This window comes from Chengkuizengella marina, assembly GCF_009910845.1.
Lineage (GTDB): Bacteria > Bacillota > Bacilli > Paenibacillales > KCTC-33759 > Chengkuizengella > Chengkuizengella marina.
In genome coordinates, this window is the sequence record NZ_SIJB01000030.1 from 57,672 (window position 1) to 115,342 (window position 57,671).

Genomic DNA, 57,671 nt, shown 5'->3' on the forward strand with positions numbered 1-57,671 from the left:
AGAATTTTTTATTACGAACATCTATTTTAGATCGTTTATGTGGCCCCTTGTGTGATGCTGTGATGCAAGATACACCTCTTATAGGGCAGCAAAACCTTGAGTTTCTAGAAAAATCAAATCTGTTTATTATTCCTTTGGATAATGAGCGTCGCTGGTATCGGTATCACCATCTTTTTGCAGAATTGTTAAAACAAAGATTGTTGCAAGATCTGGATCATTCCTCAGAGAACAAAAAAATAGATATTGCACAATTACATATTCGCGCAAGTATATGGCATGAAAAAAACAACTATGAGATTGAAGCATTTCAACATGCTGCAGCTGCTGGTGATGTAGAACGAGCTGAGCGTTTGTTATTGGGAAATGGGACTCCTCTTCATTTTCGTGGAGCAATAGTCCCTGTAATCAAATGGCTTGAAACATTATCAACAGAGATATTGAATGCTAATCCTACATTATGGGTTCTATATGCTTCAGTACTCTCGATGTCTAATCATTATAATGAGGTTGAACCTAAATTGCTCGCTGCTGAAGGGGCCTTGCAAGGACTTGAGATAAATAGGAAGACTCGGAATCTTGTTGGGCATATTGCAGCCATACGAGCATTTCTTGCGACGGTGCAAAATAAAGTAGATGTGATTGTTTCCGAGTCTCTTATTGCACTAGAAAATTTAAGTCCAGACAACTTGGCGGTCAGAACGGCTACTACCTGGAAGCTAGGTATAGCCTATGAACGAAAGGGAGACAACACAAAAGCGAAACAAGCTTATACAGAAGTTGTTTCTATATGTAATGCGTCTGGGAATAAAATCATTGGGATATTAGCTGCAACAGGGCTAGGGAACATACAAGTAAAAGAAAATTTTCTGGAGCAAGCTTTCAAAACATACCAGCAAGCTCTCAAAATGAAAGATGATACGCCATCATCATATTCGTATAGAGCATACATAGGCTTAGCTCGTATTTATTACGAATGGAACGATTTAGATGCTTCTATTGAACATATAGAGAAGAGTATACAACTAGCGAAGCTAATAGAAAATGTTGACCAAATCATTACGAGTAATCTTCTATACGTCAAAACATTGCTAGCGAAAGGAGATAAGGACAGTGCATCAAATATTTTAAATGAAATAAAAGAGAATGTTATTCAGTATAACTTAGAAGATCGAATTTCAGAAGTCAGCGAGACAGAGGTGATCTTGTTATTAAATCAAGGGAAACTTCTTTCTGCACAAAAATTAGCTGAAACCTACAAGACCCCGCTTAGTCAGGCAAGAGTTTATCTTTCTCAAGGAGACATAACTAAAGCTCTGAATGAGTTAAACACTTTTTATCAAGAGGTAAAGCAAAATGGAATAAGAGAGAAAGTGTTAAAGGCTATGATTTTAAAGGCAGTTATATTTTATACAGATGGTGAAACAGAGAAATCGTTGGAATTAATAACAGATTGTCTATTAGAGGCAAAGTCTGGTCGCTTTGTTCGTGTTTTCCTTGATGAAGGGAAACATATGGAGAGGTTATTGCTCAAAGCATATGCTAATAGGGTTATGCCAGAATATATAGAGTTCTTGCTAAAAGCGTTTAAGCTTGAGAAGCAGAAGTTTAATTGTGAAGAACAAACAAATATGATTCATTCTCAACTTCTATTTGAAACTTTGAGCCAACGTGAGCTGGAGGTTTTAAAGCTGATAGGACAGGGGTTCTCAAATAAAGATATTAGTAAAAGACTTTTTATTGCCTTAGACACTGTTAAAGGACATAACCGAAGAATATTTGATAAACTCCAGGTTGGAAGGCGTACTGAGGCTGTAGCCAAAGCTCGTGAGATAGGCTTGCTGTAAGGGTTCGTATATCGCTAAGTGAGCAAGTACACTTCGTATTGACAAAAACAACACTAAAAACAACACTAAAGTGTCTATGGGTTGATAAAAAATAGAAGTAAAATAGTTACAGTCTAAAACAAATCTAAATGATTAAAGCACTTCCATTCAAGTCATACGACTTTAAAAATATGCTCTTGAAAGAATATTAAAACAGAGATACGAGGAGGAGAGGTAGTGAAAGCCATTGTATACACTGAGTATGGTTCACCCGATGTTCTTCATATGGAAGAATTAGATAAACCTACTCTGGGAGATAATGAAGTACTTATAAAAGTACATGCAAGAACAGTATCTTCAGGAGATGCGAGAATGCGTAATGGTAGCAGAAAGGCATTACCTCTTTGGCCCATCTCAAAAATAGCGATAGGTTTAATAAAACCAAAACGAACTATACTTGGCATGGATTTTTCTGGAGAAATTGAATCAGTAGGAAAAGATGTAAAACAATTTAAGAAAGGCGATCAAGTTTTTGGATTTTGTGGAAAAGGTACTTATGCTGAATATATAAGTTTACGTGAAAACGGACCAATAGCAATAAAACCGAACAATATCAGCCATGAGGAAGCAGCCGCTATTCCTTTTGGGGCAGCTTCCTCATTATTTTTCCTTAGAAAAGGAAAAATTCAAAGCGGATACAAAGTGCTTATATATGGAGCTTCCGGAAGTTTAGGTACTTTTGCAATTCAGCTTGCCAAATACTTTGGGGCAGAAGTAACCGCGGTATGCAGTACTTCGAATTTAGAATTGGTAAGATCTCTAGGAGCTGATAAGGTCATTGATTATACAAAAGAGGACTTCACTAAAAACGGTGAAACCTATGACATTATATATGATACAGTGGATAAAACTTCATTTTCACGATGTAAAGGTTCACTAAAACAAACAGGATTTTATGTTATAGCTGTCATCCATTTCCCTCAGGTTGTTCAAATCCTATGGACTTCGAAAATAGGCAGCAAAAAAGTAGTAAGTGGGATAACACCAGACAGCGCTGAAGATTTAAATTTCTTAGGAGAACTTGCAGAAACGGGTAAAATAAAGTCAGTCATAGATAGAAGTTATCCATTAGAACAAATTGCCGCGGCTCACAAATATGTTGATAAAGGACACAAAAAAGGAAACGTAGTCATAACAACATCTTGATATGAATACTCGCTTTAAAAGAAATGGGGATTAACTAACCTGAATTGAAAGCAGCCTTAGACCTATCTTCTAGCTTAAAGGAGCAGGATGCTCCGCTAAAAAAATGAGGAGGAAAATAATGTGAAAGGAATTATATGCACAAAATACGGACCACCTGAAGTCCTTCAACTTAACGAAGTGGAAAAACCCATTCCCAAAAACAATGAAGTACTCATAAAAATACACGAAACAGCAGTAACTGCAAGTGATTGTGTAATAAGGGGCTTTAAAATGCCTGGCAATCCTAGCTTCCCTAAAAAGCAAGTAATGGAACTGATGATGAGGTTATTTATAGGTTTTTCAAAACCAAGAAATCCTATTATTGGACTGGTATTTTCCGGAGTCGTCGAATCAGTAGGCAAAGATATTAAGCAATTTAAAGAAGGTGATCAAGTATATGGATTTACAGGGAATAGCCGTGGAGCATATGCTGAGTACAAATGTGTATCCGCAAAAGAAGCTGCCCAGGGAGAGCTGGTAATAAAACCGAACAATATAAGCCATAAAGAAGCTGCAGCAGTAGTTTATGGGGGAGCTCTGGCAATGCATTTTATGAAAGACATGGATATTCAAAGAAGTGGACAAAAAGTGCTTATTTATGGAGCTTCGGGTGCCATAGGAACTACTGCGGTACAACTCGCAAAATACTTTGGTGCTGAAGTCACTGCAATATGCAGCTCATCAAATTTTGAATTGGTGAGATCTCTGGGGGCTGATAAAGTCATTGATTACACTAAAGAGGATTCAATAAACCAATTAGAACTTTATGATTTTATCCTTGATGCTGTTGGAAAAAGCAAAAGCTCAACACTTAAAATACAATGTAAAAAAGCACTTAGGAATGGAAAATATGTGTCAGTAGATGATAAACTTCTTAAGATACAGTCTCATTATCTTCCTAAACTAAACGAGCTAATTGAAGCAGGACATGTTAAGGCGGTCATAGACAGAAATTATTCCTTAGCAGAGATCGTTGAAGCTCATAAATACGTTGATACAGGACACAAAAAAGGAAATGTAGTAATAACTGTATAATATTCAGGTAAAAGAATAAAGAACACACAACAATGTGTATGATCCATAAAGGCTTTGGACGTACTACACTTGGAAAGATACCCATTAAAAAAAAGTTAACCAGTAAGTGCCTGGCTGACTTCATAATACGATCTGGCGCTTTTCTCTAGGAGAAGCGCTTTTTTTTGGTGATTAGACCATATTGCTCACGATCAATAAATGATTGAGAGGAGAATTGCAATTTTTTATGCGCCTAGCACGGGTGTAATCTATAGAATGAAAGTCTAAGTAGTTATTAAAAAATAACAATATCATAAAATATGCTAATTGATTGGTTCATTAACACAAGCACATTCTCTCAATTTCCATAGCATATTAATGAGTGAACATTTGTTCCAAATTTGAAGCTACAGTAAATAATCCATGCAATGGAGAGCTAACTTGTTTAACTGAAATTCAACCTGTACGATTAGTAGGGTGTGTAAGGATTATGGCAAACACTGGCCCCATTCTTAGTTTTCTTTCAATAGAAGGAGGTGAAATATATGCCAAAACACCATAAAAGAAAATTCTGTGATCCAACCATTACCTTAGAAGTCCCGAGTGAAATAAATTGTCAAGGTTGCATTACTGGAAAGGTTACTTCTGATGGAGTGTGTCCAGTAGAAGGTGCAGAAGTCTTTTTCTCGAGTTCATTACCTAATAGCGTCGGTTTTGACCCGAATCCCGCAATAACAGATAATAATGGAGAATATTCGTCAATGGTGACGGTAGCTCCGCCTCTTTTGGGTACGGTTATTACAATCATAGCTAGTACAGAAGTAGATAATATCCCAATATCTGATACAGAGTTTACAACTGTAAGTTGCGAACTTGCAGCTGAAACAGTGTATGTCACGAATGCATTATCAAATAATGTTACAGCTATTGATGGACAAAATAATACTCCAATCACAACTCTACCCGTTCAAACTCTACCTCAAAGAGTAATCGTTACACCAGATGGAGAATTTGCTTACGTTGCTAATGCAGCTAGTGCTTCTGTTTCAGTAATTCGTGTGTCAGACAATACTTTAGTTGGAAATCCAATAACCACAGGAGGAGGTTCTGTAAATTTAGTTGCAACACCTGATAGTAGGTTTGTCTACGTCTATAATGTAGAGGCTAAGACGGTTTCTGTGATAGCAGTGAGTGACAGCCCTAGTGTAATCAAAAATATTGATGTTGGAGAAGGTACAGGAGGACCAATTCCTTTCAAAAATATTGCGATTACACCAGATGGTCAGTTTGTTTATGTAGCTAATACGCCAGATAGCACGGTGTCTGTTATTCAAACTTCTAATAATGTTGTTATTAATACGATTCCTGTTCCTAATTTTCCTTTATCTATCGCCAGCACACCTGATAGTAAATTTGTCTATATTGTAAGTTCAAATGGAGAAATAACCGTTATCGAAACTTCAAATCAAACCATATTTGATACTATTTTTAATCCAGCTCCGAATCCTCAGAATTTAGCAATTACTCCTAACGGTGAATTTCTCTATGTAATTGGTAATTCACAATTTGTTGAAGCTTTTCGAATATCTGATAACACACGGATAGCCAGTATAGAAATATCTCGTGCTAACTTTTCACTTGATATTGTCATCTCTCCATCATCAGATTTCGTATATGTCATAGCTAATCAAAATTTTGTTACGTTTGGTAGTTTCAATGTTATTGATGTAACGACTAATACAGTAATGAAGCAGGTGCAGCTTGGATTTGCACCAAGACAAATGGCTATTAATACGGATGGGAGTCGAGTATATGTGTCTAATGCTGATCCTGATAATGTAGAAGTCATCCAAACTTCTAATAATGAATTGATAGCAAATATACCAGCAGGTGGAAATGGAGCTCAAGGTATAGCCGTTACTCCTTAACTATTCCTTTAAAATAAACATTCTCAAATACAACCTCATGATACCTCGTTTGTATCTAGAGGTTTATAATATTTTTACCAAACCTTTTATATTAAAAAAAAAGAATGATTCAATGGTATCTCAAATTGTTATAGTACATCCCTTGCTTTAAACACAGGTAATATTAATCCCTTTCGATAGCCCAAATTATGGTTCAACAATAGTATAAGCGTATTTTTTTGAATTCCTGTTTACTCTAAAAGAATCATCATCAGGAGCAATGACTACATTTGTTGGTGCCTGACCTACTTGAATGGTTGCAATGACCTGATGACGGGTTACATCAATCACGGAAATTGTATTACCAGTTCCAAACAATCCAAAATTTGGAACATAAGCCAACCTCCCATCGTTAGTTAAGGAAATGGACACAGGACCAGTTCCAACAGTAATCGTTTCAATCACTTGATGTTTGGTCGTATCAATGACGGAAACAGTATCCCCTGAACCTTCTGATCCAAAATTAGCGACATACGCAATCTTTCCATCAGGTGTAAATGTAACGGAAATCGGCTCAGTTTCAACCCGTATAGTTCCGATTACTTTATGAGTAGCCACATCTATAACGGAAACAACTCTATTTCCTGGAACATAAGCTAATGTACCATCTGGAGTGAAAGCAATTGAGAAAACAGCCATCGCTATGGGTACAGTTGCAATCACTTGATGGGAGTTTACATCAATCACGGAGAGGGTAGTATCTAAAAAACTAGCAACATAAGCGATTTTTCCATCAGGAGTAAAAGCAGTAAACTGAGGGATGGATCCTACAGGGATGGAAGCGATTACTTGGTGAGTACTTACTTCAATAACAGATACAAGACAATCTACTTCTGTAAGAATATAAGCCAACTCTCCATTAGGACTGAATGCAACAAATATTGCTGCTCTACCTACCTGAACATTCGCAATGACCTGTTGGGTACTTACATCAATCACAGAGACTAAGCTTATTCCTTCATCTGCTTCCACAATAACATAGACGAAATTACCTTCGGGGTTTATGGCAAGAGCGCCCGCCTCTCCTCCTACAGTTATTTTTCCAATTAATTGATGAGTGGTGACATCTATGACAAATACAGTATTACTTCCAAGGGAACTGATTGAAAGATAAGCTAATTTTCCATCAGGAGTAAAAACGAGAAAAGCTGGTTCGTTTTCATCTCCAACGGATATTGTCGCAATCACTTCTTGTTTACTTATATCAATAACTGAAATAGATCTAGAGCCATCATTTACCACATAAGCAATAGACATCCTGCTCCCCCCTTTTAGATGAATAAACTTTATTGAAACTCAATGACAACACTCTTGATAATTTTTGGACATTATGATAGTTCCCTCGTATGATCCACTTACTCGGTTACATGTAGGAGGTAAATTTTGCATAGAAAGATCGCATGTATCGGGTGGAACTTTACAAGATCCCACTACCATCGCTTGCTCACCCTCTATTTCAAGTGTACAGACTCCCCTCGCTATCATACTTTTTTTCTGTCCTGGGAAAACTTTTATCTTTTTTATGATTTTCCCTTTAGGTGATAATAACTTTGCTATAATTGTACAATTTTCTATTAAGTTCGTTAAACCACCTGTTCTTTGTGGATCACAATAAATAGAATTATTTTTAATATCAATACAAATATCTACTATGTTAGTTGACACTACATATTGCTCAATTATTGGTTTCCCATCAGCATCTAAACAATTCTGCACGATACATCCTGATATTGGACAATGTATCATTGATTTAATCACCTCACACCTCTATTTTATGTTTTGAAAAGATACTAGATAGATTAATCTTTCTTGTTAAATCAATTGAGAAGCTAATATATAGTTTATTATCATTTGTTATTGAATATTCGCACTTTTGGGTAACAGTAATTCAATATTTGACTCGTTCTCGAATATTTATCACATTTTGCTTAATGTATGTTTTCTATCATTATCTTAAAAAATAAAGGTGATAGAATGCTTTAACTTGTATAAAGAAGAGCCTGAGCTATCAAGTCATTCGTTATACTAAATTCGTCTCTATTATTGCTATGGTTGGACTACCTCTTGTTCTAATAAGTAACATTTTTGATTTTTATTTACTTAGATTTGTTTTAGTTTTGGGATTTTCTTTTATTTTTATATTTGCTATTTAAAATATTTAAATGAAAAAGATTCTAAATCTATCGCGAAGAAAATAATAGAATGGTGTTTGATAAAATGAATCTTGAAAATAACTACTTGGCTATTTCAATATTGGATTTTTTTATTAAATCTTTTAAAGCTGGTCTTTCATTGCCATTTCTTCCAACAACATGCGTAGCAGTTACTAATGAATTTAGAACCGCCTCTTCGGTAGCTTCTCCAATCGCTCTAAATGCCAGGTCCATATCTTCTTCATGAATCATTGAAACCAAATGACATTGAGAAGTTTTTTCATGAGGTATCTTTGTAGCTGTGGTAAAGCCTATTACCACTTCACCACTCCCATTGGTAATAATGGAACCAGTACGAGATAAACCTGTTACTACTCGTTTGATAATACGGTTTAGCTGCCTTTCTGAAACAGGGAGATCAGTACCAGCAATGATGATTATAGACCCTTTGTTCTTTTCCTCGTAAGAAATGTTAATAGCATCTCTCAATTCCTCTCCAACAGCTTTACCATTTATTTTCAAGTCACTCAAAATTCCGAAGTTAGATAATACCAAAACACCCATGGTATAAGTTCCATGTTCCATTGGCATTAGTCTAGAGGAAGTTCCAATTCCACCTTTTAAAGAATAACATAACATCCCTGTTCCTGCTCCAACGGTACCTTCCTTAAATTCTGATGATGCATTTGATAATGCTTTGATAACATGCTCTTTCGTAATAAATCTACCTCGAATGTCGTTTAGTAGCATATCATTACACTCACATATAATTGGATTAACTGATCCTGTCGAACGACCAATTTCTGGATTATGATCTAGCATATGCTCAATTAAAGCATCGGCTGCCGTTCCAATACTTAACGTATTTGTTAATATGATTGGAGTTTCTAATGTTCCTAACTCCTCAATTTGAATCGTACCTATTGTTTTTCCAAAACCATTTATCACGTAACTTGAGGCTATTAATTTATCTCTAAATATATTCCCTTGATGAGGTACGATAGCGGTGACACCTGTTTGAATCTCCTTATTGCTAAGCGTTACATGTCCGACGGTTACTCCTCCTAGGTCTGTAATTGAGTTTAAGTTTCCTGTATCTAAGCGGCCTATTTTTACTCCATAATCTCTTATTCTTTTTTGCCCTAACATATTTATCCGCCTTTCATCCTTGTCATTCTATCTATTCTTTCGTTTGAAAAGGAATTGTCTGAGTCACCTTCATGGTTTTCATACGCGGGAATCGTCCATCTAAGTTGTTTTCAAGTATCCACTCATGATGAGTTTCTGCAATCATGGGGTTGTCATTCACTGAAATGCCCTCCCATTCAAAATCTACTGAAACATGTAGGGTCTGATCATTATTTTCTCGAACAGAGAAATTTTTTGGATAATGAGCACTATCTTTCACTTGAATCGTTGCTAACCATTGCTTAAATTGATCCATATTGACAATCTTTGATGTCGTACTTAAATCTAATTCGAACTGATCAGTTAAAAGCTCATCAAATTTATCGCCATTGACACTTGCGGTTTCCATTAAATATAACCAATAATGCATAAATGATTTTGCCCGATTCTCACCATAAGCAGCTGAAAATTGTGGGTTCGCAATGCTCCCTGTAGGTTCTAGCTTGACTTCAGTGAACAGAGGAAGATCATTGTCTCTAAGCTTTAAAATAGTGGAATAATGAATGGTATAACTATATCGACTTTCATCTGGACGTATGTTTTGATAAAGTATATCCGCTTCAAGTGAAAGGTTATTGTTATCCAAACGTTTTACTTGGGTATGTTGAACATGATGAGCATTTTGCCATCCTTCATACATCATCAATCGTTCTTCTAAACCATCCTTCCCTTTCGTTGTTCCTGCTTGAGATGAAATTTCGATATCATCTGCTAAAATATCGAGTTGATTGCTAATACGAGCTTTATTAAAAGGCACCTCATATACTTGATACCAACGATAATATTGTGTTAAAGCCAAATGATTGTCTTTTGTTTGAATAAATTGATCCATTTCTCAAAACTCCTTTTTATTCTAATTTTAATTTAACAAAACGAATGATTTGTGCATTATCCTTTCCTTTACCGAGTTAATTTATTTAACAATGTCAGTCCTTTACGGTTTGTTATGCAATGTGTCCTTTCTATTATTTTTATTTTTTGATTTGATTATAAAGGTTAAAGTTAACTCTAAGTCAAGTGAATAAATCTATCTTAATAGAAATTAGTTTCTTGACCTATATCATATTCATTTCTTCTTTCATAGAATATCGTATGAAACTAGAAAGGGGAACTATAGAGTATATGAAAAAAAAATCTATGAAAAAGGAGTGTCGCGTAGGAGAACATAAGGGATATCTGTTTTAATTGTTCCAACTCTACGGTGTGTTTATCTTATCAATATACTCTCTAGCTTATTTTGTTATAGATCAAACTTTGTGTAATGACGATTATTAAAACTTATTTCATTTTCTATTGACCGACTCTTAGTCAATTATTATATTAGAGATAACAATTTCAGTAATATTTTGGTAATAACAGTGCCTGATCAGAAATTAAATTGTTGATAAGCTTGTTGACCTAATAAGGGGGAAAAGATATGGATTTGAATTATGAAGTACACGGTACAGGCGAACCAATCGTTATGATTCATAGCCCAGGAGTAGATATGAGAGAATGGAAGTACATCGTACCTCATTTGGCACAGACAAACGAGGTTGTCATTTTTGACGGTCGAGGTGCCGGGAAATCGCCAGCACCAGTTGAACCATCTGATTTTGTTAATGATGTGCTAAGGCTGATCGATCACTTAGGGATTGAAAAGGCCACTCTTGTTGGTCATTCAATGGGGGGACAAATTGCAACTGATTTCACTCTTACATATCCTGACAAAGTAAAAAAACTTGTATTAATTTCTCCTTCTTTAACGGGATTTAAATATTCCAGTGAATTTACTGAATGGATGCAGAAAGTAAATTCTGTTGCACCAGATGTTGAAAAACTTGTTGAGATGTCGTTAAGTGGTCCAAATTACAGTATTACCATGTCTAGCCCACATCAAGGGTTTCTCTATGAAATGACGAGACACTATATGAACAAAGTATTTACTGAATGGAAGAACTTTGAGATTATTTGGCCTGAACCACCAGCGATTGAAAGATTACATGAGATTAAAGCAAGTACTCTTTTTATTCAAGGGGATAAGGAATGGGAAGATCTTTATCGAATCTCTGAACACTTCAAACAAGTACAATCCATTCGTTTTATCATCGTTGAAGGTGCAGATCATATGGTAACACTGACTCATCCTGAAAAAATCGTCAATTATATTGATCTATTTTTACACCAAGGGTAATTGAATAATGCCTTACAACGTAAAGTTCAAATATCTGCATTTCCTTAGAATATTCCTATTGATTTTTTTCAATCTTAAGCATAAATATCTAAATTTAACGAATACTACCTTTTAGAGTAAAAACATGGGGCGATTAAGAGTGTGAAGGTACAATAATCGTCTTCTTTATAAAATTTTAGGCAAACAGTTAGAAAAAATAGGAGGTTTTATAGTTGACAAAGAAAAAGAATGCATTGGTTTTGTTGATATTCATGATGATCATGTCATTCTCAACAGGAGTATTTGCTGAAGATAACCCACAAAGTAAAAAGGATATTGTGGATATAGCAGTAGAAGCAGGTGACTTTAATACGTTGGCAGCTGCTTTGGAGAAAGCTGGATTGGTCGAAACACTAAAAGAAAAAGGGCCATTTACTGTATTTGCTCCCACAGATGAGGCGTTTGAAAAACTTCTAGATGAATTAGACATATCTGCAGAAGAGTTGTTAGCTAGAGAAGACTTGAAAAAAATTCTTCTGTACCATGTTGTACCTGGAAAAGTGATGTCTGGTGATCTTAAAGATGGGATGAAAGTGAAAACGTTGGCTAATAAAAAAGTGGAAATCTCACTGGATCCTATTCAAGTGAATAACGCAAATGTCGTAAAAGCGGACATAGAGGCTTCCAATGGTGTTATTCATGTCATTGATGAAGTCTTATTGCCCCAATAACCTGGATTTAAGAACGATTAAAATGGACAAGACTGAATTCTTAATTGAATTCAGTCTTTATTTATCATTATGTCTATAGATCTATGATTTGAAATGAACTTATCGTATTACAGTCAACAGTTATAAACAGATTCGTGGGATCAATATCAAATTCAAGATTACTATCAGTACAAATTTGATTTAATGGAACACAGCAATTTTCCCCTGGGTCAATTGTACGTCCTTCATTTGGTTTTAACAATTCAAGCGTAATGCATTTTTTACAGCTATCAACTTCTTCGACTCGAAAATAAACAGTTATATAACATGGTTCAAGAGGATCAGTTGAAGAATTAAGAATATCACCAAAAGCATATAACAACGTATTGTCTTTTTTTGTTAAAATAATAACATCTCCTATATTTTTTAAGGCCTCACAAATACAATTTTCTTTCCTTTGAGGCTTTTTTCTTTTTTTATCTGCCATGAAAAACACCTCCATATTTTGAGATAGAATAGAATATGATTTTGAACATGAATCTGTATGGATGGGTATCATGGTTTTTTTTTCGATTGTGCTTTTGTCTTTTATTTAAAAAAATGATTAGTTGCTAACATAAATTCTTTATTATATTATCAAAATATGGTAACAATTTGTGGCAATAGAGTAAAAGTATAATCTAAGGAGTTGACTTATTGATGTCTCTGCAATTATCACCTTATTTGATGATGAATGGAAATGGAAAGGAAGTGATTGAATTTTATAAAAAAGCACTAGATGCTGAGATTCTTTATTACCAATCTTTGGGAAATATGTGTGAAAACTCTGATTATCCAATTCCAGAAGAAGCTAAGGAACTTGTTGGATACGCTTCGCTAAAAATTGGAAATTCAATCTTAATGCTTTCCGATTCACATCCAGGTCAACCCCATCAAATTGGTAATCAAGTTACAATCTGTATTACTGCTGACGATAATGAAAAGTGTAAACAAATTTTTGAAGCATTGCAGGATAACGGCGGCCAAGTGATCATGCCACTGCAAAAGGCTCCTATTAGTCCTTCATATGGTATTGTAACAGATAGATTCGGTGTTACATTTCAAATTTATACTAAGATGCAACAGTAAATTATTTTATGTAAACCGGTGCATTTCTTGAAGAAGTGTGCCTTTTACATTTTAGGACAATCTTTTAATTCTATACTAATAAAAAAGTGGGATAAATAATAATTGCAATGAAATGTGAGAAACCATGTGTGCTAAAACAGCATATTCAAAACCTTTCTTCCAATAAAGGTATCCAAATAACAATCCACCAGTTCCGTTCAGTAAAAAACATCTAACAATTAAATTTGTTGATAATTCTCCAAACAACATCTCAGTAGCAGGTAAATGACCAGCAGCAAACAAAGCTGCAGAGATAACAATAGCAATCCAATAATACTTATTATTTAAAGAACTTTTATTACGATTGAAAATCTTCTGAAAAATCCATATCAATAAAGACATAAAAAATAATCTTAGTAGTATTTCCTCAAAAAACCCACCATATAAAACGCCTACTAATAATGCTAAAAAAGAAAATTCAGGAGTGTTTTCTCTAATCAAGGGAATTTGATATTGATAATAAAATCTATCTGCTCCAGAAATAATCAAAGCTATAAATACACCAAAAATAACAGATAATAAAACTGACTTTTTATTCAGACTGACTTTTTCCTTGTTAAACAACGAAGTGAATATATTTAGAGAAAAGCCTGTTTTTCGTGCTAATTTAATACCAATAAGAGATAATCCAAAAGAGATGAAGAATAACTGAAATGAAGTAACAAGTATTAAAAGATTTATCGGTAAAGGAATTGTTCCTATAAACTCATCGTATTGATTGGGAAGGGTACGTTGTAATATATCTAATTGATAGGGTAATACAAAAAATCCAGATATAAAACATATAAATGATAAAAATAACGATATTTTAAAATCTAATTTATTCATTTATCTACTCTTTTCTTGAGTACTCCATTTTTTTAGAAAATAGCTATTTTGATTACCAAGAGACCATATAACAACAGGAATAAGCAGTAGTGAAAAGATACCACCGGCAATTGAAAGTACTGCATAACTGGAATGAGCAACAACTATACCAGATAATGCTCCACCTGATGCTCCAGCCAAAGCGATTAATACATCAACAGTTCCTTGTATTTTTGCACGATTGGATGGATTAGTTGCATCTACGATGATAGTTGTACCACTAATCAATCCAAAATTCCAACCAAGCCCAAGTAAAACGAGAGAAATAACAAGTATCATCAAGGAATCTACTGGTGCTACTGCAGCTAGAACACCAGAAGCAAGTAGAATGCTGCCAGCAGCAATGGCCATTGAAGTTCTTCCAATCTTATCTACAAGGATACCCGTCACAAGAGATGGTAGGTACATTGCTCCTATATGGAAGCCAATTACTAGCCCAACCGCTCGCAAACCATGCCCATGATCCCCCATATGTACGGGTGTCATCGTCATAATGGAAACCATGACTATCTGAGTTAGAATCATAATTGTTGCTCCTACTACAATTTTTCGTTTTTTTAATGTTTGTTTACTGGATTTTTTGTCAGTATGATTATCTTCAAAAGTTCCCATTCCTTCAATTGCTTTGGCAACGATGAGAGGGTCTGGGCGAAGTAAAACTAGAAGTATCAAACCGGCAAGGATGAAGGCAGCAGCCGCTAAAATGAACGGACCAGCTAGAGCTGGGACTCCAATTGATATTGCAAAACGTCCCATTACATCAACTAAGTTTGGACCTGCAACAGCACCTAAGGTGGTTGAAACCATCGCAATACTGATTGCTGTTCCTCGCTGTGTGGGATTTGCTAAGTCTGTACCTGCATAACGAGCTTGTAAGTTAGTAGCAGTCCCAGCACCATAGATTAGCAGTGAAGCAAAAAGAAGTGCTATATTGTTAGTTAATGCTGAGATCACTACTCCTATTGCACCTAGTCCACCAGTCAAGAACCCAGTGGCAAGCCCTGAACGACGACCAAAATGCTGTGATAGTCGTCCTACAAGCAGTGCAGATCCAGCAGATCCTAAAGTGAACAAGGCAACTGGAACTCCTGCATAACTATCTGTACCTAGCATGTCTTGTGCAAGAAGTGCTCCGACCGTTAGACCCGCTGCAAGTCCTGCACCCCCGAAAATTTGTGAAATGACAACAATAATCAACGTCCTTCGATATAACTGTCGTTGTTTTTCTGGAGAATCAATGTATTTTTCATAATTCATCATTCAGTCTACCTTCTCTCCTATATTTAACTCCCTTTTAATGATCTTGTTAGTTCAGTCTATTAAATCAGAATAATCTTTCATTTTATAAAAACTTTATATATATTTGTTTACCAATATAATTATACTTAAAGGAATTGTAGATAGTAAATACAAATATATCTAATATTCCTTCATAAGTAAGTATTATATTGACTCTTACTAATTCATTGCTAAATATCAAATTTCAAAAGTTGCTTGATTCATCATTTTGATTCCATCTATCTCTTTTAAATCATTTATGAGATGAAATAAGGCATCATCTTTCTTTTTCGCTTCAATCATGACATCTATTTGCTCTGTTTGATTTGCAATCGTGCGTAAAAATTCCAACAAAAACTGTGAGTTAACATAATCTGCGTGACCTCGTGGGTCCTTTTCACTTTTAGGGCTGGAGACGTGAATTTTAGGAGGAATATTTTGAATATTCCAAGTTTCTTTTATTCTAGGCCATAATTCATCGGCTTTTTCTCCTTCATTATTGACCCAGTGATGATGGATATCCAGAACCATTGGAACCTTTAATTTCTCACATATTTCTAATGTTTCTTTTGCAGTATACGTTTTATCGTCATTTTCTAATGTTATTCTTCTTCTAATGTTCTCCTCTAATTTTTTAAAATTTTCTACAAATCGTTCAATACTCTTAGGTTTATTGGCATATGCCCCTCCGATGTGAATATTATATTTAGCTCGTTCATCCAATTCCATGGCTTCTAACATCATTAAGTGTTTTTGTAAATCGAGAACAGAGTTTTTAAGAACTTCTTCTCTTGGAGTGCTTAGAACAGTAAAATGGTCAGGATGAAAACTTACACGCATTTTATGTAGCTTTACATAGTCTCCAATTTTTTTAAACTTTTCTTTTAAAAAAGGGAAGGGGTCCCAATCTTGCAACATTTCATGACCAATTAGTGGAATTAGTTTTGAAGAAAAACGATAAACAGAAATATCATGAGCATGATTATGATATAAAAGCCTTAGTGTATTTTGTAAGTTTTCTTCGGCAATTCTCTCCAACTTTCGAATAGCTGCTTCACGATCTTTAATTTTTTTAAAACTGGTAGCTGTCATCGTTTTAGAAGGTGAAGCATTTTTTACAATCACTGACATGGCTACATATCCAAGTCGTACAATCATCCCATACCCTCCGTTAACATAAACTTTATATTATGTTTAAGTTGTCCAACTAGAGGGAATATCAACCCATATTTTTAATTAAAAAAAAGACGACCGCAGAGAGTCGCCTATACATTATCAATATATATATTTATTGTATAATATAATGGAACTTCTCCCATCCATCAATAGAGGTACGATTCGCAATTAATGGACTATTCCCACCGTCCTCAGCTGTAACATATAATCCATTTGCCTTTGCTTGAAGGGAGAAAGTGTCATCGCCGTTATCTATCCATCTAAATCGCTCCCATTCTTGTATAACATCACGATTGGCAATTAAATTGCTATCACCACCATCTTCGGCAGTCACATATTTTCCATTTGCTAATGATCTTAGTGCTATAAAACCATCTCCTCCGTCAACGACTTCAAATTGTTCCCATCCTTGTGCAACATCGCGATTGGCGATTAATGGACTATTCCCAGCATCTTCTGCAGTGACATAATGGTTATTTGCCATTGCTATAATTGCAATAATGGATCCAATGGGCGCTTCAGATCCCGTGCCTCCAGATTCACTTTTCATCCATTTATAAGTACCAACAGTTTTTGCTGGAAGGGTTGCGAAAATCTCTTTTGATCCAGATAAAATTTTGAAGGTTTGGTCCGTATTTGTCTGGTTAATGACTATGGAAACAATCGAATTGTCAGGATTCAAAAAGGAAACATTAGTCACTGTAGCAGCTGACCCATAATTACTATCAATCCGTTTTGCTCCTTCTTCAACAAATTTAGAAAATTGAGCAATAAAGTTATATTCTGGTGTTATCCAATAAGAATCTCTGTCGGTTGGGCTTTGAATAAACATTGTTGGATCTGGAGTGCCTGTCCATTGTTCAGGTGCGATGTTCTGATCAAGCATGGTTACCCAAGCATTATATGAAATGGCCCAATTGCGGAAATATTGTGCAATACGATCTGCACCACTCGTTCCCCATACGGTACGTTCAGTGACTAGTACATTTTTATTTGTGTAATTGTTATGAACTTCTGTCATTCGTGTTGGTTCACCAGCGTAATCGTGGAAAGCAACACCATCTATGGCAGCATTAGCTTGCGGGTTGTTTAGGATTTCGGGGATGTAATCCCAAACTTGTTCAAAGTTATGATCAAAAGACCATAGTTTTGTTGTGATACCATGTGTATTAAATTCGTTGTTTAATGCTAAGATGATTTCTCTCTCATTCTCTGGTGTTAGCTGCATACTAGGATAATCCGGTGCAGCATAAAGTGGTTCGTTTTGAATCGTCATTGCATAAATTGGAATACCTAAATTTCCATAGGCTTGAATGGCTTTTCTATAATATTCTGCTAAATCTTCATGATGCTCCCATTTTATATAACCACCTATTAAATTGTTGTTGGTTTTCATCCATGCTGGAGCAGACCAGGAGCTTGCAAATATTTTGATCGGATTTCCAGTCTCGTTCCCTATAGCAATCGCTTGTTGAACAGTAGATATAATATTGAAATCGATATCTTTTTGGATGGAAAACTGACCTGGGACATCCTCATAAGAATAAAATTCGCGACCTGTAAAATCTGAGGTTCCGAATGTAATTCTAAATACATTCATTCCAGCACCATTAACAGGGTCAATAAGTTTGCGCAGTACTTCATCACGTTTTTGTGGTGTCATTAGAGATAAGTTATATATCGTGGATTCTTCTAAAGATGTACCTAATCCTAATATGGTTTGATATTCAATATTCGGGTTTACTTGAATGGTCGTAACATTTGCTCCACTAGGATCAGTTAAAGGAATATCTAATTGCCTACTTAACTGATTTTCAACACCGGTCATTGCAAATGCTGGATCAATATACCAATTTCCACTCTTTGGTGGGGTATTGCTAGATTCTGAACTAAAATAAACTTCTGCTACTGTTGGGGCAGCGCTTACATTATTGTTTACAGACAGTGAGAAAATTAGAGATGTAAAGGTAAGTACAAAGATGAGTGCAAGAATAATAAATTTTTGAAAAGAATGTTGTACTGTATTCATTGACATGTAAATCCTCCTTAAAAAAGTATCGTTGAATGGACCTTTCTAACCCCCTATCTATATTGTTATGGAATCGTTTTCATTTTTTGATTATACTAATATATTGATATTTATTCAATGAATAGATTTACTTTTTATCAGGTGGAGAGCTCTCCACCTGATAAAGAAGCTCAAGTTTGGCTTAGAATATATCATTAATTTACTTTAGCCCATGTATATGTTCCAACCGTCTTAGCAGGAATAGTAGCAAGAAGTTCATATTCTTCTGATAGAATTTTGAAGGTTTGATCTGTATCAGATTGATTGATGACTACAGAAACGATTGTTCCATCTGGATTTAAGAAAGAAACATTTGTTACTGTTTCTGCTGATCCATAGTCACTTTCAATACGTTTTGCTCCGTCTTGCAAAAACTTAGAAAACTGAGCAATGAAGTAATATTCTGGTGTGATCCAATACGTATCTCGATCTATAGGATTTTGGATAAACATCGTTGGATCTGGAGTGCCTGTCCATTGTTCAGGTGCAATGTTTTGATCAAGCATAGTCACCCAAGCGTTATAGGAGGTTGCCCAGTTTCGAATATATTGAGCTATTCGATCGGCACCCATTGTTCCCCATACTGTACGTTCTGTAACTAATACATTTTTATCAGGATACTTGTCATGTACCTGTGTCATGATTGTTGGTTCACCACTATAATCATGAAATGCAATACTGTCTATAGCTGCATTTGCCTCAGGGTCATCTAAAATTTTAGGAATATAAGTCCAAGCTTGTCCAAAATTATGATCAAAAGTCCATAACTTTGTAGTAATGCCATGTGTCTCAAATTCTTTTTTTAATGCAAGGATGATATCACGTTCATCTTCTGGTAAAAGTCTCATGCTAGGGTAGTCTGGTGCAGCATAAAGCGGCTCGTTTTGTATCGTCATTGCATAAATCGGAATATCTAGTTTTTCATATTCTTGAACGGCTTTACGATAGTATTCAGCTAAATCATTGATGTGCTCTAATTTTAAAAATCCTCCAATTAAACTGTTGCTGTTTTTCATCCAAGCGGGGGCTGACCAAGAGCTAGCATATATTTTAATCGGATTGCCTGTTTCTTCTCCTATCGTAATCGCTTCTTGAACGGTTGCTACAATATTGTTTTCAATATCTTTTTGGATAGAGAATTCACCTGGTATATCCTCATAGGTATAAAACTCTTGTCCTGTAAAATCTGAAGTACCAAACGTAATTCTAAATGTACTCATACCTATACCATTGACTGGGTCTATGAGCTTACGAAGCACTTCATCACGTTTTTCAGGAGACATTAAAGATAAATTATAAATCGTTGATTCCTCTAATGAAGTTCCAATTCCTAACATGGTTTGGTACTCTATCGCTGGATCAATGTGAATCGTAGTTACTTCCTCATCACTTGGTTTTGTTAAAGTGATATCTTCTTGTTTACTCAATTTGTGTTGAACACCTTCCATTGCAAATGCAGGATCAATATACCAATCTGCATCCTTAGGAGCTGTATTTGTAGATTCTGAACTAAAATAAACCTCTGCGTTCATATTTGAAGCTGTTAAGTTTCGAATAAAAAATATAACAATGATTACAATAGCAGCAACTAATACCAATGTTATGACTTTTTTATTCGATTTTGCTGTTTTTGTCATATATATGTCCTCCTGAATAAACTGAAATCGATTTCAATATTTGATTATACCAATTATTATATGTTTTTACAAGAGAGGAAAGAAACATGAATATATGATATATGAGTTGTTTTCATTATATATTATTGATTTTTATAAATATCCAAAAAAGTTTTAAATTAGTATATAATTTAGAAGGGATTTTATTTATTTTGTCAAAATAACACATAAAATCCCTATTCTTTCAATAACCGACAGGAGGTAGAAAAGATGGATATGAGGTATATAAAATATGTTTTTCCTAATGAAAAATATTATGAGTCTCCAGAAGAAAAGGTAGAAAACGAATCAAAGTTTAACGTATCTTCTCTTCCTGAATTTTGGGAAACTAGGTGTGATAGCCATTGGACATATTACTCCCCACCTAACATTAAATTACCTATTCAAGGTTGGAAGATTCATATTAGTGCAATTCCAAGTGAAGCCCAACATACGCTAGATATCATTTCTTCTTTTCTATTTCACCAATCTGTTCCTTTCAAATATGTTTCAAGTTTTAGGGAGTTATTTTTGAAAAATTCAAAGTACGGTGACAGAGGAAGTTCTGGTAAATTCATTACAATTTACCCCATGGACGAATCACAATTTCTATTCCTTTTAGATCACCTACATACATTACTAAAAGATATTTCGAAAGGACCCTATATACTAAGTGATAAAAGATGGTTAGATGGAAATGTTTATTTTCGCTACGGTGCTTTTGAAAAAATGCACATTAAGAATGGTGCATCTACTATTTTAGCCATTAAAACTCCATCTGGTGAATATGTTCCTGACTCTCGAGGTATATCCTATGTAATCCCGGATTTTGTAGAAGAACCAAAAGCAATTCAAGAAATGACGAAGGACCAAGAAAGAAAGCAGTCCGTAGAATCACAGCTAAGCAAATATAATATCAAGTCAGCTTTACATTTCAGCAATGGCGGAGGTGTTTATTTAGCTGATCACAGCGAATCTGGAAAACAAGTTGTATTGAAAGAAGGGCGTCCAGGTGCAGGTCTCGATGGTACTGGTAGAGATGCAATCGAACGTTTAAAACATGAGGCAGCGATGCTTGAACGCTTAAAAGGTATAGAAAATGTTGTGGAATATCAGGGGATATTCCAAGAATGGGAGCATATATTTCTAGTTGAAGAGTATATTCCTGGCACTTCATTAAAAGAATGGCTGGCTTCATTTTATCCCTACTCTACAAGTAAGGATCCAATAGAGTATCTTAAAAGCGTAATACCTATTATCAAACAGATAAAGAAAGCTGTTAAAGATATACATTCAAGAGGTATTGGTATAGGAGACTTGCAACCATCTAACATAATGATTACTTCGTCTAATCGGGTAAAACTTATTGACTTTGAAGCTGCAAATGATGACTTAACGGATACAAAACATTCAGGTTTGATGACTCCTGGTTTTACTGGTGCAGAAGATTCATCAAGAGAACAGATTGATTGGTTTGCGCTTTTACGCATAGCTAGATATATGTTTATTCCTATTGGACCAGTCCAGGATATGTCTGAAAGTATAATAAAAAAACATGACCAATGGATTATGAAACATTTTGGTGAAGATGCAATCAAGATCATAGAAGATATTGAAGCTGAATGTAGAAAACGCTCTGTTAAACCAATGGTTAGTATGCTATCTTCACCAGTGAAATATTTGGATAAAGATGACTTGCCAGAGGTCATATCAAAGCTAAGAAAAGGGATGGTTAATGATCTCAGAGAAGGAATAAAGCTTTTACCTGGGGATATTCATCAATTTGAATCATCTAGCGGACTCCTCAATGTCTTGACCGGTGGATTTGGGGTAGTAATGGCTCTAGCTCGTACCGGTACACTGCCAAAGAAAGCTAGAGAATGGGCTGTAAAGTATAGTGACATGGACTTTATCAGTTACCTAGACGATGGACTTTTTTCTGGAAAAGCTGGGATAGCTGGGGTTCTGTATGAAATAGGAATGATAGATGAATCTAAGGGAATATACCATTCAATTCAGACTCAAACAGAGTCTGAAGATATATCACTTAGAACAGGGTTAGCTGGTATTGGATTAGCACTATTATCTGCATCGACCTTGAATGGTTTCGAGACTTTTTTTGAAAAAGCAGTAGCCATTGGATTTCGATTAGAAACACTTCTTGAACGTGATGTTACGATTAAACCCAAAGAGTTTGATGCCATTCCATTTGGGCTGATCGATGGCTGGTCAGGAGCATCATTGTTCTTTAGTGCATTGCATTGGATTACTGGGGACGAGAACTGGTTGATGTTATCCATTCGTGCTATTGAAAAGGATACAAATCACTGTGTCCTCGACGATTCAGGATTGTATCAAATAAAAGATGGTTCAGGTTTTGTATCCCAACTTGCTGGAGGAAGCACAGGAATAGGTCTAGCCATGATTGAGCTGCGTCATCTACTTAACAGTAAAAAGTGGAATGATGAACTTGTAGGAATAGGAATGAGCACGATCCAAAGGTGCTTTTACAGTCCAGGGCTATTTCGGGGACTCGCAGGACTTATCGTAGGTGCTAAGGCTATCGATATGGAATTAGGTTTACAAGATGATAAAGCCTATTTAAACAAGACATTAGAGACTATGAATCTTTATTTACTGGAAGAAGATGATAAGCTTTTTGTTCCTGGTGACTTCAATTACAGATTATCTGGAGATATTTTTTCGGGAGCATCTGGTATGATCCTTGCCCTCAACGATATTTTATCCCATGGGTTTACCTGGTTGCCATTACCACATATTTACAAGTTATTTCCTTCTCGTAATAACTGAAAGGGAAAAGTCTGAATCGAAAGGAGGTGATTTCTTTGAATCAAGTATTAGCTCTTCAACAATTAGAACCGAAGAAAGACAGTGAAAGGAATATTATGGTACCTGATGAAACTTACCCTATAGATAATACAGATACTGTAGTAAAACTTACACTAAAAAATAACTAATTATATAGTAAATTTATTAGTAACCTCATGAGTAAACCACTCAATGGGGTTACTTTTCTATATATGCTCCTGAAAAATACAGTGATTATTTATCCTTTATCCAAAGATTATGAAAGTCATACATTCCTAAACTTCCAAATTTATACCCTTGGAGGTTACTAGAGTAGGCAGTCTCTTCTTTGAAGTGAAACTGAAAAAGGATGAGATTTTCTTTACGAAACCAACCTATCATTTCATTCCAGATGGACAGACGTTCAGTTGTTGTTTTTCCACTAATAAATCGATCCATGAACATATCCATTTGCTGATTCTCTTGTAGAGTGAACAATTGACGATATAGGCTGTTATTTCCAAATGGTTCGATCAAATTAATTTCTGAATCACCAACTAATATTACATTTATCATGATAAGATGCGCTTGATGGAAAAATTCCTTTTGGAGGGTCTTCTTAAGGTCAAGAGGTTGGAGTTCTATAGATACACCAATTTGATTACAACGGGACTGAATCCAATCCGCGTTTTCTCTCCACTGAAGAGAAGGTATAAGCATCGTCAGTGTTTCACCAGCATATCCACTTTCTTTGAGAGCTTCCTGTGCTTCCGATATTGAATAGGATGGGAAAATTCTCTTTTTGCTGTGAGTATGTAAAAAGCTATCTGCAGGATAAACTTCCCGCATATTTGTTTCATTTATCATCGTTTGTCGATCCAGTACAAGACGAATGGCTCTTCTAAATGCTGGATGTTGTTGTGGGCCTGGTTTTTTTGTTTGAAAAATAATTAGTTGTGTAATCGTTACATGCTGATTCACTGTTTGATCTTGCAAATCCAATGAATCTACATTTTTAGTGGTCATCTTGTAAGAAAATCTGCCTTGGAGTTCCTCTGGCAAACGAAAGACCTCTAATTGATCCAACCAAGCTCGTTCCTTAAAATAATGATCAAAAGCTTCCAATATTAATTTTTCTTTAGAGAATGAACGCACAAAAAAAGGTCCTGTACCGACGACTTGTTGTTTCATATCCACATCATATGGAACGATGGAAGCTTTGTTTGAACATAAGATGTTTGGGAAAAAAGGGAAGGGTTGTTTGAAATAAAAAATGACAATATGATCTCCCGATAATTCTATCTTGTTCAAATGACGACCCAGCCAATAGAAGACGCTAGCAGTGGAATCAAGGACACGCTGGAAAGTATGAATCACGTCTTTTGATGTTAATAACCTGCCGTGATGAAAACGAACCCCTTTACGTAGATAAAAAATCCACTCCTTGTCGTTAGGGGTATCCCAACCAAGGACGAGGTGCGGATAAATCTGTTTAGTAACGGAATCAATGCTAAGCAATGTATCATAAATTTGACCGGCAAAATGGTATTCGAATGCTGTAGAGACTTGGGCTGGGTCTAAAGAAATGAGATTTCTATAAATGGGTATTCTTAATATATGTTTTATTTCCTTTTCCCCCTCCGTTTGAAAACCAAACCATTCTTCTAGAAATTGCCCTATAATACTATGAATTTGTGCAGGAATGGACAATGAATGGAGAAACTCCATGCCTTCTTTGAAGTGGTCTTGCGCTAGTTGTTCTGATATATACATCTTAATGCTGTCAATCAGAGAAAGTTGAAAGTTAATACGGGATCTATACCCTCGTCCACGTCCAGGATTCCACCGTATCCATCCTTGTTCTTTTAATCGATTTAATACCCCTTTTGCATTTGGCTGACTACAGCCGAGAATTTCTATGATTTCGCTCATCGTAGTTTCAAACTCAACACCATTTTTTTGAGTTGCATAAGCTATATTTAAAATAAGGTAGTGTTCGATTAGTTTCATTTTTGTTGCCCCTCATACAATATTAAATTATATATCATAAATAAGATGATAAAAGGGATGAAAATCATGAGAATTTTCATCCTTTTTAATTACAGTGATTATTATACAATTATATCAGTTGCAGGAAAAAGTATAAATATAAACCTAATAGTTACATAATTATGTAAGCTGAAAAATGGTTGCAAGAATGTTTAAGAATAGCTAGATATGGGGGTGAAGGCATGCAAGGATTGTATTTCGATTTTTTACTAAAAAATAAAATAAATAATGTAATGAATATGAAAAAAACTTTAATCGTCTTATTTATTATTTTAGTCATTATTCAATTGACTAGTTTTAATTTATATGAGTTAAAAAATTATGAACTTGCTTGTTGTGGTTCGGGAGGAGGGGGACCTTGACTCTCAAGGGTGTTGATGATCCTCATCTCTTTCTCCATCAGTAGACTCCAAAAAAACCATGCATATAGTGCGTATCGATATTCAATCGGTACGTGCTATTTTCCATTTCCATTTTTTTTCATTAGTAAAAACCTCTTAAAAAATACATATCCATTTCATATCAACTGTACAAGTCACTCAAATTAACATATAATGATCTAAGAGATTGAAACAGTTATTATACATATAATTTAATATTAAAATAATAGGTGCCTATCAATTTGCTTTTTTAGGTTAAAAGGGAAGCTCGGTGTAAATCCGACACGGTCCCGCCACTGTAAATGAGGACGACCTCAGTATGCCACTGTTCTATTGAATGGGAAGGTGAGGAAGTCAGTACTCATAAGTCAGGAGACCTGCCTATATTTTAAGTGCTATGATCCTTCGAGGAAAAGGGGAAGCTGCAAATTGAAAAGTTTGGTATGCCCTTTATTCTACATGGATAAAGGGCTTTTATATATACATACATAAAAAAGGGTGGAGAACATGAAGAAGATATTAATGGTATTACTTGTGTTTGTATTTGCATTCAGCATAGCTGCATGTGGTAACAATCCAAGTGAGGTAAGTGAAAAGACAGATCAAGAACAAGGTACACAGGATGAAGCAGTAGAAAGTAATGATACAACTCAAGAAGAAACAGAAGATATAGCTGCTGAAAATACAGAAAATGGTCAAACGATATATCCATTAACAGTTACAGATGCTTCAGGTAATGAAATTACTTTTGAAGAAAAACCTGAACGTATCGTTTCTCTTGCACCAAGTGTAACCGAAATTTTATTTGCTCTAGGATTAGATGAAAATATAGTAGGGGTTACTGAATTTGATGATTTTCCAGAAGAAGCCACAACAAAACCTAAAATTGGTGGTATTTTGGATGGAAATACAGAAGCAATCTTAGCAGCTGAACCAGACCTTGTGATTGGTGGACTTTCTTTAAACGAAGCGATTATTACAGGATTGGCTCAACTTGATATTCAAGTGTTTACAATTGAACCTAATTCAATTGATGAAGTAATGGAGGGCATTCAATTATTAGGTCTAATTACAGATGCTAATGATGCAGCTGAAACTGTAGTCTCACAAATGGCTGATGAAAAACAACAAGTAGTAGAAGCTGTATCAGGGATTTCTGAAGCGGATAAAAAGAAAGTTTATCTTGAGTTTTCAGAAGGCTGGACCGTAGGTAGTGGTGAATTTATGAATGAATTAATTGAATTATCAGGTGGGATTAACGTAGCCGCAGATCAAGTAGGTTGGTTACAAATTAGTGAAGAAAAAATTATCGAAGATAATCCCGATGTTATCATATATACGACAAAATATATGGATTTGAAACCAGTGATTACAGAGCGTAGCGGGTGGAGCGAAATTACAGCAATTAAAGAAGATCATTTAATAGGGGTGAATGACGATTTAATCAGTCGTCCCGGTCCTCGAATTACACAAGGTTTATTAGAAATAGCTAAAGGAATCTATCCAGAATCGGTGAAATAAATGAAACATAAATTATTGTTATGGGGAGGAGCAGGCATACTGCTTCTTCTTCTTTCCATCGTGGTAAGTTTGTCCATGGGTTCAGCACACATACCATTATTACAGGTTTGGCGTATTTTGTTACATCAGCTTCCTTTAGTAGGACAACATATCTCTGTAGATTGGCCAATTTCATCAGAAAAAATCATATTAGAAGTTCGTTTTCCTCGTATTATTCTCGGTATTCTTGTTGGAGCTTGTTTATCTTTAGCAGGTACTGGCTTTCAAGGTGTATTAAGAAATCCACTTGCTGATCCCTTTACTTTAGGAGTAGCTACAGGAGCTTCCGTAGGAGCTGCATTTTTAATCTTGTTTGGCATTCAATTTTTATGGTTAGGTCAATGGACAGTGCCAATTGTGGCTTTTCTATCAGGAATATTAAGCTTGTTGTTTGTATTTAAATTAGCAGGAATACAAGGTAAATTTCGAGTAGAAACAGTCATTTTATCAGGCGTTGTTGTTCAAGCATTTTTAGGCTCCATTGTATCTTTTATGATCACTTTATCTGATGATGTAATCAATCGTATTGTATTTTGGTTAATGGGTAGTTTGGCTTTACGAGGATGGGAATTCTCTATTATATTATTTCCTTATTTATTCATAGGATTCATTGTTCTCTTAGGGTACGGTCGAGTATTGAATCTATTTGCCTTAGGTGAAAGACAAGCAGCACATCTAGGTGTGAACGTAGATCGTTCGAAGTGGATCGTGCTTATTTTCTCAACCTTAATCTCTGCTGCAGCCGTTTCTGTAGCAGGTGTAATAGGATTTGTAGGTTTAATTGTTCCTCATTTGATTCGTTTATTAGTGGGTCCTGACTATCGACTAATTTTACCACTATCTGTTTTGTTTGGAGCAATCTATGTATTGTGGGCGGATACCATTGCTAGAATGTTATTAAACCCTCAAGAAATTCCATTAGGTGTGATTACTGCTTTTATTGGAGCGCCATTTTTTGCATACTTATTATCTAAAAATAAGAAAATGACCGATCATTCTTAATATAGCGACAATCCTTTTTCAACAATGATATAAACTTTTAAAAAAAGAGGTAGAGATGTATGATCCAAATTCAACATGTAAGTAAAACATATGATAATCGAAGTATTATTAAAGATATATCTTTTCAAGTTGAAAAAGGAGAGAGTTTTGGTATTATTGGACCAAATGGAAGTGGGAAATCTACTTTACTTAAGTTATGTTCAGGGATTGAAAAATCGAATAAAGGAACTATTCAAATAAATGGAAATCAAATGTATACTTATACAAAAAGGCAACTAGCCAAATGGATAGGAGTACTTCAGCAGGAAGCATTACCTTTGATCGGTTTTTCAGTTCGTGAAGTGGTAGAGATGGGGAGATATCCCTATCAAAATTGGATGGGCTCAGAGAAGCAAGATACGGAACAATTAATTACAGATATCATGGAAAAGCTTGAAATTGAACCACTAAAAAATCGTACTTTAGAACAGCTTAGTGGTGGAGAAAGACAACGAGTAGCTTTAGGGAAAGTAATGGCACAACAACCTCAAATATTAATGTTGGATGAACCGACTACATATTTGGATATCGGTCATCAGGTACAGATGATGGACTACATACGTAACTGGCAGACGCAAAATCAATTAACCGTTATTTCAGTGTTACATGATCTTAATTTGGCGGCAATGTATTGTGATAGATTACTGTTATTACACGAAGGAGAGATCGTGAAAGTAGGTACTCCTTCAGAAGTTTTAAAATCTGAGTTGATTTCACAAGTTTATGGCACTGAACCGATCGTGTTTACCCATCCAGAATTAAATGTGCCCCAATTATTATTAAAGTCAAAATAAACCAAAGTATTTTTTGAGTAAGTATAAATTAATATGAGGTGAGTATAATGCAAGAACTTAATCAAATCATCCAAGAAATTAATCCATTAAAAGAGGAAGAGATATTAAAGACATTAAATCATCTAAATCAATTAACGAAACCCCCTGGAAGTTTGGGTAGACTCGAAGACTTAGCCAAGCAACTGTCGGGTATTACTGAAGAATTAATACCAGATTTAAGTAAAAAAGCAGTTGTAGTCATGGCTGGAGACCATGGTGTATGTGAAGAAGGAGTTAGTGCATTTCCACAGGAGGTTACTCCTCAAATGGTTTACAATTTTTTAGACGGTGGTGCAGCCATTAATGTGTTGGCACGACAAGCAGGAGCAGAAGTTTTTTGTGTTGATATTGGTGTGAAAGAACCACTACAGCACCCTAATCTCATTAGTAAAAAAGTAAAACCAGGTACGAATAATATGGCAAAACAAGCTGCAATGAGTAAAGACGAAGCCATTCAAGCTATATTAGTAGGTGTACAAGTTGTCGAGGATTTAGTAGAAAAGGGTTATAGCGTGATAGCAACTGGAGAAATGGGAATTGGAAATACGACCGCGAGCGCTGCTATTCTATCTGCTTTAACCGAGATTGATATTGAACATGCAGTAGGAAGAGGGACGGGAATTAACGATGAGCAGTGGAAACATAAACAAAGAGTTATTGAACAAGCACTACAAATGAACCAACCTGATAGAAAGGATGCACTAGATGTACTTACAAAGGTTGGAGGTCTAGAAATTGCTGGTATGGTTGGTGTCATTTTAGGAGCAGCAAAATTCCGTGTTCCTGTCATTATTGATGGGTTTATTTCTTCCTCTGCAGCATTAATTGCTTACAATTTATGCTCTACTTCAGTACAGTATATGATTCCGTCACACTTATCTCAAGAGCAAGGTCATCAATTCATGTTGCAAGAAATGGGTTTGACACCGATGTTATATTTGGATATGAGGCTAGGAGAAGGAACAGGTGCTGCTTTATGTTTTCAGTTAGTGGATGCAGCATTAAATATTATGTCTGAAATGGCAACTTTTCAAAGTGCTGGAGTATCTGGTGCAAATGAAGAAATGACAAATTCATGATGATACTAGTTACAGGCGGGGCAAGAAGTGGTAAGAGCTCTTTTGCAGAAAAATATGCAGCTAGTTTTGGAGATCATGGAGTATATATAGCAACTTCTCAAATCTATGACGAAGAGATGAAAGATAGAATTGAATTACATAAAACTAGAAGAGAACAAACTGAGTTTTTCTGGGAAACGATAGAGGAACCTTATGACTTAGATCAATGGTTTGAAATCAGTCATAAAAGAGATCATAAAAAACTGGTGCTTGTTGATTGTTTAACTCTTTGGTTATCTAATTGGTTGTTAACCTTTGAAAATCAGCTAAAAGAAAAATATTCAGGAATGATGGCTAAAGAAGCAGTTGAATCGAAATTGGAATTACAACAGAAAGTAATTGGCAAAATTGAAACGTTAGTTACATCATTAAAGCTATTTAATGGCACTATTATTTTAGTTACAAACGAAGTAGGAGATGGGATTGTCCCAGAATACCCTTTAGGTCGTTTATATCGAGATCTTGCTGGAGTGATGAATCAAAAAATAGCAGAGATATGTGATCAAGTATTTTTAGTTACCGTTGGGATTCCAATAGAGTTGAAAAGTAAACAGTTTTTATATTGATTTCCTAAAAGGAGAACGAAGAGAGTGTTGTTTTATTCAATAGAAGAGATCCTATGGATGTTAGCTGCGGCCATGATGGTTGATTGGATTATCGGCGATCCAAAGTGGTTTCCTCATCCAGTGATTTTAATAGGAAAACTAATTAAAACAATCGAGAATCATTGGTACGGACAAAGTAAAGTTAGAGGTATTTGGTTAATTGTTGTTGTATTATTACTGTCTGTAATTTCCACCTCGATCATTACCTTCGGACTTCAGTTTATCCACCCTTGGTTAGGTTATATTGCGAATGTTTGGTTAATTGCGACAACGATTGCGATAAAAGGATTAAAGGAAGCGGCATTGCTAGTGTATACTCCTTTAAAACATGGGAATCTATCAGATGCAAGAAAATATGTAGGGTACATCGTAGGTAGAGATACGGCAAACTTATCAGAAATAGAAATCATAAGGGCTACTGTTGAAACGGTCTCTGAAAACATTGTAGATGCTGTGATCTCACCTTTATTGTATGCTCTATTGGGTGCTGCTCCCCTAGCGATGTTGTATCGTGCAACTAACACACTAGATTCAATGGTAGGTTATAAAAATGACAAATATAAACATTATGGTTGGGCTTCTGCGCGATTTGATGATCTATTAAATTGGATACCTGCTAGATTTACAGGTTTTTTTATCGTAGTGATATCCTTTTTTAGTAAAAATTTCAATGGTCTAAGGGCATGGAAAGCCATTCAACAGTTTGCCCATCAACATCCAAGTCCAAACAGTGGTATCCCTGAATCTGCTGTAGCAGGAGCTCTGGGGATTCAATTAGGAGGTCGAAATATGTACGGGGGAATCGTAAGTGAGCGAGCAAGAATGGGCGTAGCTTTACGAGACTTATATCGTAATGATATTTTACATTCCATACATATCCTTAACGGTATCAGTGTATTATGTTCAGGGGGGATCTTGTGCGGAATATTTATCTATTATTTTTAAGCTGGTTTCAAGCTATTATATGCGCCTTGCAATTTTTAACTAGATTCCCAATACCTATAAACGTCCCTTATGAGCCTAAAATTATTCAAAGAAGTGTTGTGTTTTACCCCTTAGCTGGCTTTATGATTGGGTTGTTGTTGTGGTTTTTATCTTATGTTGTTCCTAGTGTTTTATCTTCCGCCCCATCCGCAGTGTTGATATGTATAATATGGCTGGTCAGTTCAGGGGGATTACATATGGATGGTTTAATGGACACAGCGGATGGTATATTGAGTTATCGTTCAAAGAGTAAAATATTGGAGATTATGAAAGATAGTCGTGTTGGTGCGATGGGTGTGATCGTTTGTGTATGTTATCTTATTTTTAAAATGACCCTCGTATATTCTTTATTAGAAAATGAACAACACACCTCTTTATTAAGCTATTTAGTGTTCATTCCAATTTGGAGCCGTTTAATGATGGTATGGGCTGCAAAAAGTTATCCATATGCAAGACAGGAGAAAGGTTTTGGTACGGATGTAAGCCGTATTCCTTTTGTTTATGCTGTTTTAGCTATGATCAACGCTCTGTTCATTTCTCTCATCATGTATAACTTCATACCTATACATAGTTCTTGGAAAGAAGCATTCATATTGATGATGGTATTGATTCTAATATCAACAATGACGATGTGGGTGATATCCCATGTATTATACAAAAAGTTGGGTGGACTAACTGGAGACACGTATGGAGCCATTAATGAATTGGTTGAAGTTGTTCTTCTTATGAGTCTAGTGATTTACGCAGAAAAACTAATGTAACATAGATATAGAGGAGAGGAAATGATGTTAGAACGATACGGACATGGCGGCGATTTAATTACCGCAGCAGAAACTTACGGATATGCAAAAGCACAATTTATTGATTTCAGTTCTAACATGAATCCTTGGGGAAGTCCGAGTTGTGTAGAAAAAATCTTAACAGATACGTGGCAGGAACTTGTTCATTATCCTGATCCTGCAGTAAGAAAGCTTCGTCAAACGATCTCAGAATTCTATCATGTCCCTATAGAATGTATATTAGTAGGGAACGGAGCGGCAGAGTTAATAGATTTAACGATTCGTGCCATTGATCCAAAAGTAACCGCTTTGGCAAGACCGTGTTTTTCAGAGTATGAGGAAGCCATTTCAAAGATAAATAGGAAGATATTTGATATTTATTTAAATGAAGAACATCAATTTGAACTGCAGGAATCAGATATTCAATATGCAGCAAACCATTGTGATCTTTTCTTTTTAGGTCATCCAAACAATCCAACTGGAAGATTAATTTCTCAGTCTGTTTTACAACTTTTATTAAATACGAATCAGATCGTTGTATTGGATGAAGCTTTTATGGATTTTGTACCAGAAGAAAATCAAGTTAGTTTAATGAATCAAGCTTATGTTAACAAAAACCTTTTTGTCATTCGTTCCATGACCAAATTTTTTGCCATTCCAGGTATACGTTTAGGGTTCATGATTGCACATCCAGAGTGGATTGAGAGAGTAAAATCCTTACAAGTTCAATGGAGTGTGAATGCTATGGCACAATCTATCGGTACTTCTGTTTTGCAAGATTATCCCTTTATAGAAAAAACAAAAAACTGGCTTATACAAGAAAGATTATGGTTTACCCATCAATTATCAAATTTAGGATTGAAAGTATATCCAAGTGATACAAATTACTTGTTAATTCAACTCCCTCCTTTTAACGATGTAAAACAGTTACAGGAAAAACTAGCACAAAGAGGGGTTTTAGTTCGTGATGCTTCATTATTTAAAGGATTAAATTCTGCTTTTTGTAGAATTGCCATTCGTTTACGTGAACAAAATGAAAGGTTTATATCTGAGATAAGGCAGGTGTTGATATGAAAAAACTTGCTAGAACAATTATGCTTCAAGGAACAGCTTCAGATGTAGGGAAAAGTATAATTACGACTGCCTTATGCCGGATTTTTTATCAAGATGGGTATAAAGTTGCCCCTTATAAATCACAAAACATGTCCCTAAATTCTTATGTAACCCTAGATGGGAAGGAAATCGGGCGCGCACAAGGAATGCAAGCTGATGCATGTTATACAGCAGCTACGACAGACATGAATCCCATTTTGTTAAAGCCAAAACAGGACATGGTATCACAAGTAGTTGTTCATGGCAAACCTTATAAGGATTTGGATGCAAGAAACTATCGAGAACAATATTTACAAACAGCTGAGAATATCGTGAAAGATTCTTTGTTTAGTTTACGTAAAAAATATGATTTGATTACAATTGAAGGGGCAGGCAGTCCTGCTGAAGTGAATTTAAAAGATCGAGATATTGTAAATATGAGATTGGCCAAGTGGGCAGAAGCTCCAGTTATTCTCATAGCAGATATTGACCGTGGGGGAGTTTTTGCATCCATAGTAGGTACATTAGAAATTTTAACGCCTGAAGAAAGAAAGAGAGTAAAAGGATTTATCATTAATAAATTCCGTGGAGATATTTCACTTTTGCAGCCTGGAGTGGATTGGTTAGAAAATAAAACTGAAATACCTGTATTAGGTGTGATTCCATATCTTCATCATTTAGGTCTTGAAGACGAAGATGGTGCTTCATTGGATATGAAAATAAAATCTACCCAAAAATTAGAAAATCAGCTTGATGTTATGGTCATCAAATTACCTAGGATCTCAAATTTTACAGATTTTGATCCATTACTTAAAGAACCAGATGTTCATTTAAGGTATATAGAACATATAGATGAATGGGATGCACCAGATATGGTGATTATTCCAGGCAGTAAAAATACTTTACAGGATTTACTATTTCTACGTGAAACAGGAATAGAGGAAAAACTAATAGAATATGTAAAACAAGGTGGTTTTCTATTAGGCATCTGTGCAGGATATCAAATGATGGGTGAAAAACTATTAGATCCTCATTACTTTGAATCAGATGTTTCAGAATTGAACGGTATGGGTTTATTCCCTACTGAAACTACATTTATTCAAGATAAACGTACGGAAAGAGTAGAGGGGACTACTCTGTTATATTCATCAGATGTTAACGACCAGCTTTATTTCAAACATTCAGATGCTATTCAAATTGAAGGATATGAAATTCATATGGGAACTACACAATTTTTACAACCTGTGCAGCATGCTTTCCAAATTCGTTTAGCAGGAAATCAAGAGCATTCATTTCATAACGATGGAGTTGTATCAGACGATGGCAAGGTGATTGGTACCTATATTCATGGCATTTTAGATAATGATATTTTTCGTAGAAATTGGTTAAACAATATAAGAGTTCATAAAGGCTGGATTGAATTCAAAGAAACGATTTCTTATAGAAATAAGCGGGAAGAAGCTTTTGATCGACTTGCAGATCATGTTAGACTTAATTTAAATATGGAAAAGGTTTATCAAATGATTGAGGAGGGGATCGAATGAACATTTATACAAGAACAGGTGATGAAGGGAAAACAAGTGTCATAGGCGGTAGAGTAGACAAGGATAATATTAGAGTAGAAGCTTATGGAACTGTGGATGAGTTGAACTGTTTTGTAGGAAGTGCCATTAGTTTAATGAAAGAAGATAAATATCCGGATATGATACCTCATTTGTTGCAAATACAGCATGAATTGTTTGATTGTGCTTCTGATTTAGCCATTTACAAACCCGGTATTCGTGAGTTTAAAGTGAAAAAAGAAATGGTAGATCAGTTGGAAAAGTGGATTGATCTGTATGATGAGGAGACTGAGGATATTAAAAGATTTATTCTTCCTGGTGGAAGTCAGGTTTCTTCAGCGATGCATGTATGCCGCACCGTGTGTCGTAGAGCAGAACGTCGTGTAGTAACGTTAGCAAAAGAACAAGAAATCAATTCCGAAGTACGTAAATATTTAAATCGTCTTTCTGATTTGTTTTTTACGGTTGCAAGAACAGCTAACGTACGTGAAGGACTAGCTGATGTTGAATACATTCGCAGTGCAGAGGTGTTTCGTAAGAGAAAATGAATTATTATAAACCGATCACATATATCGTTCAACCTGAAGAGAATGGTTGGATTTTAAAAAGTGTGTTAAAAGAAAAATTGAACATTTCACGCAGATTATTGTCCCGCATCAAACTTACTGAAAAAGGTGTGATGGTGAATGGGAAAAGGGAATTCATTAACATCAGAGTATGCACTGGGGATCTTATAGAAATTCATTTGGAACAGGAAACATCCCAATATATTGAACCACAGAACATTCCGTTAAACATCATATATGAGGATGATTTTTTATTAATTGTAAATAAACAAGCCGGAATCGTTGTACACCCAACTCGTGGACATTATGCAAACACATTGGCAAACGGAGTGGTTTATCACTGGATGCAAAAGAATGAGAATTATCGTTTTAGACCGATCCATAGGTTGGATGAAGAGACATCAGGTGTACTTGCAATAGCGAAAAATCCATATGTACACCAGCAAATCTCTGAACAAATGATTCATAATCAGGTGAAAAAAGAGTATGTGGCGATCTTGAGTGGTCATCTACCTGACTTAGAAGGTACGGTTAATGTCCGTATCGACAGAGATCCCGAACAGCGACATCTTAGAATTGTGACAGAACATGGGTATCCAGCTGTTACTCATTATAAAGTGGAAGAAGAGTATGAATCAGCTTCTATGGTTAGATTATGGTTGGAAACGGGGCGTACCCACCAGATTAGAGTACACATGAAACATCTAGGTTGTCCTTTAGTCGGAGATAAATTCTATGGGAAAGAATACGAGGGGCCTGCAATGGATCGACAAGCTTTACATGCTGAAAAACTTGGATTTTACCATCCAAATTCCAGAGAGTATGTAGAATATAACGCACCGCTGCCAGAAGATATGAAGAGTGTGGTAAGGCATTTGAAGCTATAAACATCAACTTTTTTTATAATTTTCTATCCAAGACATTCGCTTCAATTCACATCTTTACTCCTTTTTTTCCATCATGTGGAATCCATCATGATCGAGATATTAATTCATCAAGGGAGGGAGCCATTCTTCTTTTCTCAACCGTAGTTCAAGAAATTATTTTCATTTTTAAGGGGAGTAAAAAATGAAGTTAATTGAACATTATCTAATTTTATATACAGCTCATAAAAATCAAAAAATTGGTGTTAATATTGAAATAACAATGAGTGAAATTATGGATATTCTTAGTTGTAGTCGGGTAAATGCAAGGGGGGTACTCCATCAATTAAAAGAACTAGGTTGGATACAGTGGAATCCAGGACGTGGAAGAGGTAACATATCTACTATCAATTTTCAACTTTCTCTGATGGATGGGATCAAGACGTATGCATCTGGACAATTAGTACAAGATTTCAAAGGAGGGATGGAGTTTCTCCACTCGCTATCCATTCCTACACAAATTCACAGTATTTTAGGAGAGTATTTTAAAGAATGGTTTGGTTTACAAACGGAGGGGGATAAAGAAGCGAAACACATCTTACGTCTCCCCATTCATAGAGATCTTATTTCGTTGGACCCATCGAGAGTCTTTACAGCATTTGAATACCATTTTGTAGGTCAGATTTATGATACTTTGCTTCGTATTGATTTCAATACAAAACAGATAAATCCTCATCTTGCTCTTGGCTGGGATACTCCAAATGATAAGGAATGGACTTTTTATTTGCGTAAAGGTGTTCGTTTTCATCATGGCAGATTCATAACAGCAGAAGATGTGATATATACATTTCAACGTCTTCTTGATTCTAAAACAAGTTTCTTCTATTGGCTTGGTCGCTATTTGAAAAAGGTTGAATCATCAGGAGATGATACCGTGATTTTTTATTTCAATCGGCCTTTTCCTTTTTTTCCAAATATTTTATGCTCTCATCACGCTTCCATCGTTCCATACGATGTGGATATGCAACAACAAATTATTGGAACTGGACCTTTTTTAGTGCAATCATTTTCTAAAGAAAAATTGATCATGGAAGCATTTGATCATTATTTTAAAGAACGAGCATGGCTGGATCGAGTAGAGGTATTTTGTTTGCCAGAGGAATTGCAAAGTAGATTTCTTTATAAGATGATGCCTGAAAATGTAGATTCAATGGACGTTCGAGATAAACCAATTACGCAGCATATCATCCGTACACAAATACTTATTTTTCAAACAAACAAACCAGGTCCACAACAACACCCGGCATTTCGACGTGCAATTTACTTTGCTATTGATCGAAACATGATGATTGATGAATTAAATATAGAGGATGTTTATGCTACAGACAGTTTTCTAACTAACCAAAGTAAAAAAAGATTTCCATCCTATACACTATCAGAAGCTCGGGAAGCTCTCAAAGAAAGTGGATATGCTGGTGAGACATTGACAATGCTCATCCCACCCAATCAGTGGAGGAAGAACGCAGATTGGATTCAGTCCCGATGTAATCAAATTGGCGTATCTCTAAAGCTCCAACCTCTTGATCTAAAAAAGACCCTCCAAAAGGAATATTTCCGACAAGCTGATCTAATCTTGATAGACGTTTCGTTTTATGGTGATTCAGAAATTAATTTAATCGAACCATTTGGTAATAATAGCTTCCATCGTCAATTATTCACTTTACAAGAGAATCAGCAAATGGATATGTATATAGATCGATTTGTTAGTGAAAAATCAAAAAGCAAACGTTTTACTATATGGAACGAATTCGAAGATTGGTTTCGTAAGGAAAATCTCTTTCTTTTTTTGTTCCATTTAAAAGAAGAGTCGGCGTATTCAAGTTCACTTCAAGGGTATAAATTCGGACCTTTTGGATTAGCTGATTTTCACAATCTTTGGATTAAATTATAATTCATATAAAAAACGGTCACAAAGACCGTTTTTCAATACTTTTTTTATTCTCTCTCATACTAGAATAAATCTATTTTTTTTCTTTTACATGTGGTACGGTGAAAGTATTTGTGCCACACACCATCATATTTTTTTCACTACCTTGTTTTGCTTCCAATTGTTGAAGAGCTAATACCTGATTCAAAAGAATCACCTCCTTTCAATACAACATATTCCTTTTAGGGGTTGTTATATGAATAGTATAATTTAGAAATATTTAGTAGTGTTTTGATTTTTGTTTCTACTATTTTAAATCATATTTTATCAGACTAATTAGTCTAAATAATATAGTACTAGGGACTCTAATTTCCAATTTTATTAACGTACTTATGAGTTCACTAAAAACAAAAAACCATCCTCGGGATGGTTTTTGTTTAAAAAGAAATGGAAACGCAGTAGTATATATCTATTATAACTTTTGACCATGTAACTCATTTTTTATCCTAAATTCTTTTATACACTAACGTATCCCTTTTAGGTATAATTATAGTATAAGATTATTAAGATTTAGTGGAGAAAATTAAATGATTTTTTGATATGTGCGAGTGAGCAACTATGAGCAGAATTTAATATGCAAATAGATGTACTTCAAAAGTTTGATGTTGAAAAAATATATCAGGAGAAAATGACAGGATCAAGAAAAGATCGTCCAGAGCTACAGGAACTTTTAAAAAGTATTGCGACAAGGAGATCGGGTTGTAGTTTATAAATTAGATCGAATTTCACGCTCTAAAAAACACTTGATTGAATTAAGTGAGAAGTGAGCGTGGTGTAGATCTTGTTTCTTTACAAGATAGAATTGATATAACAGCTATGGGAAAGTTATTCTTTCGCACTATAGCGAGTATTGCAGAGTTGGAACGAGAACGAGATATTATCAGCGAACGTACTAAAGCAGGTTTAAATGCTGCTAGAGCAAGAGGGAGAAAAACCATTCAAAGATCCTCAGAAGGTTCAAACAGCTTTGAAAATGTATGAAATCAAATTACATAGTATTAAAGAAATAAAAGAAGAGTAGGACTACTTTGTATCGTTATATTGATCAGAGAAAGAAGTGAATTTATTCTGGAAAACATTGTTGTTTTTTTTAAAAAAGATAGTGTTCTTACAAAGAAAATGTATATGGTTTTTATGTTATCTGGAATGGTAAAATTTAAAAAAGGGTTTTAATAGGTAAATTATTTTTTTATGGAGGTTAAAAAGACGAGAATGAAAATCTTAAATATAATTAGTCTAATTCTTGCTTTATTCATATTTGGAATTTATTTTTATTACCTTGAACCAATTGTTAAAGAAGAAAAGATTTTATCAATGTCAATATTTCTTATATTATGGGTTTTTCATAGTTATTTCTCAAAAAAACTCGAATCACAATTTAATTTTCTATCTAAAAGAATTGACACTCAGCTTGGTGTATGGATAATGTTTGGATCGATTTCAATTCCTCTATTAGTTTGGATATTTAACTAAAGAGTACATTCAAATTTAGGGTCAATAATATTATTTTATTCCAAAATAAAAAAAGCTTGTAGATTTGTCTCGAAGAGATGACTATCTACAAGCTGAGTTAATTTTAGTCTATATATCCTATAGGATAAAATTGTACTTCCATGGGTTCATCATAATCATCATCTTGATAATGTACTACAGTAACCCAAAGTTTATATCTTTGAGCTCTTTCATCCCAAGTTTTCCATGACCATGTTCCTACGTATGTAGGTCCTAGATAACCTTCAGAAAATTCAAAAGTACCTAGGGCTGCAATCCATGAGGTAACTGTTCCTAATTTAAGTTTATCAGTTATTAATTTTGCAATAGCACTTACAACGAATCTAACATCCTTATTATCATGATACGTATAAACTGGTCCATCTACAAGTATACTAGTACCCTCTACATCTTCGTCTTCAATTGGTACTGGTTCTGCTTTTGCTTCTGAAACATTATAAAATCCAATTCCCATAATAGTTACAGATAGCACAAGCATTAGCGATAATAATTTCTTCATAATAATAACATCCTTTCAAGATAATATTTATGACATAATGGCATGTTAATTAATATATCATATATATACTTGCAAATGAAGACAAATATATACATTTTATGTTATTGAATATATTTAAAGGAGGAATAGAGGGAGTAATAAACAGTTAAATTAAGTTTTGTGTAAAGGTGTTATTATTGGGAGGTTAAGAAAACAGACACTTTAATATAATAGAACCAAATTAATCTTATAGAGTTAGGAATAATATCTGTTTTAAATAGTTATAATCAATCAAAAATAATACTCGATTATTTTTGAAAACACCTAAAAAAATGGTGTTTTCTATTGTGTAAAATCATTAGTCATAAGATTACTTTGTAATCTATTAGTAAACCAATTTTTTAAAAACTGTAAACTTTTATTTTATAAATAAACTATATTGTTTTAGTTTTTGTTAAATCATAGAGGGAAATATATAATGGAAATAATTGTTTACTAATAAAAAGTGATAATAAAAAAATATAATTAGATATGTGCCCAAACTTGATTATTACGATTCCAATAATCAATGACCAGAAACAAAAACAAAATTAAAAAATTTATTTTCAAAAAACTCCAAAAGTTTAAATTGGATACTTGAAAATATTTGATAAATTCATCTTTCACCTCCAATAGGGGCAATGCAACGATTCATACTTTTTGGGGCCACTCACAATTTTATTTACAGAACATATATTTCGTTAATTTATTGACTATATAAATTATTTTTATACTAAATGGATTCTTTTTGTTTGCCATAGAATAAGGGTTTGCTTGAAGTTAACGGCTACTTTTTATTTATTATATAGTTATTTAATTTTCATGATTAGTAGAGTAAAGAGTTGGCTTACCAACCCCTTATGGGGTATAACCAAAAGTAGGAAACCACTCCTCAGTTTTATATTTAAGGTGAATACACAAATGAGAAAATGAATTGGTATGTTTATTATGAGATCGTCCACACTCCTGTTGCACTAGCTTTATCCATGGTAACATTTTTCTGTAAAATATGAAAACTAACACGTTATAGCACAGGGAAAGAATTATATCCACTAATTAGCTTCATCAATAATCTCTTTTGCAATTTGAAGAGCATTTAATACTCTTGGAAAGCCAGCATATGGGATACAGTGAATGACAATGCCGAATAATTCCTGTGGAGTAATCCCTATATTTAAAGCAGCTTTGAAATGAAATCTAAGTTGATTCGCAGTATCTCCTAAAGTTATAAGACAGGAAATCGTGATCATCTCCTGTTGTTTTCTATCTAATTCGCTTCGAGAGTAGATTTCTCCAAACCCAAATTGAACGATGTATTTATGAATATCAGGATGTAAGTCTTGTATGGCTTCAACTGCATGAATACCATCAGCTCCTGCTATTTCCTTTATATTAGAAATCCCTTTATCAAATGACATAAGATCTTCACCTCTAATGATAGAATTTTAAGTTTATATGAATAACGATTTTTTGTGTAATTTATCCTCGTTTTAATGTTGGGGGTATTTCGTTGGGGTCAACAATAAGCTCTACTACTGAACAGGATGAATATTCAAGTGCAGCTTTGATGGCTGTTTTAATTTCTTGAAGATTAACACATCTGAAAGCTTTAGCTCCCAACGATTCAGCTAATTGTTTGACGTGAACAGGTGTTTTAAAAACAGTACCATCCGTTCTGCCTAAATGATGTAACATCCCTTTATTGACCATGTCTAAACACCCATTATTGAAAACGATATAGGTTACATTTATATTCTCATTAACGGCTACAGAAATTTCAGTTCCATGCATCATGAAACAGCCGTCACCTGTAATGCAGACAATACTTTCATCAACTCCTGCCAATTTAGCGCCAATGGCGTAACTAATGGAATGGCCCATTGCACCGAATACATCATCAAAATAAAATGGACTACAATCATTAAATTCAAGATGTTTAATGGCATAAAAGCTATGGCTACCATCATCTGAAAAGAATACGGTTTTTTTGGGAATATATTTTTGAAGCTCTTTAATTGCAGATTTTGAAGTCATAAATATACCTTGAGATTGATGGTTCTCTTCATCAATATTATGTGTATTATCTACTATTTTTTGTTCAAAAGTGGCGGCAACTTCCTGAACAGGGAACAATGGTACCATTGTTCTCAAGGATGTGTTCACTTTTGATTGAGTTTCATTAAGAAGTGGTATATTTCTTAATATGTATTTTAAATTTGTTTTGATGTCCCCTCGAATACATAAGGTTGGAGTATGAATGGTTCTGCCAATAAACATACCATCGTAGTCAAAATGGATGACTTTTTTAGGTAACATGTCTGGAGTGAATCCTGCAAGAGACATATCTGATAACTTACTTCCAACCACAATGAGTAGATCAATTCCTGATAACATATAAAGGTCTGATTCACTAGTACCACCTAAACCAAATCCACCTAAACTTAAAGGGTGATTTGTTGGGAAAGCACCCTTTCCACCTGGAGTTGTCATAACTGGAATTTGAAAGATTTCTACTAATAGTTTAATTTCTTCATAAGCTTGACTTAAGTGAACACCTTTTCCTAGTAATATAACGGGTCGTTGGCTGAGTTGAATTTGTGGTATGACTTCATCAATATGGGAAGATACATAGGAAGTTTGCTCTACCTTAGGAAATTCAAAAGGAATCACTTTTTCATTTAAAACATCCAGTGGAATGGATAGATGTACAGGTCCCTTTGCTCCTTCAAGCGCAGTGGAAATAGCATGTGTTAAATAGGTTTGTAATAAATCTGCTCTTTCAACACGTGCACTAAATAAAGTAACAGGTTCAAACATTTTAGTTACATCTGTTCCAAAAAAAGTTGAATCTTGACCTTGTGCTTTCCCTGTGTCTTTCATGCAAGGGTGTCCGGTAATGAAAAGGACGGGTGCATGATAGGTTCTAGCTTGAGCTGCTGAAGTTAATAAATTAGTTGCACCAGGACCACTTGTACCTATAGCTACACCAAGCGTTTTTTTTCTAAGCGCATATCCTGCAGCTGCAAAGCCTGCCCCTGATTCATGTCTGCATAATACGAATCGAATTCCTTGATTTTCTGCTTCCAAAATAATAGGAACAATCGCTTTACCAGGTATCCCAAATAAGTGGGTGATTCCTTTTTTTCGGAGATTATCTATTAAAAACGAAGTTGCAAGTGTCACAACAAAACCTCCTTATTTATACAGTAGGGAATATAAGTGTAAAGGTAGTTCCTGTTCCAAGTTTAGAAGAAACATCAATTTTCGCATTATGATTGTTTAAAATACGATAGGATATTGACAATCCGAGTCCTAAGCCACTTTCTTTTGTTGAAAAGAAGGGATTAAGGATTTGATTCATCTCTTTTTCAGAAATACCTTTTCCTTCATCTTTTATATCTATAATTACTGAATCATTTTTTTGTTTAACGATAATTTGAATCGTGCCATTTCGTTCCATAGCTTCAATTGCATTTTGAATAAGATTAATAAAAACTTGTTTAATCTGTGCGCTGTCTATTAGAAGATTTACTTCATGATCTAGTAATTTTTCTTCTATAGCAATGTTTTTTAATATGGCTTGACTTCGCATGATCTTGACTGTATCTCGAATTAACGATTGAATATCAACTAGGCGAAATTCAGGACTAGAAGGTTTTGCCATTAGAACAAACTGAGAGACCATTTCATTCAGTGAAGTTAACTCTTCTGAAATAATGTTGATGTACTTTTCATCTGCTTCGTCCTCTGTATACTTTTGTTTTAATAAGTGTGTAAAACCCATAATGGATGTGAGGGGATTTCTTATTTCATGAGCTAATCCAGCAGCTAATTTACCTATAGCTGAAAATTTTTCTGATAAAATAACTTGTTTCTCCAAATTATATTTTTCTGTAATATCTCGTATATTTGCAAATGAACCTATAAGTTCATTGTTATCATCATAAATAGGTAACGCATCTAAAAGACATATTTTTGTTTTATTGTCTAGTGAATCAAAATAAATTTTGTGATCGTGCACAATGGTTTGATTTTCCAAAACATCATAAAGATATTTTCCAAATGGATCTAAGTCAAATATTGAGTTTTCTAATAGATCCTCTTTGCTGCGATTGAATAACTCTTCAACAAAAGGATTGATTTCAGTAATTCTACCATACTTATTTGTAATAATGACACCATCTCTAATTGTATTTATCGTGATGTTATGAAATAGATTTAATTGATCATTTTTCTTTTTTAACAATAATTCTCTTTCGATAGAGTCAACAATAGATGATAGTAAGGGGACTAAATATGGGTTATGTCTATCGATGGATGTCATAATCGATATTGTGCCAGATAAAAAATGAGATTCTGAAAAGTAGAAGGGTACAGAATAACAAGCCGTTTGATGTAATGCATGATGGAAATGACCAGGGCCTATAATTTGAACTGGGTGTTTTTTGTTTAATGCAATGTCAACTGAATTCGTACCCATTTCTTGATCACATAAGCGTACTCCATTGGTTATGCCTATGTTATTAATGATAGATTTAAAAGATACATCACCAAACATATCTAGAATATATCCTTCATCATCAGTGATTACAATCAACATGTAATTCTCTTTTAATGGGCCTATAATTTTCATCACATAAAAACCCATGATGGATAGGATTTCTTCATATGTGGCTTTTTTTTGTTTTAATTGTTCATTTGTTAATTTTTTTGTGCTTTTTGGCATTGTTTTTGGGTCCATTCCTCGTTCCTTACATCTATTCTTTGATTCTGTTAAGTAGTATGGTTCTATCCCCATAAAATCACCTTTGTTGTAAAAAATTTGAAATAGTATTTACTAACATTATTCAACAATGTTTGCTAAAATCCTTCCTCATAAATTATAAATTTTTCTTATAGGGACAAGAAATAATTGAGCTAAAAGTAACAAACAAACTTGTAATTATTAAAGATAAACCCTATTACGAGAAAAGGTGATTAATATACTGGGATGTAAATTATTATGAAAGAGCAGTAGAAAACAAGAGGTTAGCATATTTAAAAATCTAGTGAAGTGAAAAACTATCCTGTAGGATGGTTTTTTTGTTTAAAAAATGATGGAAATGTAACCTATACATATTTTAACTTTGTTCTATAAATATATCAATCATGAATGAATTGATCTAACATAAGGGAGCATTGTATTGACACATTTTTAATGCATCGTTTATTCTTGTATATAAAATTAAGTAATTACAAACTTACATTATAATTTTTAGAATTATTTACTTTTGTTGGTAGTATTAAAAAAATGCAATCAGTGTGATTATCTGGATCACACTGATTGCATTTTTTAAAATGTTATGATCTACAAACCTTTCAACTTAGATAAGGTGGATTTTTTTATTCACAAAGTCCTTATATGATCAATTCTTTCAAAATATATGCTTGATAAATTTATATACCTATAAAAATGTTTACAGTATTATTTTGTCAATAAAAATGGAATTTTTAAATTTTTTTTGTATCCTTGTTGCTTTTTTACCATATAGTGGGACTTTAAATCAAAAAGAGTTCATTTTTTAAATTATAGATAGGAGGGGGTTCAAAAAAGATAACTTTCGAGAAGTAAAAATTCATCAATTTAAAGATACTTCAGCTAACTCCAGTGTATGTTATCTACAACAAGCTAATTGATATTTAAGGTTAAGTGGTTCTTTTCAATAAAATTTTGTAAGGATTAATCTATATGAAAATACCATTAAATGAAATTAAAAACCCCATTTTAAAACATTTTTTTGAAGAAAAAAAACACAAATTAACGTATGAAGAATACCTTAGAACTGGAGACCTTAAATACATTGAACAACTTGAAATTAGTTTTAAAGAATATTCATACAAAGTTCGTATTTTAGCTTATTTTAATAAGTATTTATATTTTAAAGCTATAAAATATGACATGAAACATAGAAAACTTCAACAAAGATTCCAATTAATTTTAGATAAGAGTGATGAAGAAAGTAACACAATTATTGACAACATAGAAGATGAAAATTCACAAATAAATATTGATAAAATGGATATGAAGATTGATGATTTTGTAACAGATGAACGATTAAGTAAATCAATAAATAAACTAACTTTTCAACAAAAAAAAGTTCTTTACTTTTACTATGTAGAAGAATTAAAGGATATAGAAATTGCGAAAAAATTTAACGTTACAAGACAATCTATTACTAAGACAAGAAATACTGCAATTAAGAAGTTGAAAGCAGATTTTGGTATTAAAGAATAATAATTTATTATTTTCACTTACATTTTCCAATATAAAATTAAATTATATTTATAACATTATTGAAACAATTAATTATGAAAGGATAATGTAAATTGTTAAAAAATAGTATAGAAGGACAAGATAAAATAGTAGATGTAGTAAATATGTTATATCCAAAAATAAAATCAGTCTTACAAAAAACGCATATTACTGAAAGAGATGATTTAGAACAAATTCTTATTGAGACAATAGTAACAAAAATAGATTCAGGATATTTCGAAAGTGGAGAATCACTGATAGACTTATTGGAAAAGGAATACAAAATTGGTTTTTTTGAAAGAGTTGATTAAAGTGAATTTTTTAAGGGATGGACTGTCTATAGATGAGTTTAAAGTTTCTATTTTAGTAGTTATTTTGATTTTGGCTTTTGGTTTTGGAATATTTAATTACATCATAGCAGCGGATATATCCGACAACTGGTTAAATCTATTAAAAACGCTTATTTACGTAATTGCTGGGGTAAACGCTATAGAGGGGGTTTCAAAGATTGTAACAAAAATTGAGAATCACAAGGAAGAAACTACATAAGAAAGAGATAACTCAATGATGAAAGTAGATAAATAAGTAGACACATATAAAATTTATATGTGTCTATTTGTTTTTAATAATTCGTTAGATATCTATATATTTTCTATCAAGTTGGAATAAAGAATGATCACATTAATCTTATTGAAAATATTATATAAAAAAATAAAATCTGGTTTCTTTTTGATATCTTGTTTGGACTTTATATAGTGTAAGATCAAAAAACTAAAAGGAGAGATTTAGAATGCAATATCAACTGAAAATTCGTATTGATTGCAATTATCTGGATGAGATTTACAAAAATAATCAGGAGATTGTTTTAATGAAGGGAGCAGGTGAACCTACTGTTGCTTGGATTTCCTTTAAGCCATTTGAAGAAAATACTATAACTTGGGATGAAAACTATAGTGTTTATGCTTCGGGTACAGAGATTGAAGATGGGGCTACAATCAACAAACTGTCTGAACGAAGTGCTGTGGAAGAAGATTCATATACATTTGAAAATGGATGTTTTAAACTAGCATCATCTTCTCTTGATCTTAAACCTGGTTCATTTGGAATCATCAATAATTTCGATGAAAATCTTACGTTTGGTTTGGCACAGGATGTTACAGTACACAATAAAACAACTGAAGGAGCCCCTCTTAATGCTGTAAGGGCATCTAAAGGTCAGTGTATTCAATTAACACCTTTTGAAGATGTTGTAGTTTTTCTACAAAATACGGTAAATACAGGATCAGTTCACTCATTAACTTCCACTTGTAATAAGACGAAAATAGAATTTGGTGGTAATGATAAGACAGCAGAGATAGTATATGATGGAATTCATTTTAATAAAATCTAATCCGCTCAGTAGAGTTTTAATATAAAGGAGCAATGTTAATGAAGTCAATAGTTGATTATGATTGTGCACCAACACCAATTGATTGGAGTTGGAAATTGGAAAATAATGAAGTTTATTATGACAATAATTGTACAGATTATAAAGATCATTGGAACGAAGCAGCACTAGCTTGGACATATTCAGGAAGTCCTGTAAATTTAACTCTTGTGGATTCAGATGCTGCAGTAATTTCAGTAAATGAAGTTGATGAGGTAGATGTTACTTGGGATGGAATAACTTATCCAGTTCCATCCTCACAAAAAAAAATATGTATTCTCAATAAGAATCCAATAGAAAGAAATGCAGATGTTTATGATTATGAAACAATTGTAGGTGTGGCTACTCATGAGTTGGGACATGCTCTTGGTCTTGATCATCATGAGGATAACAATTGTTCGGTTATGTATGGAGCCACTAGTGGGAGAGAAAAAACTACACCTCAAGATGCTGATAAAAATGCTATAAAAAGTTTATACAATTATGATAGTATTGATGGAAAATCTTATATTGTCATGCATGCCAGTTGGAGTAGAAAATATAGCATCGACAGACCTAAAGAGCTTCGAAATCTTTATGATGATGCAGATCTTGTCATTTGTGGAGAAGTAATTGAAGAGCATGGCTCTACCCCACCAGATAATATAGAAGATTTTCATGCGTACTTTACTAGATCAAAAATCCAGATTGGAGATATATTAAAAGATCTAGATAATAATGCAAAAGGTGATAATATTTTGGTTCACCAAATGGGCGGGCAAAGTTGTGAACATTTTGTAAAGCATGCTGAAACTACTCATTTACGCTCTGGTGAAAAAGCACTTATATTTCTTAAAAAATCAAAAGATGGCAGTTTTTATTACCCAATAAATGAAGATCACAGTATTTTTATGTTTCATAAAGAAGACGAATTGGTACATTTGAAAACAAAAAAATATTTTTCTTTCATGTATTTCCTTGTTAATTTTATCTTTAATTGTAATAATGATACAAGAGAACGAAGTACCATTAATTGTAATAATTATTCAAGAGAGCAAATTAAAAGAAAAATTTAAATACAGGAGTACACCAGTAGAAAAGATCTACTTTTTATTTTGCTGGTACTCATTCAAAAGAGTAGTTTAGAATAACTACTCTTTTTTATCACACTGAAGGAATTGGTATGAAATGGAGATTCAAAATGCTGAAAGATTAGCTAGTGTTGAAACAGAAATTAAATCATTGAAAGAAGTTGTTATAAAAGTGGACAACAAGTTAGTTGACTGGAGCAAAAACTATGTACCACGATCAGAATTAACAGAGATGTTAAAAGCTAGAGATAAAGATATTAGTGACTTGAATATTGAAATCAAGAATTTGAGATTAGATAAAAGGGACAACAAAGCGCTGTATCCTGCCTGGTCTGGTGTAGTCGTAGCTTTATTAGCTATACTAATAACCATTTTTTATGGGATGAAATAATCAATCTGAGTATATTAGGTAAGCTTTGTTTTACCTTATCTAAGAAAGGAATAACAAATTTGAGTTTCAAAATAAAATATCCTATTACTAAAAAATACCTCACAACAGGAACAAAAAGACGCTCAGGAATCATGCTCGCAAAATTGGAATTTATTGTTGCTCACGATACGGGTAATGATGGATCAACAGCCCTACAAAATATTAATTATTATGAAAATTCAAAAAATACAATTAGTGCTTCAGCTCATATATTTGTGGATGATAAAGGGATTTATGAATGTATCCCTTTACTTACTGGACCTCCAGAAAAGGCATGGCATGTACAATATCAAAAGCCTATAGATAATGAATTGTTTGGCGATGATGCCAATGATATTGCTGCTGGAGTAGAACTTTGTTATTCAAATAATCATGGAAATATTAATAATGAAGATGCTTATAAAAGATATGTTTGGGTTTTAGCTTATCTTTGCTACAAATTTGGATTAGATCCAGCTAAAAAAATCATAGGTCATCACATATTAGACCCAAAACGGAAGACAGACCCACAAAATGCTTTTTTAAAAATGGAAAAATCATATGAACAGTTTTTGCAAGATGTAGTAATCGAGTATTTTGAATGTTTATCTAAACAGGAGACTTTAATGAAATTAGAAGGTTGGAAACTACAAGTTGCTCTAGATTCATTAAATAATTTAAGTAAAAAAGGTTTGTTGAGTAACGTAGAAAAATGGAAAGAGAAAGTTATTGAGTGTCCAGAACAAATCATAAAAGAAATGCCATGGTTATTTTTTGTGATGTTAGATCGAATAAGTCAAAATATAAGAAAGGAGTAGGAAACAATGGAAACAATGTGGATTATAATCGTTAGTGTTACAATTATTGCTATCGGATTCTTTGTATACCCATTTTTACAACGTAAAGGATACGTGACTGTAGATTCAATTCATTTAACTGATCAGCTTTTATTATTTATAAAAATCATTTTGGACAAAACTTCAAATTATCATAATTTGAAATTAGTATTGAATTCTATACGAGATGTATTGAAGTATGTAGATCAATTACAAAATAAAAATATTGAATATAAAAAGCAGTTGACTAAATCTATGATCACGGATGAATTAATTGGACTAGATATTGAAATTGATTACGAGAATGAGTTATTGATTGATATGATTGTTGACAATTCATTTAAATTTGTAAAGTAAAGAAAACCCCCCTATACTATTGTTTAATCCTCGGATATAAGGGGGGCTACCAACTGTTAAAATGATGTATAACTCTTTTGAGATATAAATCTGTTTTAATTTAGTTTCATAAAAATCTAATAAGGTTTAAGTAATCTTTATATCTATGTCTTCCATTTACTTGACTTTCCTTTTTTTTTGATTGACAATTTAATGAATAACCTAATTTAATATGAACCATATATAAAGGAGAGAATACGATGTCTTTAACAGTTTATGAATACTCAAGATGTGGCACTTGTCGAAAAGCAATCAAATGGTTTAAAGAAAAAAATATAGATATTAAATTAATACCGATTGTGGAAGAACCTCCTTCTGCATCAGAAATTTCAGAACTTATACAAAAAAGTGGTTTAGATATTAAAAAGTTCTTTAATACATCAGGTCAAGTTTATAAAGAAATGAAATTGAAAGATAAACTTCCATCTATGATTGAAGAAGAAAAGATTAAATTGTTAGCTTCTAATGGAAAATTACTAAAAAGACCAATCGTTACAGATGGTGATAAAGTAACAGTAGGATTTAAAGAAGAAACGTTTCAAGAGGTATGGAATAATTAATCCCTATTAAAGGATTTACTTTATTTAGAGGCAGGTGTTGAGCTTTTGGAGGTTCAAAATCAGAATGGAAGCAACAAAGAAAACAAACGAAATCCAATGTGGTTGCTGGGTGCAGTTGGAGTCTTTTTGTTAGGTGCTGGGAAAAATATTTTTTTAGTTTTAAAATCAGTGAAATTTGCAGGTCCTTTAATCTCAATGTTCATTTCAATAGGTGCTTATGCACTTATTTTTCCACTCGAATTTGCGATTGGACTTGTCATCATGTTATTGATTCATGAGTTAGGTCATGTCGCAGCAGCTAAACAAAAGGGATTACCTGTATCTGCCCCTTTATTTATACCTTTTTTAGGAGCATTGATTGCAATGAAAAGAAATCCAAGAGATGCAGTAACAGAAGCTTACATTGCTATTGGCGGTCCTATTTTAGGAACAGCAGGAGCTTTTGTAGTGTATTTATTAGGCTCTAATATGGATGGGGAGTGGGGACAACTCCTTTTAGTCATTGCTTACGTAGGATTTTTATTAAACTTGGTCAACTTATTGCCAATTCATCCTTTGGACGGTGGAAGAATTGCTACAGCGGTAACTAGATGGTTATGGTTAGCTGGATTAATCGGTGGTTTAGTTGTCATCATCTTCTTTTTACAAAGTCCTTTATTCTTTATCATATGGGCTTTATTTGCTTGGGAGTTATTTCAAAAGTACGTGAAAAGAAAAGGGAAAGGCAGAAATGCAGAGGTTGGTGCTAAAATTGATGTTCCGGTAGAATTACTATTAGATAAAGGGTTTATTATTCCAGAGGGTACTGAGAGGTTGAACCATTTATTATCCATCCTCCAACAAGAAATTGCCTTCCGTACATTCTCTACATTAGATGGACAACAAAAAGTGTCCATATTGTGGAATGAGATTGGCTTGAATCAGTCTATAGATCTTCCATCCCAAGGGATCATTAAAAAAGTGGAAGTAAGTCAAATCGAAAATGTACAAAAGGAATCAGGCAGGATTATAAGAATCCATTGTTTGATCCAATCTGAGCAATACGAACCTGATGATTATTATAATGTACCTTTGGATACTAGGTGGAGATTCGGTTTAGCTTATGGAGTTTTAGCTATATTTTTAGGTTATATGATGTATGTGACATCTATACAGGGTGGGCATATTTAAGAAAAACACAAAAGTGAGGTTTGATCGAATGAAAATATCTGGCTCTGATCGATTAAATAATTTGGGTTCGGCTATTTTTACTGAACTCGCTGAATGGAAAGAACAAGTTATAAAATCAGGGATAGATGTAATCGATTTAGGAATTGGAAGTCCCGATCTTCCTCCCTCTGCTAAAGTGATTCAGACACTTCATGAAGCCATTGATAATTCAAATCTTTACGGGTATCCCATGTCAGAAGGGAACTTAGACTTAAGGGTAACAGTCTCGAAGTGGTATCAATATCGATTTAATGTAGTGTTGGATGCACATACAGAAGTACTTACATTAATGGGATCTCAGGATGGTTTGGCACATCTAGCAATGGCAATTTGTAATCCAGGGGATATTGTCTTAGTCCCCGACCCAGGATATCCAATATACAGTGCTAGTTTAGAACTTGCAGGGGTCAAACCTTACTTTGTTCCTCTTCAGGAGGAACATGACTTCTTACCTCAGTTAGAGAAAATACCAGATTCAATTTTAAAACAAGCTAAGTTTATGATACTGAACTATCCTAGTAATCCTTTAGCAGCAGTAACGGATCTAGCCTTTTTTGAGAGATGGGTAAATTGGGCAAAAGAGCATGAAATACTCGTTGTCCACGATTTAGCTTATTCAGAAATGGCCTTTGATGGATTTAAACCACCAAGTGTACTTGAAGTCAAAGGAGCTAAAGAGATCGCTGTTGAATTTCATTCCATGTCTAAAGCATTTAATATGGCTGGTTGTAGAATTGGGTTTTTAGTAGGTCATTCTGACGTGGTAAGTGCATTAAAGATAATAAAATCGAATATTGACTACGGTGTATTTATACCTGTTCAAAAAGCGGCTATTGCAGCATTAGAAGAAGATATGAACAATAATGAGTCAGTTGCTATTCATTATGAAAAACGTAGAAACTTGATGGTTAATGGTCTTGCTGACATTGGTTGGCATATTAAAAAGCCAAAAGCGTCAATGTTTATATGGGCTAAAATTCCTAAAGGCTGGACTTCTCGGCAATTTGCCAATGAATTACTTTTTTCTGAAGGGGTGGTAGTCATCCCAGGAGATGCTTTCGGAAGCCAAGGGGAAGGCTACGTTAGAATAGCGCTAGTGCATAACGAAGAAGTGTTATTAGAAGCAGTTGAGAGAATGGGTAGATTTTTTGATAAGAGATAGTGTAAGTGGAAAGAAAGGACTTTATTCATTTTTATAAAAAACGTTGAATTTATTCCATACATCTTCTAATGCATTTAATTTGTGATCAAAATCATCTTTTTTTTCTTTTCCAGTAAAGATAATTAAAGCATTAATTAAACTTAATGGTGCAACAAATGAATCGATAAATGTTGGCATTTGACTTGTTGCTGTTAATGAAACGTCTGCATGTTGAATTAGTGGTGACATAAGGTTATCTGTTAATGCGATTGTTATTGCACCTTTTTCTTTTGCATAAGAAAAAATATCAACAGTGTTTTTAGTGTAACGTGTATAACTAATACCTATCACTAAGTCGTCACTTTGCAAATCATATAATAGGTCTGTATTTTCTTTAACAGATTCAATTATTTCAACATGATCTAGCATCATTTTCAAATAATAATGCATAAATAATCCTAATGCTACTGCACTTCGATTTGCTACGATATACACTTTTTTTGCTTTTAATAAATATTCAACTGCTTGATGAAAGCTATTGGTATCTAAATTTTCCATGGTTAATTGAATATTCCCCATATCCTCCTTAAAGATTTGAGAAATTCCTTGATCATTCTCACCGTACACCTGGTTAGACAGCTTAAGTCTCTCAGCTGTTGATAGTTGTTGTTGCACTGACGTTTGAATATGACGTTGAAATTCAGGATAGCCTGAAAAACCTAGAAAAGTTGCAAATCGAACAATCGTTGCATCACTGACCTCCACCAATTTTGCCAATTCCCCTACGTTATGAAAAGGTACATGATTTGGATTTTTCAAAATGTACTGCGCAATTTTTAATTGTGATCTGCTCATTGATGACATTTTCTCTGAGATGACTTTATACACATTAATATCCATGTTAAACCTCTTTCTATTATTACTAGAAAGTAACCATTTTCTTCAGTTTACCTTAATATGTTGCTGTTTGCATCTACAAAATGAAAGCAGGGCTTCACTCTTTGATTAGATAGAAACCCTACTCATGATACAGGACACGTATGTTTCTATGATTCCCTTAAATCAAGAATAATTTGAATTGCCCTTTTATGCGCTTCTACAGTGCGAGTAATGTCTTCCTCTGTATGAGCGATTGACATGGAGTAACGGTTTAGTGGTTTTGTATAAATTCCAAGTTTCAGTAATTCATAATCTAGCTTTTTTCTTAAGGTGGTATCGGCTTTGTTCATATCTCGATAGTTTTTAATGTTGTTTTGTGTAAGAATGATATTAAAAATGCTGCCTTCTCCAATTGTTTGCATAGGTATATTGTATTGTTGATATACATCCTCGAGTTGATGTCTTAGTAATTGTGTATTAGAGAATAATGACTCCATAGTACCTTCACTCTCAAGCACCTCGATTGTAGCAAGTCCTGACGCAAGGATTGTTGGATGACCGTTGTATGTTCCGCTGTGAAACAAAGCATCCTGTTTGTTTTTATTTTCAGCACCAGCCGTTAAAATATCTCTCCCTCCATCAGGGGCACTGATGAGCATAATTTCTTTTTTTCCACCGATTGCACCGACAGGGAACCCACCTCCAAGTACTTTTCCAAGAGCCGTAATATCAGGTTTAATGTCGTAATTTTTTTGTGCACCACCAAGAGATAACCTAAATCCCGTTTTGACTTCATCAAAGATGAGAAGGATGCCAAGTTCTTCAGTTAAACCTCTGAGCCCAGTTATAAATTCTTGATCTGCAGGAATAAACCCGCCTTGAATAGGTTCCATTATAATTGAAGAAATTTCATGCGCTCTAGCTCTCAAAATCTTCTCTGTTGCTATTAAATCATTAAATGGAAGTATGACCGTATTTTCCACATAATAATCAGGTATTCCACGAGACTCAGGCACCGTATTTGGAATTTTCTCATTGCCTGCTTGATCTTCCTCGGGATTAACACTCAACAATACTTGATCGAATCCACCATGGTAGTGCCCTTCAAATTTAGCTAGCTTCGATTTACCTGTATAAGCCATTGCCATTCTGATCGCAAGCAAAGTAGCTTCTAGGCCGGAATTTGTATATCTGACCATTTCAATTCCTGGATAAAGTGAAATTAATTTTTCAGCCATTACTGATTCTAAACGATGAGGTGTTCCAAAAATTGTCGTACCAGCTTCCTTCATTTGTTTCATCACTGATTCAAACACATATGGATGACCATGACCTAGAATTAAAGCACCATAACATAAGAGATAATCGATATACTCATTTTTGTCTACATCATAAAGCTTACTTCCCTTTCCTCTTTCCATGATAATAGGGTGGGGTGCAATATACTTGATATTCGCTGTAACACCACCTGGAATTCCTTTTTTCGCTTGTTCAAATAATTGTGCAGATTGCTTTGTATTCTCTGATAATAAATCCAATTTTGTTGTTTTCAACAGTAAGACCTCCACTTCTTTATTTTAAATATTTATTTCACAAATATTATATTATGAAATTTTTATTTCATAAAGTGTTTTTTTTTAAAACTCTAAGAAATAAAACTATGCAAACAATACCACAAAAAGTCAATAAATTTGTTTCTATAGAAACTTATCCCCAATAATGAAAAATTCCCCCTTACAAAATGTAGAAATATTAAAGAAAATAAGAATATATCCTTGTATTCCCTTAAATAAAAAAATGAAATTCTATCCCTCTTATTTTCTATTATTATTCATCTTCATATTGATTTTTAAATTTCAATCTTTTACAGTAGCCATCCAACTATCCAAATATTTTACTCTGACTTTTTATTGTTACTAGATTTATGGTATTAAGTATGTTTTGGTTACGAGATACAAGGGTGAATATTATTGTTTGGAGGTGGTGAAAGAGATTGAAATGTCTAATTAAGGAGGGATTTAACCATGATTTTGATAGGGAAATCACATAAAAAAACAATCATTATTATATTTATTTTGCCATTGATAGTAACATCTTTTCAATTTTTAACTTCTAATTATGGAAAAGCTGAAGCTTCTACTGCTTCAAATAAAGTGATTGTGGGTTATTGGCATAACTTTGACAACGGTTCAACGAATATCCATTTGCGTAATATATCACCAAAGTATGATGTAATTCAAGTAGCTTTTGCAGAACCTATTGGAGGTCCAAGTACTGGAAATATGGGATTTACACCATATAATGCTACAGATAGTGAATTTATATCTGACATTGATGATTTGCAAGCTCAAGGTAAAAAAGTATTGATATCGGTAGGCGGAGCTAACGGAACAACGGATTTATCAACGGAACAAGCTAAACTAACTTTTGTTAGTACGATGAAAAATATTATTGATAAATATGGATTTGATGGAATGGATATTGATTTAGAAGGCAGTTCTTTATCAATTGGTGCTGGAGACACCGATTTTAAAAATCCAACTTCTACTAAAATCGTTAATTTGATAGAAGCCATAAATGAGATTTTGGATCACTATGGTCCAGATTTCATGTTAACCATGGCGCCAGAAACTGCATATGTACAGGGAGGATATAGTGTTTATGGAGGTCCGTGGGGTGCATACTTACCAGTCATACATGCTTTGCGTGATAAACTTACTTATTTACATGTACA

52 protein-coding genes, 1 pseudogene and 1 riboswitch (2 of these 54 cut by a window edge) are annotated in these 57,671 nt (G+C 34.1%); of the genes and pseudogenes, 35 read left to right on the forward strand and 18 right to left on the reverse strand.

Annotated features, from left to right (window positions below; all coding sequences use genetic code 11):
* The 4 genes from ERL59_RS14925 to ERL59_RS14940 form a co-directional block, all read left to right on the forward strand.
* A protein-coding gene (locus ERL59_RS14925; RefSeq protein WP_235929911.1) for a LuxR C-terminal-related transcriptional regulator crosses the window boundary here: on the forward strand, nt 1-1,844 show its 3' portion. Its footprint begins 700 nt before the window's first position; the window shows 1,844 of its 2,544 coding nt (coding positions 701-2,544); its start codon lies beyond the left edge, outside the window; its stop codon occupies nt 1,842-1,844.
* Nucleotides 1,845-2,060: 216 nt separating this feature from the next.
* Complete coding sequence (locus ERL59_RS14930) at nt 2,061-3,029, forward strand: NAD(P)-dependent alcohol dehydrogenase (protein WP_160647030.1); 969 nt, start codon at nt 2,061-2,063, stop codon at nt 3,027-3,029.
* Nucleotides 3,030-3,149: 120 nt separating this feature from the next.
* Entirely contained in the window at nt 3,150-4,103 is a 954-nt protein-coding gene (locus tag ERL59_RS14935) for an NAD(P)-dependent alcohol dehydrogenase (RefSeq protein ID WP_160647031.1), read from the forward strand.
* A gap of 524 nt (nt 4,104-4,627) precedes the next feature.
* Complete coding sequence (locus ERL59_RS14940; protein WP_160647032.1) at nt 4,628-6,010, forward strand: beta-propeller fold lactonase family protein; 1,383 nt, start codon at nt 4,628-4,630, stop codon at nt 6,008-6,010.
* Between the two features lie 186 nt (nt 6,011-6,196).
* Here the strand turns inward: ERL59_RS14940 and ERL59_RS14945 are convergent, their stop codons facing one another.
* The 4 genes from ERL59_RS14945 to ERL59_RS14960 all read right to left on the reverse strand — a co-directional run bounded on the left by ERL59_RS14945 (nt 6,197) and on the right by ERL59_RS14960 (nt 10,222).
* Nucleotides 6,197-7,306 carry a beta-propeller fold lactonase family protein gene (locus ERL59_RS14945; protein ID WP_160647033.1) on the reverse strand — a complete coding sequence of 370 codons (1,110 nt, stop codon included), beginning with the start codon at nt 7,304-7,306 and terminating at the stop codon, nt 6,197-6,199.
* A 39-nt stretch (nt 7,307-7,345) separates the two neighbouring features.
* Nucleotides 7,346-7,795 (reverse strand): hypothetical protein, encoded by a 450-nt coding sequence (locus ERL59_RS14950; protein ID WP_160647034.1) that lies wholly within the window; start codon nt 7,793-7,795, stop codon nt 7,346-7,348.
* Between the two features lie 488 nt (nt 7,796-8,283).
* Nucleotides 8,284-9,351 (reverse strand): DmpA family aminopeptidase, encoded by a 1,068-nt coding sequence (locus ERL59_RS14955; protein ID WP_160647035.1) that lies wholly within the window; start codon nt 9,349-9,351, stop codon nt 8,284-8,286.
* A 31-nt stretch (nt 9,352-9,382) separates the two neighbouring features.
* Nucleotides 9,383-10,222: a hypothetical protein gene (locus tag ERL59_RS14960; RefSeq protein WP_160647036.1), complete on the reverse strand. Its 840-nt coding sequence runs from the start codon at nt 10,220-10,222 to the stop codon at nt 9,383-9,385.
* 585 nt (nt 10,223-10,807) lie between these two features.
* Here ERL59_RS14960 and ERL59_RS14965 point away from each other — a divergent pair.
* Together ERL59_RS14965 and ERL59_RS14970 are read left to right on the forward strand one after the other, a co-directional pair.
* Nucleotides 10,808-11,563: an alpha/beta fold hydrolase gene (locus ERL59_RS14965; protein WP_160647037.1), complete on the forward strand. Its 756-nt coding sequence runs from the start codon at nt 10,808-10,810 to the stop codon at nt 11,561-11,563.
* A 212-nt stretch (nt 11,564-11,775) separates the two neighbouring features.
* Complete coding sequence (locus ERL59_RS14970) at nt 11,776-12,273, forward strand: fasciclin domain-containing protein (protein ID WP_235929912.1); 498 nt, start codon at nt 11,776-11,778, stop codon at nt 12,271-12,273.
* A 73-nt stretch (nt 12,274-12,346) separates the two neighbouring features.
* Here ERL59_RS14970 and ERL59_RS14975 read toward each other — a convergent pair whose 3' ends face one another.
* Nucleotides 12,347-12,739: a CotY/CotZ family spore coat protein gene (locus ERL59_RS14975; protein ID WP_160647038.1), complete on the reverse strand. Its 393-nt coding sequence runs from the start codon at nt 12,737-12,739 to the stop codon at nt 12,347-12,349.
* Between the two features lie 212 nt (nt 12,740-12,951).
* Here ERL59_RS14975 and ERL59_RS14980 point away from each other — a divergent pair, with 212 nt between their 5' ends.
* Complete coding sequence (locus ERL59_RS14980) at nt 12,952-13,380, forward strand: VOC family protein (RefSeq protein WP_160647039.1); 429 nt, start codon at nt 12,952-12,954, stop codon at nt 13,378-13,380.
* A 75-nt stretch (nt 13,381-13,455) separates the two neighbouring features.
* Here the strand turns inward: ERL59_RS14980 and ERL59_RS14985 are convergent, their stop codons facing one another.
* The 5 genes from ERL59_RS14985 to ERL59_RS15005 form a co-directional block, all read right to left on the reverse strand.
* Nucleotides 13,456-14,247, reverse strand: coding sequence for a CPBP family intramembrane glutamic endopeptidase (locus tag ERL59_RS14985; RefSeq protein WP_160647040.1), 792 nt, complete (start codon nt 14,245-14,247; stop codon nt 13,456-13,458).
* The gene (locus ERL59_RS14990) at nt 14,248-15,546 is read right to left on the reverse strand and encodes an MFS transporter (RefSeq protein ID WP_160647041.1); all 1,299 of its coding nucleotides are present in this window, start codon (nt 15,544-15,546) and stop codon (nt 14,248-14,250) included. It abuts the gene before it with no gap.
* 216 nt (nt 15,547-15,762) lie between these two features.
* Nucleotides 15,763-16,722: a UV DNA damage repair endonuclease UvsE gene (uvsE, locus tag ERL59_RS14995; protein ID WP_160647042.1), complete on the reverse strand. Its 960-nt coding sequence runs from the start codon at nt 16,720-16,722 to the stop codon at nt 15,763-15,765.
* Between the two features lie 130 nt (nt 16,723-16,852).
* On the reverse strand, nt 16,853-18,775 hold the full coding sequence (locus ERL59_RS15000) for a glycoside hydrolase family 30 beta sandwich domain-containing protein (RefSeq protein ID WP_160647043.1): 1,923 nt from the start codon (nt 18,773-18,775) through the stop codon (nt 16,853-16,855).
* Between the two features lie 188 nt (nt 18,776-18,963).
* Nucleotides 18,964-20,445, reverse strand: coding sequence for a glycoside hydrolase family 30 protein (locus ERL59_RS15005; RefSeq protein WP_201763578.1), 1,482 nt, complete (start codon nt 20,443-20,445; stop codon nt 18,964-18,966).
* 249 nt (nt 20,446-20,694) lie between these two features.
* Here ERL59_RS15005 and lanKC point away from each other — a divergent pair, with 249 nt between their 5' ends.
* Both lanKC and ERL59_RS20790 read left to right on the forward strand, forming a co-directional pair.
* On the forward strand, nt 20,695-23,274 hold the full coding sequence (gene lanKC / locus ERL59_RS15010; protein WP_160647044.1) for a class III lanthionine synthetase LanKC: 2,580 nt from the start codon (nt 20,695-20,697) through the stop codon (nt 23,272-23,274).
* Nucleotides 23,275-23,309: 35 nt separating this feature from the next.
* A complete protein-coding gene (locus ERL59_RS20790) occupies nt 23,310-23,441 on the forward strand; it encodes a class III lanthipeptide (RefSeq protein WP_201763579.1) in 132 nt (43 codons plus the stop codon).
* Nucleotides 23,442-23,526: 85 nt separating this feature from the next.
* Here ERL59_RS20790 and ERL59_RS15015 read toward each other — a convergent pair whose 3' ends face one another.
* Nucleotides 23,527-25,281: an ABC transporter substrate-binding protein gene (locus ERL59_RS15015; RefSeq protein ID WP_160647045.1), complete on the reverse strand. Its 1,755-nt coding sequence runs from the start codon at nt 25,279-25,281 to the stop codon at nt 23,527-23,529.
* A gap of 221 nt (nt 25,282-25,502) precedes the next feature.
* Between ERL59_RS15015 and ERL59_RS15020 the strand changes: the two genes are divergently transcribed.
* From ERL59_RS15020 to ERL59_RS15080, 13 genes are all read left to right on the forward strand, one after another.
* The gene (locus ERL59_RS15020) at nt 25,503-25,682 is read left to right on the forward strand and encodes a hypothetical protein (RefSeq protein ID WP_160647046.1); all 180 of its coding nucleotides are present in this window, start codon (nt 25,503-25,505) and stop codon (nt 25,680-25,682) included.
* 229 nt (nt 25,683-25,911) lie between these two features.
* Nucleotides 25,912-26,099: riboswitch (cobalamin riboswitch) on the forward strand.
* Between the two features lie 108 nt (nt 26,100-26,207).
* Nucleotides 26,208-27,221, forward strand: a complete 1,014-nt coding sequence (locus tag ERL59_RS15025; RefSeq protein ID WP_160647047.1) for a helical backbone metal receptor — start codon at nt 26,208-26,210, stop codon at nt 27,219-27,221.
* On the forward strand, nt 27,222-28,262 hold the full coding sequence (locus tag ERL59_RS15030) for a FecCD family ABC transporter permease (RefSeq protein ID WP_160647048.1): 1,041 nt from the start codon (nt 27,222-27,224) through the stop codon (nt 28,260-28,262).
* A 59-nt stretch (nt 28,263-28,321) separates the two neighbouring features.
* Complete coding sequence (locus ERL59_RS15035; RefSeq protein ID WP_160647049.1) at nt 28,322-29,095, forward strand: heme ABC transporter ATP-binding protein; 774 nt, start codon at nt 28,322-28,324, stop codon at nt 29,093-29,095.
* Between the two features lie 47 nt (nt 29,096-29,142).
* Nucleotides 29,143-30,213, forward strand: a complete 1,071-nt coding sequence (gene cobT, locus ERL59_RS15040; RefSeq protein WP_160647050.1) for a nicotinate-nucleotide--dimethylbenzimidazole phosphoribosyltransferase — start codon at nt 29,143-29,145, stop codon at nt 30,211-30,213.
* Nucleotides 30,210-30,818, forward strand: a complete 609-nt coding sequence (gene cobU, locus ERL59_RS15045; protein WP_160647051.1) for a bifunctional adenosylcobinamide kinase/adenosylcobinamide-phosphate guanylyltransferase — start codon at nt 30,210-30,212, stop codon at nt 30,816-30,818. Before cobT ends, cobU begins: the two co-directional genes overlap by 4 nt.
* A gap of 24 nt (nt 30,819-30,842) precedes the next feature.
* Nucleotides 30,843-31,802, forward strand: a complete 960-nt coding sequence (gene cbiB, locus ERL59_RS15050) for an adenosylcobinamide-phosphate synthase CbiB (RefSeq protein ID WP_160647052.1) — start codon at nt 30,843-30,845, stop codon at nt 31,800-31,802.
* Nucleotides 31,775-32,602 (forward strand): adenosylcobinamide-GDP ribazoletransferase, encoded by an 828-nt coding sequence (cobS, locus tag ERL59_RS15055; protein ID WP_160647053.1) that lies wholly within the window; start codon nt 31,775-31,777, stop codon nt 32,600-32,602. The genes cbiB and cobS overlap by 28 nt, the downstream gene beginning before the upstream one ends.
* Before the next feature lie 24 nt (nt 32,603-32,626).
* Complete coding sequence (gene cobD, locus ERL59_RS21450) at nt 32,627-33,694, forward strand: threonine-phosphate decarboxylase CobD (protein ID WP_328699956.1); 1,068 nt, start codon at nt 32,627-32,629, stop codon at nt 33,692-33,694.
* Nucleotides 33,691-35,256, forward strand: a complete 1,566-nt coding sequence (locus ERL59_RS21455) for a cobyric acid synthase (RefSeq protein ID WP_160647055.1) — start codon at nt 33,691-33,693, stop codon at nt 35,254-35,256. Before cobD ends, ERL59_RS21455 begins: the two co-directional genes overlap by 4 nt.
* The gene (locus tag ERL59_RS15070; RefSeq protein ID WP_160647056.1) at nt 35,253-35,822 is read left to right on the forward strand and encodes a cob(I)yrinic acid a,c-diamide adenosyltransferase; all 570 of its coding nucleotides are present in this window, start codon (nt 35,253-35,255) and stop codon (nt 35,820-35,822) included. Before ERL59_RS21455 ends, ERL59_RS15070 begins: the two co-directional genes overlap by 4 nt.
* Entirely contained in the window at nt 35,819-36,727 is a 909-nt protein-coding gene (locus ERL59_RS15075) for an RluA family pseudouridine synthase (protein ID WP_160647057.1), read from the forward strand. The genes ERL59_RS15070 and ERL59_RS15075 overlap by 4 nt, the downstream gene beginning before the upstream one ends.
* Nucleotides 36,728-36,908: 181 nt before the next feature.
* A complete protein-coding gene (locus ERL59_RS15080; RefSeq protein WP_160647058.1) occupies nt 36,909-38,654 on the forward strand; it encodes an ABC transporter substrate-binding protein in 1,746 nt (581 codons plus the stop codon).
* Nucleotides 38,655-38,724: 70 nt separating this feature from the next.
* Here the strand turns inward: ERL59_RS15080 and ERL59_RS20800 are convergent, their stop codons facing one another.
* On the reverse strand, nt 38,725-38,838 hold the full coding sequence (locus tag ERL59_RS20800; RefSeq protein WP_201763580.1) for a class III lanthipeptide: 114 nt from the start codon (nt 38,836-38,838) through the stop codon (nt 38,725-38,727).
* 394 nt (nt 38,839-39,232) lie between these two features.
* On the opposite strand from ERL59_RS20800, the pseudogene ERL59_RS15085 reads away from it, so the two are divergent.
* Nucleotides 39,233-39,751: pseudogene (locus tag ERL59_RS15085) on the forward strand (recombinase family protein).
* 515 nt (nt 39,752-40,266) lie between these two features.
* Here the strand turns inward: ERL59_RS15085 and ERL59_RS15090 are convergent.
* From ERL59_RS15090 to ERL59_RS15105, 4 genes are all read right to left on the reverse strand, one after another.
* Nucleotides 40,267-40,701 carry a hypothetical protein gene (locus ERL59_RS15090; protein WP_160647059.1) on the reverse strand — a complete coding sequence of 145 codons (435 nt, stop codon included), beginning with the start codon at nt 40,699-40,701 and terminating at the stop codon, nt 40,267-40,269.
* Between the two features lie 1,070 nt (nt 40,702-41,771).
* The gene (locus tag ERL59_RS15095) at nt 41,772-42,137 is read right to left on the reverse strand and encodes a carboxymuconolactone decarboxylase family protein (protein WP_160647060.1); all 366 of its coding nucleotides are present in this window, start codon (nt 42,135-42,137) and stop codon (nt 41,772-41,774) included.
* A gap of 61 nt (nt 42,138-42,198) precedes the next feature.
* Nucleotides 42,199-43,902, reverse strand: a complete 1,704-nt coding sequence (locus ERL59_RS15100) for a thiamine pyrophosphate-binding protein (RefSeq protein ID WP_160647061.1) — start codon at nt 43,900-43,902, stop codon at nt 42,199-42,201.
* Between the two features lie 16 nt (nt 43,903-43,918).
* Nucleotides 43,919-45,517 (reverse strand): ATP-binding protein, encoded by a 1,599-nt coding sequence (locus ERL59_RS15105; RefSeq protein WP_160647062.1) that lies wholly within the window; start codon nt 45,515-45,517, stop codon nt 43,919-43,921.
* 930 nt (nt 45,518-46,447) lie between these two features.
* On the opposite strand from ERL59_RS15105, the gene ERL59_RS15110 reads away from it, so the two are divergent.
* The 11 genes from ERL59_RS15110 to ERL59_RS15160 all read left to right on the forward strand — a co-directional run bounded on the left by ERL59_RS15110 (nt 46,448) and on the right by ERL59_RS15160 (nt 54,079).
* Nucleotides 46,448-46,993, forward strand: a complete 546-nt coding sequence (locus tag ERL59_RS15110; RefSeq protein ID WP_160647063.1) for a sigma-70 family RNA polymerase sigma factor — start codon at nt 46,448-46,450, stop codon at nt 46,991-46,993.
* 92 nt (nt 46,994-47,085) lie between these two features.
* Nucleotides 47,086-47,322, forward strand: coding sequence for a hypothetical protein (locus ERL59_RS15115; protein WP_160647064.1), 237 nt, complete (start codon nt 47,086-47,088; stop codon nt 47,320-47,322).
* 1 nt (nt 47,323) lies between these two features.
* Complete coding sequence (locus tag ERL59_RS15120) at nt 47,324-47,560, forward strand: hypothetical protein (RefSeq protein WP_160647065.1); 237 nt, start codon at nt 47,324-47,326, stop codon at nt 47,558-47,560.
* Nucleotides 47,561-47,801: 241 nt separating this feature from the next.
* Nucleotides 47,802-48,401, forward strand: coding sequence for a hypothetical protein (locus tag ERL59_RS15125; RefSeq protein ID WP_160647066.1), 600 nt, complete (start codon nt 47,802-47,804; stop codon nt 48,399-48,401).
* Nucleotides 48,402-48,439: 38 nt separating this feature from the next.
* Nucleotides 48,440-49,492 (forward strand): matrixin family metalloprotease, encoded by a 1,053-nt coding sequence (locus ERL59_RS15130; RefSeq protein ID WP_160647067.1) that lies wholly within the window; start codon nt 48,440-48,442, stop codon nt 49,490-49,492.
* Between the two features lie 112 nt (nt 49,493-49,604).
* Nucleotides 49,605-49,898: a hypothetical protein gene (locus ERL59_RS15135; RefSeq protein WP_160647068.1), complete on the forward strand. Its 294-nt coding sequence runs from the start codon at nt 49,605-49,607 to the stop codon at nt 49,896-49,898.
* A gap of 59 nt (nt 49,899-49,957) precedes the next feature.
* A complete protein-coding gene (locus ERL59_RS15140; protein ID WP_160647069.1) occupies nt 49,958-50,734 on the forward strand; it encodes a peptidoglycan recognition protein family protein in 777 nt (258 codons plus the stop codon).
* Nucleotides 50,735-50,740: 6 nt separating this feature from the next.
* Nucleotides 50,741-51,109, forward strand: a complete 369-nt coding sequence (locus tag ERL59_RS15145) for a hypothetical protein (RefSeq protein ID WP_160647070.1) — start codon at nt 50,741-50,743, stop codon at nt 51,107-51,109.
* 239 nt (nt 51,110-51,348) lie between these two features.
* On the forward strand, nt 51,349-51,708 hold the full coding sequence (locus tag ERL59_RS15150; RefSeq protein WP_160647071.1) for an arsenate reductase family protein: 360 nt from the start codon (nt 51,349-51,351) through the stop codon (nt 51,706-51,708).
* Between the two features lie 45 nt (nt 51,709-51,753).
* Nucleotides 51,754-52,878: a site-2 protease family protein gene (locus ERL59_RS15155; RefSeq protein WP_235929914.1), complete on the forward strand. Its 1,125-nt coding sequence runs from the start codon at nt 51,754-51,756 to the stop codon at nt 52,876-52,878.
* Between the two features lie 28 nt (nt 52,879-52,906).
* On the forward strand, nt 52,907-54,079 hold the full coding sequence (locus ERL59_RS15160; RefSeq protein ID WP_160647072.1) for an aminotransferase class I/II-fold pyridoxal phosphate-dependent enzyme: 1,173 nt from the start codon (nt 52,907-52,909) through the stop codon (nt 54,077-54,079).
* A 21-nt stretch (nt 54,080-54,100) separates the two neighbouring features.
* Here the strand turns inward: ERL59_RS15160 and ERL59_RS15165 are convergent, their stop codons facing one another.
* Both ERL59_RS15165 and ERL59_RS15170 read right to left on the reverse strand, forming a co-directional pair.
* Nucleotides 54,101-54,958, reverse strand: a complete 858-nt coding sequence (locus ERL59_RS15165) for a MurR/RpiR family transcriptional regulator (RefSeq protein ID WP_160647073.1) — start codon at nt 54,956-54,958, stop codon at nt 54,101-54,103.
* Nucleotides 54,959-55,104: 146 nt separating this feature from the next.
* Nucleotides 55,105-56,493 (reverse strand): aspartate aminotransferase family protein, encoded by a 1,389-nt coding sequence (locus ERL59_RS15170; RefSeq protein WP_407925723.1) that lies wholly within the window; start codon nt 56,491-56,493, stop codon nt 55,105-55,107.
* Between the two features lie 468 nt (nt 56,494-56,961).
* On the opposite strand from ERL59_RS15170, the gene ERL59_RS21135 reads away from it, so the two are divergent.
* On the forward strand, nt 56,962-57,671 hold the beginning of the coding sequence (locus ERL59_RS21135) for a fibronectin type III domain-containing protein (RefSeq protein WP_235929915.1). It continues 1,555 nt past the right edge of the window; 710 of the gene's 2,265 nt are visible here — the first part of the coding sequence; its start codon is at nt 56,962-56,964; its stop codon lies beyond the right edge, outside the window.

Bases quoted from the DNA above. Each gene is read 5' to 3' on its own strand.
- ERL59_RS14940 (WP_160647032.1), top strand. From the start codon at position 4,628: ATGCCAAAACACCATAAAAGAAAATTCTGTGATCCAACCATTACCTTA.
- ERL59_RS14945 (WP_160647033.1), bottom strand. From the start codon at position 7,306: ATGTCTATTGCTTATGTGGTAAATGATGGCTCTAGATCTATTTCAGTT.
- ERL59_RS14950 (WP_160647034.1), bottom strand. From the start codon at position 7,795: ATGATACATTGTCCAATATCAGGATGTATCGTGCAGAATTGTTTAGAT.
- ERL59_RS14955 (WP_160647035.1), bottom strand. From the start codon at position 9,351: ATGTTAGGGCAAAAAAGAATAAGAGATTATGGAGTAAAAATAGGCCGC.
- ERL59_RS14960 (WP_160647036.1), bottom strand. From the start codon at position 10,222: ATGGATCAATTTATTCAAACAAAAGACAATCATTTGGCTTTAACACAA.
- ERL59_RS14965 (WP_160647037.1), top strand. From the start codon at position 10,808: ATGGATTTGAATTATGAAGTACACGGTACAGGCGAACCAATCGTTATG.
- ERL59_RS14975 (WP_160647038.1), bottom strand. From the start codon at position 12,739: ATGGCAGATAAAAAAAGAAAAAAGCCTCAAAGGAAAGAAAATTGTATT.
- ERL59_RS14980 (WP_160647039.1), top strand. From the start codon at position 12,952: ATGTCTCTGCAATTATCACCTTATTTGATGATGAATGGAAATGGAAAG.
- ERL59_RS14985 (WP_160647040.1), bottom strand. From the start codon at position 14,247: ATGAATAAATTAGATTTTAAAATATCGTTATTTTTATCATTTATATGT.
- ERL59_RS14990 (WP_160647041.1), bottom strand. From the start codon at position 15,546: ATGATGAATTATGAAAAATACATTGATTCTCCAGAAAAACAACGACAG.
- uvsE (WP_160647042.1), bottom strand. From the start codon at position 16,722: ATGATTGTACGACTTGGATATGTAGCCATGTCAGTGATTGTAAAAAAT.
- ERL59_RS15000 (WP_160647043.1), bottom strand. From the start codon at position 18,775: ATGTCAATGAATACAGTACAACATTCTTTTCAAAAATTTATTATTCTT.
- ERL59_RS15005 (WP_201763578.1), bottom strand. From the start codon at position 20,445: ATGACAAAAACAGCAAAATCGAATAAAAAAGTCATAACATTGGTATTA.
- lanKC (WP_160647044.1), top strand. From the start codon at position 20,695: ATGGATATGAGGTATATAAAATATGTTTTTCCTAATGAAAAATATTAT.
- ERL59_RS15015 (WP_160647045.1), bottom strand. From the start codon at position 25,281: ATGAAACTAATCGAACACTACCTTATTTTAAATATAGCTTATGCAACT.
- ERL59_RS15020 (WP_160647046.1), top strand. From the start codon at position 25,503: ATGCAAGGATTGTATTTCGATTTTTTACTAAAAAATAAAATAAATAAT.
- ERL59_RS15025 (WP_160647047.1), top strand. From the start codon at position 26,208: ATGAAGAAGATATTAATGGTATTACTTGTGTTTGTATTTGCATTCAGC.
- ERL59_RS15030 (WP_160647048.1), top strand. From the start codon at position 27,222: ATGAAACATAAATTATTGTTATGGGGAGGAGCAGGCATACTGCTTCTT.
- ERL59_RS15035 (WP_160647049.1), top strand. From the start codon at position 28,322: ATGATCCAAATTCAACATGTAAGTAAAACATATGATAATCGAAGTATT.
- cobT (WP_160647050.1), top strand. From the start codon at position 29,143: ATGCAAGAACTTAATCAAATCATCCAAGAAATTAATCCATTAAAAGAG.
- cobU (WP_160647051.1), top strand. From the start codon at position 30,210: ATGATGATACTAGTTACAGGCGGGGCAAGAAGTGGTAAGAGCTCTTTT.
- cobD (WP_328699956.1), top strand. From the start codon at position 32,627: ATGTTAGAACGATACGGACATGGCGGCGATTTAATTACCGCAGCAGAA.
- ERL59_RS21455 (WP_160647055.1), top strand. From the start codon at position 33,691: ATGAAAAAACTTGCTAGAACAATTATGCTTCAAGGAACAGCTTCAGAT.
- ERL59_RS15070 (WP_160647056.1), top strand. From the start codon at position 35,253: ATGAACATTTATACAAGAACAGGTGATGAAGGGAAAACAAGTGTCATA.
- ERL59_RS15075 (WP_160647057.1), top strand. From the start codon at position 35,819: ATGAATTATTATAAACCGATCACATATATCGTTCAACCTGAAGAGAAT.
- ERL59_RS15080 (WP_160647058.1), top strand. From the start codon at position 36,909: ATGAAGTTAATTGAACATTATCTAATTTTATATACAGCTCATAAAAAT.
- ERL59_RS15090 (WP_160647059.1), bottom strand. From the start codon at position 40,701: ATGAAGAAATTATTATCGCTAATGCTTGTGCTATCTGTAACTATTATG.
- ERL59_RS15095 (WP_160647060.1), bottom strand. From the start codon at position 42,137: ATGTCATTTGATAAAGGGATTTCTAATATAAAGGAAATAGCAGGAGCT.
- ERL59_RS15105 (WP_160647062.1), bottom strand. From the start codon at position 45,517: ATGGGGATAGAACCATACTACTTAACAGAATCAAAGAATAGATGTAAG.
- ERL59_RS15110 (WP_160647063.1), top strand. From the start codon at position 46,448: ATGAAAATACCATTAAATGAAATTAAAAACCCCATTTTAAAACATTTT.
- ERL59_RS15125 (WP_160647066.1), top strand. From the start codon at position 47,802: ATGCAATATCAACTGAAAATTCGTATTGATTGCAATTATCTGGATGAG.
- ERL59_RS15130 (WP_160647067.1), top strand. From the start codon at position 48,440: ATGAAGTCAATAGTTGATTATGATTGTGCACCAACACCAATTGATTGG.
- ERL59_RS15135 (WP_160647068.1), top strand. From the start codon at position 49,605: ATGGAGATTCAAAATGCTGAAAGATTAGCTAGTGTTGAAACAGAAATT.
- ERL59_RS15145 (WP_160647070.1), top strand. From the start codon at position 50,741: ATGGAAACAATGTGGATTATAATCGTTAGTGTTACAATTATTGCTATC.
- ERL59_RS15150 (WP_160647071.1), top strand. From the start codon at position 51,349: ATGTCTTTAACAGTTTATGAATACTCAAGATGTGGCACTTGTCGAAAA.
- ERL59_RS15160 (WP_160647072.1), top strand. From the start codon at position 52,907: ATGAAAATATCTGGCTCTGATCGATTAAATAATTTGGGTTCGGCTATT.
- ERL59_RS15165 (WP_160647073.1), bottom strand. From the start codon at position 54,958: ATGGATATTAATGTGTATAAAGTCATCTCAGAGAAAATGTCATCAATG.